Raw genomic sequence first — 57,170 nt, 5'->3', positions numbered from 1 at the left:
CCGGCGTTGGTGATATTGAGCACGCGGGTAAGGTTGTTGAAGTACAGTTCCTGCTTGTTGCGATACTTGGAGATGAACGCGGCCACGTCGGCTGTCAGCCTGCCCCCCAGCAGATCGGCCTTGAAGCCACCTTCGAAATTGTCGAGCGTCTCCGGCTCGAACGCGGCGTTGAAAGCAACCCTCGTGGCGGCCTGGCTGTTGAACCCGCCGGCGGTGTAGCCGCGCGAATAGGTTGCGTAGAGCATTGTCGAGCGGCTGGGCTTGAGCTGCACCGATGCGCGTGGCGTGAACTGGCTCCAGTTTCGCCGCGCACCGTCTTCGGCATAGTTGCTGGCGCTGTTGATCAGGTTCGAAAAGGCGATGTCGGTCTTCTTGTGATCCCAGGTGTAGCGCGCGCCACCGGTGATCGCGAGGTAGGACGTCAGGTTGACGGTCCCGTCGATGAACACGGCCGCAGTCTGGCTCAGCGCCCGCGCCTGCCAGAGCTGGTTGGTCACGAGGGCGCCGGTCCTCGCGGCGAGTGCCGTCTGGTTCAGGCGCCGGCTCGAGACATCCGAGGCGAGAAAGATGCCGGCAACGAACCGGCCGCGGTCCCATTCGGGCGAAGCCAGTCTTATTTCCTGCGAAAACGCCGATACCCGATCGCGATCGTCGGTAAGCGCCTGGCTTTGTGTGCCGGTGAGGAAGATATAATTGGCCGCGACGTTCGAATAGATGTCGGTCGAACGCGAACCGCGCCAGGCGGTCACGCTGGTGATCCGGCCCAGATCGGTATCGAGAAACAGGCGCGCCGACACGCCATAGACCGAGCGATCGAAGTTCTGCGGCGTCCCGCTCTCGGCAGTGCGCGGGTCGCCATCGTCGCCCGCGCCGATCGAGGACAAGGTGCGGCCACCTGCCTTGTCGGCGGCATAGTCCGCGCCGATCAGGGCTTCGAGCCGGTCATTCAGCCGGACGCGAAGCTGGCCCCGGGTGTTGACGCTGTCGAGATTGTCGAGTTCCTGGCCGGTCAAGCGGTCGCGGCCCCAGCCATCACGTCGGCGGACGGACAGCGCCACGCGGCCGGCAGCGTTGTCGCTCAGCCCGACGTCGGCCAGCGTATCGAGCTCTGCCGTCCCGTACGATCCGCCGGTAACGCGCATGCGCATGGCCGATTGGCCATAGTCCGGCCGGCCAGTGTCGAACACGAGCGCGCCGCCGGTCACGTTCTTGCCGAACAGGGTGCCTTGCGGCCCGCGCAGCACCTCGATCGAAGACAGGCCGAACAATTGGAACGTCGACGCGCTGTTGCGCGGCAGGTAGACGTCGTCGACGAAAACGCCGACTGGCTTGTCGACGCCGATCTGGCTGAACGTATTGGTCGATCCGCGAATGGCGATAACTGGCGATCCCAGGCTGAAGTTGGAAACCAGAAGCCCCGGCGTGATGCGCGAAAGATCGCGCAGTTCGTTGATGCGGGCGTTCTCGATCGTCTGCTGGTTGACGGCCGTGAGCGAGATGGGCACATCGACCGCACGCTCCAGCCGTCGCTGGGCGGTGACCAGGATTTCGCCATCGCCATTGTCGGGCCTCGCTGCGGCCTGATCGCCTGGACCGGCCGGAACTTTGCGCAGCACGATCACGTTGCCCTTGTCGGAAGCGACTTCAAGACCCGTGTCGGTGATGAGACGCTTGAGCGCCGCGCGGGGGTCGAGCGATCCTCTGACGGGCTTGCTCCTTACGGATGCCGGCAAATCGGCCGGTGCCACGACCTGCAGGCCCGACTGGCGCGCGAAAGCCGAGATGGCTGCCGGCACGGTCTGGGCGGGAATGTCGAACCGTGTCGTCTGCGCCAGGGCCGGTGCCGCACACACGGCCACGGCCATCGGCACGCCACCGAGAAATCCATGTCTCGAAATCATCTTGTCCCCCGAACTCCACCGAGCGCATCGCCCAACTGCACTTCGGATGCACGGCGATGGCCGTCCCGCCATCTGCGGCTGGTAATTTTCAGCTGCGGGACAAGACGATGTCGTTGCCGCGCCGCACGCACGTCAGCCCCAGGCTGAGCGCCACGTTCTCGGCAAAGCCCGCCGGATCGCTGGTGGCATAGACGCCGGCAATGTGCAGGTTGGCGATGGAGGGATCGGCAAGCCTGATCCTGACATCCGAATAGCGGCTGAATTCTTCGGCTGCTTCGGACAGGGTCATGCCCTGCAGGTCGATCTTGCCGCCCCGCCAGGCGAGCGCGCTGCCAAGTTGCGCGGGGTTGAGCGTTTCGATCACCGGCGTGGCGGCAGCATCGATCGAAAAGGCGATGCCCGCATGCACCCTGCCGAGCACGGTATCCTGCCGGCTGACTTCGACGATGCCTTCGGTCACGACCACCTTTATCGCATCAGGGCCATTGCGCCGGACAGTAAAGCTCGTCCCTATGGCGCGCACCGCAAAGTCGCCTGCCCGGACGATGAAAGGCCGCGCCGGGTCTTTGGCCACGTCGAACAGCGCCTCGCCCTGCAGAAGGTCGATCCGTCGCAAGGCGGGCGTCAGTTCGGGGCGGAGTTGTGTCATCGTGTTGAGCGTGATCGTGGACCCTTCGTGCAGGGCGATTTCACGGACCGTGCCCTTGGCCGTTCCGATCGGGGGCAGCGCGCGGGTGCTGGCATTGCGGCCCAGCACATAGATGCCAAGTCCCGCCCCGCAGGCGACCGCCACACTCGCCGCTGCGGCCATGAACTGCCGCCGCGCGGGCTGCGCGAGCGGGCGATGCTTCGCCGCGAACCCGTCTCCCAGCGCTGCCACGCGATCGAGATGCAGATCGAGTGCCATCGCCCGTGCATAGGCACCAGCGTGGCGGGGGTCCGCAGCGGCCCACCGCTCCAGTTCCCGTTGCTCGCTTTCCGAGAGAGGCCGGCGATCGATCCGCGCAACCCAGTCTGCCGCCGCCTGTTCGATCTCAGCGGCGGTCATGCGTCGCTTGGTCGGCTCCATCGGTTCGGATCGCTTCATGATCATAAGATGGCGCGGCATCGCCTTTTCCGCCACGTCCAATTGCGCGACCAAGAATGCCGAGCGCTTTGCCGATGTGCTTTTCGACCGTGTTTTCCGAAACGGACATCGCGGCGGCCACCTCGCGCTGGCTCAAGCCCTGGACCTTGCGCAGGACGAAAGCCTCGCGGCACTTGGCGGGAAGCGCCTCGATCAGCTGTGACAGGCGGCCAAGTTCCTGTCGTCCGGCCGCGATGGTTTCGGGCGAGGGCGCCGGGTCGGGGATGCGCAGCGCATCGAATTCCGCGATGGCACTGAAGGCCACCACCCGCGACTTGCGAAGCCCTTGAAGGATAACCGATTTCGCTACCTGAAAGAAATAGATGCGCGGATGGTGGATATGGTCGACCGACTGCAATCCTGCAAGAATCGCATAGCTTTCCTGGATGACATCGTCGACGTCGAGCCCGGGTACGGCACGGCGGTTGAGCCATGAACGCAATTCAGGCTCGTGCACGAGAATGTGCTGCTTGAGCCACAAGGCCCGGTCCGGTGTCGCAAGAGTCACGGCCAGGCATATGCCCGGCGAATATGACAGTTCGCGATAGGTGCCCTTTCGCCATGATGCGCAAGCAGTATTCTTGCCGGATCCACAGCCTTGCGCGTCTTGCTGCAGTAGATCGCACGTACGTCCAGTGCAGCCAGCCATGGCCGATGCGCGTTCTCTGGTCCGGCGCGCGCCTTTGCCGGAAGCCGGACCTTGGCAAACCGCGCCACTGCCCGCTTACCGGCCGCGGTTCGACGATGCGGGGGAAAGGGTCGTCATGTCGGAAGGCTGCCAGGCTGGCGCGACACTGACGTAGAATTCCAGGCGCGTTTCGGCACGGATGCCGTGGGGCACGCCGGGCGGCAGCAGTACGACCGAACCCTGTGCAACCGTCTGCGCCTTGTCCCCGATCGTGACGCGGCCCGTCCCGGCTGTCACGATCATGACTTCATGCCCTTCGCGCGTCACCGTCAGGGGAATCTCCGCGTCCTTCTGCAGTAAGAACCGCGCCGTGCTGATCGTCTCGGAATGCTGCCGCGCCGTGCGGCCGACCAGCTCCTCCACCGTAACGGGTGGAACCAGCACGGGCGCGGGTCCTGCGCCGGCCGGGCGGGCGGCGGAACCGGGCCGGGTCAGTTCCTTGATTTCCTGCGCGAATTTTGGATAGAGCGCTATCAGCTCGTCGCGATAGCCGGGCTCGTAATCCTGATACTCGAAGCCTGGCGAAAGCGTGTTGGCGCCGAAACTGTACGCGATTTTCGCGTCGCCGATCGGGCGGGCACCCATCCAGGTGCCGCGGGGCACCATGATCTGCGGCTCTTCGCCTTTCAGCACGTTTCCGCCCCAGATCCGCGTCTCGCCGCGCCCGTCGGGATAAAGCAGCAGAAGCCGCGCCGGGCTTCCGCCATAGAAGTGCCAGAGTTCGTCGGTGGCTAGGCGGTGCATGGCCGAGAAATCCCGCCGGGTCATGACCGCGTAGATCGCGGTATAGGCGGAGCGCTTGCCCGGATAGCGTGCCGCGAGCGCGCCTTCGATCAGGTCGTCGCTCTTGTGCGTCTGCAGGAACCAGGGGCCCTCGTGCGGGATGTTCTGCATGTGAAAATGCCGGATCAGCTTGCGCGCTTCTGGCGGGACGGACAGATCCGGAGTGTCTGTCGGCACAGGTTGGGCGGATGCGGCCGCGCCCGAAAGCAACGCGAGAGCGGCAAGAAGCGGTTTCAACATGGGGCCCCCTTCGGCTGGCGCCCCACGTTGGCAAATCCGCCTGCTCCTGCCTATCGAAATTCCGGCCCTCGCGCGGCCTCTGGCGATTTCTAGAAATCGAAACGCAGCGAGCTGGATACCGTCCTGCCGTTGGCGGCACGGGCAAAACCGATGCCGTTGGCCGGTACGCTGGATTGGTTCACTTCAAAAATTCCCAGCGTATCGAACAGGTTCTGGGCGTTGACCGTCAACCGCAGCCGCTCGCCCGCGCGAAGCTGCAGAAACGCGCCAACCGTGGTAAAGCCGGGCATGCGCAGCTGATTGCTGTCCTGGGCATAGCTGCCGGTGATCGTGACCACGCTGGCCCCCGCCGCGATCCGGCCCAGATCGACCTGGGGCACGGCGATGAACGTCCAGTCCGGCTGGTGCCGCGGCTCCTTGCCCGTCAGCGACGGATCGAGCCGGTCGAGCGTGATTTTCGCTTTGGTATAGGTTGCGCCCAGCATCAGGTTGAACGCACCTTTCTGCACCGTGCCTTCCAGTTCGACACCATCGGCCTTGTACGTGCGATCGGTGCGATTGGCCGATCCGTTGAGCACGTTGTGATCGTCGGCCTGGGCATGGAACAGCGTGGCGTTGAGCGTCATCCCGTTCTTGCGAAACTTGAACCCGCCTTCGATCTGCGTGACCTTGTCGGCCTTGTCGCGATCGTTGGCGACACCGCCCGTCGCGTTGCTCACCACCGGCGTGAACAGGATCTTGTCGGCATTGGCCCGCGCGCCCAGGCTGTAGCGCGCGAAAAGCGAGAACGGTTCGGCCAGGCGATAATTGATGCCCGCCGAATAGCTGACGTAGCCATAGTTGTATCGGACGGGAGCGGGCCGGTCGAACGGCAGATAGGCCACGCGGGTTTCGGCCGTGCTGATGACTCCGTCGCGGTTGATGTCGAGCGAAGTGAGGCCGACGCGCCCTTCGCCAAGATCGGCGCCGACCAGCTGCCCGCGCACGCGGCCGAGATCATAGCGCAGGCTGGCGCCGATCGCGATCTTGCCGAAATGGTAATTTACCGAACCGTAAGGCGCGACGACGCGGTAATCGACATCGAATGCCCGGCGGAACAAGCTGCTCGCGCGGGCGAAAGCGAAATAGCCGTTCACCGTCTGCCGCACGCCCGCCGCATTGAACACATCGACCATGGCCGTCCCGCCGTCTCCGGCGGCGTCGATGTTCATCGCGGTGTGCAGCCAGGTGGTATGCAGGGCCTGCGTCGCCACATAAAGCCCGGCGGTGGTGGTGAGCTTGCCCCCCGGCAGATCCCACACGCGGGTCGCGCGCAGATCGTTGGTGAAATTGTCGAGGCTGCGGGCGCGGGTATACGAGACGAAGTAGAGCGCCAGCAGGCCATTGCCGTTGATGAGGCTGCCCGTCGGGATCGTCTGGCCGGCAAGCGGCCCGCTGGCATATTGCGCCGTTGCCCCGGCGCCGCTCTGCCCGGCGGCAAAGGCCGACACGGTATTGGCGCTGTTGGGGAACGCGCGGCTGAAATCGCCGCCGTTGGCGGCATAGCGGGCGCGCTCCGTCACCGTCCAGCCGCCCATGTCGAACTGGGCTTCGAAGCCCAGCGATTTCGAGATCGCGCGCTGGCCCGTATCGATCGGAAACGCGGCCAGGCTGTTGTTTTCATCGAGCGTGATCACCGGCCCCAGGAACGACGAGAGCACCGAATCACGGCGCAGATCGAAGCCGGGAAAGCTGCGATAGACCGGCTTGTCGTTCGTGCCGGAGATATTGACGAAGTACGGCGCAAAAGTGGGCGAGCGATCGTCGAGATACTTGAGATAGAGCCGGAGATAGCCACCGCTTGCGAACGTGCGCGTGACGTTGAAATTCACCTGCCCGCCGCGCCAGCCGTCGAAGCCGACATGGCGCGGGCCTTCGCCCTGGCGGAAGAAACCGCCGACGTTGAAACGCGTGTCGCCGTCCAGCCGCCCCCCGACATTGAAATCGAGCCGCTTCTCGTCGAAGTCCAGCCCGCTCGAAAGCTGCACGCTGCCGCCCTCGCTCTCGCCGGTGCGCGAAATGATGTTGATCAGCCCGCCCGGCGAATTCGATGCGAAAGTCGAAGCCGATCCTCCGCGGATCGTTTCGATCTGGCTGACCGTGAAATCGTTGCGGAGGTAGACATCGGTGCCCACGTTGAACAGGTCGCCGAATTCCAGCACCGGCAGCCCGTCTTCCTGGAATTGCATGTACTTCGATCCGCCGGCGGCAAGCGGCAGCCCGCGTACGGTATAGTTGTTGTTGCCCTCGCCGATGTTGTTGGCCACGCGCAGGCCGGCCATCGTGCGCAACACGTCGCCCAGCGGGCGCGGGCCAAACTTCTGGATTTCGTCCCCGCGCAGCGCGCTGGTCGATGTGGCGCTGTCCAGCCGGTCGCGGCCCTTGGCCACGCCGGTCGAAAAGATTTCCCGCGGCGGCAGGGGCTGGGCGCGCGGGTCTGGTGCCGCATCGGCCTGTCGGGCAACCTGGCCGGCCGGAGCGTCTTCGGCCTCGCCGGCCCGGGCAGGAACGGCGACCAGCGCGATCTGCGCCGCGCTGACGAGCAAAATCGTCTTCGTCATTTTCGAACGACCTCCCTCATGCCGTGCACCGCGCAGGTGCCGGACGTTTTCCGAATGCGGGGATGTAGTCGCCGGTTCGCCAGCGCCGGACTAAACCGGCCCTATGGAAGATTGCTAAGGCCAAAGCACCGATGCCGCCTTGCAGAAAAAGGGCCTGACGCGGTGCCGGCCAAGCGACAGCGCGGTGGGGACGCCAGTGCTTTGGCGCATGGTGGCAAGCTCCGATCCGCCAGTTTCCGGCAGGTTAGCGGAGAGCACCTATCTGCGGCGTTGCATCATGAGGAATGGCCATGGCCATCGCGATCCTGCCTGTGGCGCTGATCTCTAGGCCTTCCGCGCGTGGAAGATCGGCCTGGCTGCGACCGCTGCCGTCATGCTTGGCCGGTGTGAGCACACCGCTTTCAAATATCACCGGTGCCACGGCACCGCATGGTCCCGCGGCGCGTCCAACCTTGCCAGGATATTGGCGACATGGCGCGGCAGGACATCAAGATGCCGGGCCAGATCGACGAACACGACAACCGCTCCCCCGCGGCACCGCCCGGGTTATCGACCGCACGTCGTCGCGGATGCGGGCAAAGAACGAGCTATGCGCTTTACGTCCCCGCTGCCGGTTCGTCAGGCCGGAACAGGCGCGAGGATGCGTTCGGCCAAGGCCGTGCCCGACGCCCAGGCGCCTTGGACCGTGGGTTCGGTCAGCCAATCCCCGCAGGCGCCCAGCCGCAACGTGCCGTCCCACAAAGCCGTTGCGCCGGTGCCGGCCGGCCGGGCAAAGCGCCAGCGGTGGGCGCGGGCGACCAGCGGCTCGGGCAGGGGACGGCCGATCAGGCTGACAAATTCCTTGGCGATCAGGCCGATCACGGCGTCGGGCGTCATTTCCAGATGGACGCGCGACCAGTGCGGCGTGGCGTGGATGATCCAGCATTCCGGCTCGCCGACCTGCGGGCCGCCGCGGCCGGGCTTGGCGGAATTGCGCGCGGCCCAGGCCAGGGCGCCGTTGCCGTGCCGAACCGACCAATCCACCGGCAGCGGATCGGCCCAGGCCATCATCGCGGTCCAGCAGGCTTCGGATGCGACGCTGGCGGCCGCGCGCGCCATGGGGAAGGCGTGAAGCGACAGCAAGGGCGCGGCCTGTTCGGCCGGCGTTGCCACGATCACGGCATCGAACGGGCCGCGCCGGCCCCCTTCCAGCACCAGCCACCAGTGGCGGCCATCGTGAACCAGGCCTTTGACCAGGCATTCGAACGTGACATCGTGCTTGTGAGCGAGATCGGCAACCAGAGCGTTCATGCCAGGCACGCCAACGTAGGCATCCGGCCCGGCGGCAGGCCAGGGTGCCACCACCCCGCGCGCCGCCCAATCCGCGATCTGATGGGCGAAGGCAGGCAGCGTGGCCGTGCAGAACTGCGCACCGTGATCGAACCGGGCCTGGCCATGGGGCGTGTCGATCCGCCGGGTCGACATGCGCCCGCCCGGCCCGCGGCCCTTGTCGAACGCGCTCACCGTGTGGCCGGCCTTAACCAGCCGATCCGCGCAGGTCAGCCCGGCCAGTCCGGCACCGATGATCCCGAAATGCACGGCCGCCACCCTCCGTGCTTCATCCACGACCCATAAGCGACATCACTTCACGGCGGGAACTGGCATCGTCCAGGAAGCAGCCAAGCATGCGGCTGGTGACCATGCCGACGCCCGGTGTGCAGACACCACGCCCCGTCATGCAGCCGTGCTGCGCCTCGATCACCACGGCCACGCCCTGGGGCTGCAGATGATCCCAGATGCACTGCGCCACTTCGGCCGTCAGGCGTTCCTGCACCTGCAGCCGGCGGGCATAGCCGTGCAGCACACGCGCCAGCTTGGAAATGCCGACGACGCGGTTCCGGGGCAGATAGGCGATCGACGCCTTGCCGGTGATCGGCGCCAGATGGTGTTCGCAGTGCGACTGAAACGGAATGTCCCGCAGCAGCACGATCTCGTCATAGCCACCCACTTCGGCAAAAGTGCGGGTCAGATGTACGCTGGGATCTTCGCGATAACCCTGGCAATATTCGAGCCAGGCCCGGCCGACGCGCGCCGGCGTATCGAGCAATCCCTCGCGCGACGGGTCGTCGCCGGCCCAGCGCAACAACGTGCGGACGGCATCCTGTACCACTTCGGGAACGGCGGGTTTATCCGCAGGGCCGTGGCCGCAAACGCCGTCGGCGTCTTCATCGGCAACAAAATCGAGGGCGATCACATTCATGGTGGGTCACTCCGGCCCGGAATGACCGCACGCAAGAGGCGCGCAGCGGGGCAAGGCCGGGCATGCACTTCGGACTTGCAGTTGGCGGCGTGCCGCTTCAACATGGCAGAAAGGACACTAGAGCCAAGCGCGGCCCGTGCCACATGAGGAATCATGCTGATATCCGAGATGATAACGGCAAGCCCGGTCGCTGCGGTCATCAGCAACCCGCGCTTGCCCGACAACCCGATCGTGGAATGCAATGCCGCGTTCGAAGCATTGACCGGTTATGAGCGGGACGAAATCATCGGCCGCAACTGCCGCTTCCTGCGCGGCCCCGGCACCGAGCAGGATCTGACCGAGGAATTGCGCGCGGGCATTCGCGAAGGGCGCCCAGTGCTGGTGGAAATTATCAATTATCGCAAGGACGGCACCCCGTTCCGCAACGCGGTGATGGTCGCGCCGATTTTCGACGCGCAGGGCGAGCTGGAATATTTCCTGGGTTCCCAAGTCGATGTCAGCAAGGCGTCGGATCTGGAAGCCGGGCAGGGCGTGGGCGCCGCCCGGGCCCAGGCCGCGCGCGATGCCGTGGCACTGTTATCTCCGCGCCAGCGCGAGATTCTGGTGCACATGGCCGCGGGCAAGCTCAACAAGCAGATCGCCTACGAGCTCGGCCTGTCGGAACGCACGGTGAAAATGCACCGCTCGTCCGTCATTCGCACTCTGGGCGTCCGTACCAGCGCCGATGCCATCCGCATGGCGGTGGAAGCAGGGTACTAGGCCGTAAACTCGTGAATGCCGCCATCGCGGCGGCGTCCCTGCGGGGTTTGCCCAAACGGCCATTTGCCGCGTCAACCGGGCTTTAAATATCGACATATTCCTGCGCCACGGCCTAAGCAGGCCAGACCTTGCCCGCGGGGCATCTTCAGCACCCGTCGGTCAGCAGCCGTTCCAATCGTCCAGGGCCAGGTTGCCGGCAACCGATGCCGCCAGCCATGCTGGTGCCGGGCGCGATTCCGTAGCCTTAAATACGGCGTGCGGGCCGGCTTGCGGAGCGGGCATGGCGATCGTCACCACATTGGGTTCCGGCAGGGCATTGCCGTCCTGTCGGCCAAGCTGCTCCATCAGACATGGCGCGCCACCCGGAAGGGCATGAGTGCCGATCGTGATTTCCGCAGCCATCGCGGTGTCGGGCCGGGTCATGACATCCATCTCCGACACCATGCGCGAAATGGCGCCGATGCCGTCCGCCTGTTGTTCCGCCGCCTCGGCAATCTCCTCGACCAGGCTGGAAACCGCGTTCACTTCGCCCGCGATCTGGCTAAGCGCCTGGCCGCTGCCTTCGATCAGGGCAACGCCGCCGGCGATCTGTTCGGTACTGGCGGTTATCAGCGCCCTGATGTCTCTGGCCGCGTCGGCGCTGCGCTGGGCCAGGGCGCGCACTTCCGATGCCACCACGGCAAAGCCCTTGCCGGCCTCGCCCGCGCGCGCGGCTTCCACCCCGGCATTGAGGGCAAGCAGATTGGTCTGAAAGGCGATGCTGTCGATCACCCCCATGATGTCGGCCATCTGGCGCGATGTGCCTTCGATCGCGCGCATGGCTCCGGCCGCACCCTGCGCGATCGTTTCCACTCTGTCGGCCGTATCGCGGGCCAGGTGCAGGCGACGGCAGGTCTGCCGGGCGTTGTCTGCGGTGATCCTGGCTTTGCCGGTGAACGCGTCGAGTGTTTGCGCCGCCTGTGCCAGGACACTGGCCTGCCGGTTCGATCGCGCCGACAGATCCGCCGAAGCGGCGGCAATTTCGTCGATGCCCAGCCTGATGGTGCCGCAGCCGGCCACGATGCGGTCCAGCACATGGTTCATTCTGCCCGACGCCACGTGATCGCCCGCCTGCAACAGGCTCCCGACCGCTTCGTCCTGATCGGCCGGGCCGCTGTCGGCTGCCGCGACGGCAACCTCACCGTCGGCAGACCCGGCCCGTTCCGCGCGGTCGCGTCCCATTGCCGCAAAGGCAGACGTCAACTTGGCGGAAAGATCGAAACGCAGCATGGCTACAGGCTCCGGCCAGTGGGCATTGCCGGCGATGCTAGAGGCGCGGTTTCAGGTTTTGGTAACCAGAGCCATGCGGGAATCCACTATTGCGGCCTTAAAACTGCGGGGCGGCCGCCGTTGTTCCGCATTTACGCGGCGATACGACCTCGGGCAGGATAACTGGATGACCGCTCGATTCGCCTCCGTCGCCGTCCGCCTGGCACTCGGCATGGCCCTTGCCCAGCTCGCCGTCGCGCCCGCCTGGGCAGCCCCGTCCCGCAAGGCCGCGACGCGCGCACCGGCCCAGCTCGCGCCCGCACCGGTGCCTGATATCGCTACGGTCGCCCTGCTCACCGACCAGGGCACCATCGTGGTCGAGCTGGATGGCAAGCGCGCACCTATCAGCGTGGGCAATTTCCTGCGCTACGTTGATGGCAAACGCTATGATGGCATGGTGTTCTATCGCGCCATGCATCTGGAATGGGGGCAGCAGCCCAATGGCCTGGTGCAAGGCGGCATCCGCGATGGTGCGCGCCTGCTCAAGCCCGTTGCGCACGAACCCACCAGCCAGACCGGCATCCTCCACAAGGCCGGCACGCTCTCGCTCGCCCGGCTGGCGCCAGGCACGGCCATGTCGGATTTCTCGATCCTCTTGTCCGACATGCCCAGCCTCGATGCCGATCCCGCGTCCAGCGAGCCCGAGCGACAGCTGGGCTATGCCGCGTTCGGCCGCGTCGTGGCGGGCATGGACGTGGTGCGCAAGATCTGGGACATGCCGGTTTCGCCGACGCTGGGCGAAGGGGCCATGCGCGGGCAGATGCTGGCCCAGCCGGTGAAAGTGATAACGGCGCGCCGCGTCGCCAATCCTGCTCCGGCGCCGGCGCCTTGAGCGGTCAGGAAGGGCAGGTCACTGCGGTGCTCTGCCCCCGGCGGAACAGCATAACCCGATAGAAGAAGGCGTCTCCGCCGGAAGTCTGGTTCGGCCCTGCCACCAGATCGACCGTGTCGTTCGCGGCCAGATCGAGCGGCACCGGGCCGGGTTGCAACCTGGCGGTCAGCACGCCTTGCCAGGCCATCGTTCCGTTGTGCCGGATGGTGATATCCACCCCGTCGCCGCCAGCCGCCTTGGCAAGGCAGCCGCGCAGGTCCAGCCGCTGGTCCACGGGTGCGGTATAGCGCCATACTGCGCGCAGCGGCGCCCGGGCGTCGCCCGCCGGGGCCGCGCTGGTGGTGTTGATGCGCAGGGGGCGGCTGAACCGGTTGCCGAAATAGCCCGTCCAGCTATCGTCCTGCCAATCGAGCGCAGTGTCCTGTCCGGCGCCGTTGCGCACGCGATAGCGCCACGCCGGCGTGCCCCAGCCCGATAGCGTATCGGCCACCACGGCCGTAGCACCGATGGTATAGCCCGTGCCGATCACCACGATGGGCGCGTCGCCGATCGCCGGCGCGGCAAGGGCCGTGCCGGCAGCATCGAAAGCGCGCGTTCCTGCGGCCAGCGTCAGCGCGCGGGGGGCGCCCCAGATCACGGTCACGTCGGTGCCAAAGCGATAGGCGAACAGCAGCGGATCGCCCAGGTCCAGCCGGCTCGGCCGCCCCTTGGGCAGGATGGCGGTCTGCAGGAAACGGAACGCGCGGCCCTGGTCCTTGAGAGCATTGCCCGCGAAAAGGCCCATGGTGGGAAAACCGCCTTGATCGATCAGCGCATACCAACTGGCCCCCGCCACGCCGTTTGCCGCCAGCATCGTTGCCTGTTTGACCAGTTCCCCCGCCGCCGTGGCCCGATCGGTCGTTGGAAGGCCGAACTCGGTGGCCCAGACCGGCACCTGGCGGCCGTGGGCGTCCATCGCCGCGCGCAGCCGCGCCAGTTCCACGTCCAGCCCTTCGGCCCGGGTGCGATAGGGGTGCACGGCAATCCCGTCGACGTGGGAAAGCAGCCCGGCGGCAAACAGCGTGCGCAGGAAACCGGTGCCGATCATGTTGGTCGATCCGCCCAAAAGCGCGGGCATGCCACCCAGCCGCGCGTGGGAAGCGGCCGCAATCCGCACATAGGCGTCCACCCGATCGACCCCGCCGGCAAAGGCCATGGCCCGCGCGCCATTGATTTCGTTGCCCAGTTCGATCGCCACCAGACAGCCGCCAAACCGGTCCTTCAGTGCGCCAAGATAGGCGGCGAAGGCCGCGCGTCCAGACTCGGACGACACCCACAGCCCGTTATCATACAGCGGGTTCGCGGGAATTTCCGTCAGGATCAGCCGGCGCCCGCTCCGGCACGCCGCCGAAAGGTTCCGCGCCGCCGCGCTGTCGAGCGCATAGCGGCCCCTCGCCGGCTCGCCTGCGGCCCAAGGCAGGGAATCGCGCAAGAGCGGCGCCTGCACTTGCGCCGCCAGGGTGTCGATGCCGGCCGGCCAGCCCTGGCTGAAATGCGTCTGCACGCCAAGCGACAGGGGTGGCGCGCTACCGACGCTGGCCGACGGCGCGCCATTGGCGAAACCGGCGCCGACGAGAATGGCAAGAACCGCCAATGGCCATAACGGCCGTAACCGGCCCGCCACAAGACCATAGCCCATCGCCTTGTGCCGCCAGGCAGGCAGGACCGTGTCATACCTCATCGCCATGCCCGCTCCACAATCGCTCGATAGCAAGGCAGTTTTCCACTGCCGGGAACGCGTTGACCAGCCAGGGCGATTACGCACGATAAGGGCATCACGCGCGACGCGCGACGGGCCGCCGTCTGGCAAGGCATCCGGTAGCCGTCGCTTGTCCTGCTCGCGCACTGGCGGGGTACCGAGACCCTTTTACCCCTTGCGCCATCACCCCAGCATGGCCGCCAGCCCCGCTTCCACCACGTCGCCCACGCGCGCCAGGTCTTCGGGCGTGATACAATAGGGCGGCAGGACATAGACGGTATTGCCCAAGGGGCGCAGCAGAACGCCGTTGTCGCGGGCAAAGCCCATCAGGTGGGGGGCAAGCGTCGAAAGATAGCCGCCGTCGGGCGTGGCGAAATCGACGGCGATGATCGTGCCGCAGCGGCGGGCATCGCGCGCGCCGGGCAGGGCGGCCAGACGTTGCAGCAGGGCATCCTGGTTGCGGGCCAGGGTATCGATGCGCGCCTGCACCGGCTCTTCGCGCCAGATTGCCAGGTTTTCCACCGCCGCCGCGCAGGCGATGGGATTGGCGGTATAGCTTGACGAGTGATAGAACAGTTTCGACCGGTCGGCAGACCAGTGCGCGGCAAAGATCGGCTCTTGCGCCACGGTTACCGCCAGCGGCATGGATCCGCCCGTCAGACCCTTGGCCAGGCACAGGATATCGGGCACCACGCCCGCCTGCTCGCACGCCAGCAGCGTGCCGGTGCGGCCAAAGCCGGTCATCACTTCGTCGGCGATGAACAGCACGCCATGGCGGCGGCAGACCTCGGCCATGGCGGCGAGCACGGCGGGCGGATAGAACAACATCCCCCCACCGCCCAGCACCAGCGGCTCGACGATCAGCGCCGCTGGCTTTTCACGGCATGCCGTTTCCAATGCGTCGATCGTGTTGGCGCCGTCGCCGGCCGGAAAGGGGATCGTGCCCACGTCGAACAGCAGCGGGGCATAGGCCGCGTTGTAGACCCCGCGCGCGCCCACCGACATCGTGCCGATCGTATCCCCGTGATAGGAGTGTTCCATTACCAGGATACGATGCCGGGATGCGCCGGTGTTGGCCCAGAAACCCAGCGCCATTTTCAGCGCCACTTCCACGCAAGTACTGCCGCTGTCGGAAAAGAACACGCGGGTAAGTGGCCGGGGCAGCATGGCCAAAAGGCCGCGCGCCGCGTCTTCGGCTGGCTGGTGCGTCCACCCGGCGAAGATCACCTGATCAAGCTTTTCGGTCTGGGCGCGGATTGCGGCCATGATCCGCGGGTGGTTGTGGCCATGCGTCGTCACCCACCACGATGATATCGCATCGATCACGCGCGTGCCGTCCTGCAGGATCAGCGCCGCCCCATCCCCGCGTGCCACGGTGGGGATCGGCAGGCCCAGGCCATGCTGCCAGAACGGATGCCAGACGGGCGATCCGCTCATGCGAAATCCGCCAGGGCAAAGCCCCGGGCAAAGGCGGCCGCCAGGGTTTCGGGCGTCAGCGGATCGAGCATGTCCAGCCGGCCCAGCCGGCGCACTTTGCCCATGGCGGCGATGGTCTGTTCGTTATCGTCGTTGGCCGGGCCGACGAAGGCGATGCCGTGCACGTCGACACCGCGCGCGCGCAGCGCTTCCACCGTGAGGAGGCTGTGATTGATCGTGCCGAGCGCGGTGCGCGCCACCACGATCACCGGCAGGTTCCACCAGGCGAACAGATCGGCATAGAGCGTGTTGCGCGTGATCGGCACCAGCGCGCCGCCTGCGCCTTCGACCACCAGCGAGGGAAGACCGGGCGGGGAAAGCCGCGCCGGATCGATCTGCAACCCGTCCAGTTCCGCCGCGCGGTGCGGCGAAAGCGGCTGGGTCAGGCGATAGGCTTCGGGCAGTACCTTTTCGGGTGGCAATTGCGCCAGCGCCGCCACATGATCGCGGTCGGCGCCCTCGTCCAGGCCCGATTGCACCGGTTTCCAGTAATGCGCGCCCAGCGCGCCGGCCAATGCGGCGCTGAATACCGTCTTGCCGATGCCCGTGTCGGTTCCGGTGACGACGTAGCGGGGCATTAGACAATCTCCTGCAGGGCGGCGGCCAGCGCGTCGACATCGGCTGGCGTGGCATTGAGCGTCAGGGAAATGCGCAGGCGGCTGGTGCCGGGCGGCACAGTAGGCGGGCGAATGCCGCGCACGTCAAAGCCCGCCTGCTGCAACTGCGTGGCCACGGTCATCGCGCGGGCATCCTCGCCCAGGATCAGCGGCACGATCTGGCTGCCGCCAATGCTGGCGCCCAGCGGGCCAAGCTGCCGCGCGGCATGATCGATCAGCGCGGCCAGCGCCTGGCGCCGTTCCGGCTCGTCGGCGCAGATGCGCAGGGCTTCGCGAACGGCACTGGCCATCAGCGGGCTGGGCGCGGTGGAAAAGACGAAGGGGCGTCCGCGGTTGACCAGGAAATCGCGTACCACCTGCGGCCCGCAGACCAGCGCGCCTTCGCAGCCCAGCGCCTTGCCGCAGGTACGCAGCACGACCACGTCGGGCCGGCCGTCGAGATGGGCGGCCAGACCCCGGCCATCGGCGCCGAACACCCCCGTGGCATGGGCCTCGTCGATCAGCAGGATCGCGCCATGGCGCTGCGCCACGGCCGCCAGATCGTCGAGCGGAGCGCGGTCTCCGTCCATCGAATAGAGACTTTCGACGGCAAACCAAAGCCGGCCGGTATGCCCCCGGGCCCGCCATTGCCGGGCGAGGGTTTCGACAGCGTCGCAATCGTTGTGCGCGGCCATGGCGACGGACGCGCGGGTCAGCCGAAGGCCTTCATGGACAGAGGCGTGGATCAGTTCGTCGTAGATCACCAGGTCTTCGCGCTGGGGGAGCGTGGCGATCAGGGCTACATTGCCGGCATAGCCCGCGCTGAACCACAACGTGCTCTCGCAGCGGAAAAAAGCAGCCGCTTCCGCCTCCAGGGCCTCGTGCTCGGGATCGTTGCCGCGCAGCAGGCGCGACCCGCCCGATCCCACCGCCACCCCGCGTGCCAGCGCATCGGCCAAGGCCGCGCGCAGGCGTGGCGAGCGGGCAAGCCCCAGATAATCGTTGCTGGCAAAATCGACCCCCGCGCGCGGCGCGAGCGCGCGCAGGCGGGCGCGGGCTTCCAGCGCTGCCAGATCGGCGGCCTGGGCCTGCCACAGATCCGTTGCGCCAAGGCGCGCCGCGAAACCCGATGTCACGTGATCAGGCCGCGCAGCCGCCCGCACAGCCGCCAACCGCTTTCATCGCGCGCAATGGTTCTTCGCTTTCCATCGGCTTCAACCCAAGGCGTGCGAACATTGCGGCGTCGCTGTCGTCCCCGGCGTTGGGCGCGGTCAGCAGCTTGTCACCGGTGAAGATGGAGTTGGCCCCGGCCAGGAAGCATAGCGCCTGCGTCGCTTCGCTCATGCTTTCGCGCCCGGCGGAAAGGCGCACCATCGACAAGGGCATGGTGATGCGCGCCACCGCAACGGTGCGCACGAATTCGATGTCGTCGATCCTGGCCATCGGCGTATCGGCCAGCATGTCGCCCAGCACGGTGCCCTTGACCGGTACCAGCGCGTTGACCGGCACGCTTTCCGGGTGCTGCTCCAGCGTCGCCAGGGCGTGGACGAAGCCGACGCGGTCCGCGCGGGTCTCGCCCATGCCCACGATCCCGCCGGAGCAGACGTTGATGCCGGCTTCGCGCACCACGCTCAAAGTATCGAGCCGGTCCTGGAACGTGCGGGTGGTGATCACCGCGTCATAGCGCTCGGGCGAAGTATCGATATTGTGGTTGTAATAGTCGAGCCCGGCTTCGGCGAGCTGCGCGGCCTGCCCGGCTGTCAGCATGCCCAGCGTCATGCAGGTTTCCAGCCCCATTTCGCGCACGCCCCTAACCATCTGGATGATGGCCGGCATGTCGCGGTCTTTCGGGTTGCGCCAGGCGGCGCCCATGCAGAACCGCCTGGAGCCGGCATCGCGAGCCTGGGCCGCCGATTGCAGCACGGCCTGCACGTCCATCAGCTTGCTCGCCTGAATTCCGCTGTCGGCCTTGACGCTTTGCGAACAATAGCCGCAGTCTTCCGGGCAGCCGCCGGTCTTGATCGACAGCAGCGTGCACAGCTGCACTTCCCCCGTACGGTGATGCGCGCGATGCACCTGGGCGGCCTGGAACACCAGCTCGGTGAACGGCAGATCGAACAGGGCAGCGATCTCTTCACGGCTCCAGTCGGTGCGCACCGCCGGGCTGGCGGCGGGGGCGTCGAGCGTGGCAAGATCGGGCATCGGGCGGCTCCGTTCGGATGAGCGGGAAAAAGATTTAACCGTGCCCTTAGTCAAACTGCGCGGGCAGGGGAAGGCCCGCCGTGGCACCGGCTTCAACAGGCACCGAAACAGGAGGCAAACCGGTAGCCGGAACAGCGGCCGAAACACGCGCGGCTCGCGAAGCATTTGCGGATTGGTAACGCCATGGGATTATGGCGTCACGATATTGACAGACAGAGAGAGTGGAGCGGGCGTGCAGAGCAGCGGGGTGTTTTCGCACAGGATCGGCGTCGTCGGGCTGGGATACGTGGGCTTGCCGCTGGCAATCGCATTTGCGCGCAAGTTTTCCGTGGTCGGCTTTGACGTCAGCGCGCACCGCATCGCTACCTTGCGCGCGCATCAGGATTACACCGGCGAAGTTTCGTCCGCCGATCTCGCCGCCTCGACTCTCGCCGTGACCGATGATCCCGCCGCGCTGGCGGACTGTTCGGTGATAATCGTCACCGTGCCCACGCCTGTCGATGAAAGCCGCCGGCCCGATTTCACCCCGGTGCGCCTGGCCTGCGAAACGCTCGGCCGGGTGATCGCGCCCGGGACGGTGATCGTGTTCGAATCGACCGTCTATCCCGGCGCTACCGAAGAAGTCTGCGCGCCGGTGATCGCCGCTGTTTCCGGCCTTGCCGCCGGCATCGATTTCAAGCTGGGCTACAGCCCGGAACGCATCAACCCCGGTGACAAGGACCATCCGTTCGAGAAGATCGTCAAAGTCGTCGCCGCGCAGGATGCCGAAACGCTCGATCTGCTGGCCGAGCTTTATGGTGCGGTGGTGGAAGCAGGGATTCACAAGGCATCGTCGATCAAGGTTGCCGAAGCGGCCAAAGTGATCGAGAACACCCAGCGTGACATCAATATCGCCCTGATGAACGAAATTTCCAAGATCTGCGATCTGGTGGGCATCCGCACCAGCGAGGTTCTGGCCGCGGCGGGCACCAAATGGAATTTCCTGCGCTTCTATCCCGGCCTCGTCGGCGGGCACTGCATCGGGGTTGATCCCTATTACCTCACGGCCAAGGCCGAACAGTTGGGCTATCACCCGCAAGTGATCCTGGCCGGACGGCGCATCAACGATGGCATGGGGGCCTATATCGCGCAGCGCACGGTCAAGATGCTGGCCGGCGGCGGCCGCGCACTGAATGCCGCGCGGGTGGGCATCCTGGGATTGACGTTCAAGGAAAACGTGCCCGATATCCGCAATTCGAAAGTCGAAGACATCTGGCGCGAACTCAGGGATTTCGGGATAGAGCCGCTGGTTCACGATCCTTTGGCCGAACCAGCCGCGGCCGCGCATGAATTCGGCATCACCCTGTCACCGCTCGATGCCTTTGCCGATCTCGATGCGGTGATCTATGCCGTGTCGCACCGCGACTATGCCACGCTGGGCGCCGCTGCCATCGCCGCCATGCTGCGCCCGGGCGGCGTTCTGATCGACGTGAAATCGGCACTCATGCCGCAAGCGCTGCCGCACGGGGTTCGGTACTGGAGCCTTTAGGCGGCGCGGGATTTTGGTCGGCGGGCGGGCCTCCGGCCCGTCGCGCCGGTATCGCCGGCAGCGACGCACCAAGGCCGGTGGCGCTGCCGGCCATCACCCGGCGATAGAAACTGCCGTTGATCTGCGTCTTGGCCAGGATCACCGCTTCCAGCCGGCGCCACAGCGCGGGATCGGGCAAGGCGAGCGGCGCCTCGTGCCAGAAACGCTGCAGCGGCCCCTGATACGTCAGCCCCGGCATTGCGTAGAACGCCTGGCCCATGGTCACCACGGGGCAGCCTTCTGCCAGCGCGCTCAGGCCCACGGTGCTGTTGATCGTGACCACGCCCCGGCAATGCCGCAGCAAAAGCAGCGTGGGCTGATCGTGCAGGCACTGCACCCGTCCGGCACAGCCATGGCGCGCTGCTTCGTCGGCCACCAGCGCGCGATAGTCGCGGTATCCCCGGTCCATCGGGTGGTGCTTGATCACCAGCAGGCAATCGTGCGGGGCATGCCGGGCGAACGAGGCGATGGTGCTGGCGATAAAGCCCGCGACACCGCCTTCAGCGCCATGGTGCAGCACTTGGGCATCGTTGTGCACCTGCAAGGGTACCAGGAACCAGCGCCGGCTGGCCGGCCCGGTGAGCCGGGGCAGCAAGCGGCGCTGGGCATGGGCATATAGCGGCTTGCGCCAGGCCGAGCGCAGCCATGCCCAGCCTTGGGTCAGCCGCAGCGGGCGGTGGTGGACGTAGTGCGGGAAACGCCAGGCCAGCAGCGCCCCTGCCGCGAAATAGAGCAGCGCCCACAGCGCCATGTGCCAGAAGGTGGGCGCAACCGGCACGGGCGGCCGTCGTTCCGGAAGATCGGTTGCCCACAGACCTTGCGCATCGCGCGGCAAAGCGCTGCGGGCATTGACCCCGCCCCATTCGAACGTGATGTGATGCGGCCGCAGATAGCCTTCCTCGAACACGCCGACCGGCACGCCCAGCCTGGCGCAGACCTCGCGCGCCGCTTCGTGCAGGGGGCGGCAATCCCCGAACAGCAGCACGCAATCGATCGCACGGGCGCCAAGCTGCGCTTCCAGCCAGGCCGGCCACGCTGCCATGGGGCCACGCCATGTCTCGCCGCCGGGATAGAACAACTGGTCCCCGGCATGGAAATTCACCTTCCACACCTTGGCCCCGCCGCGGCACAAATCTCGCGCCAGCCGGGCAAAGAACGGCCCTACGGGTCCTTGCAGCAGCATGACCCGCTTGCCCGCAAACCCGGCCCAATCATCCAGCCCGCCGTCCAGCCTATCGTGCAGCCTGTCCATCATCATGCCCCCAACCCGCCAAGCGCCGGTAACGTCACGGTGACCCCGGTTGCGGTCGCAGGCCATCGTGGAAGCAACCGTTTCGCAGGCACCTGCAAAGCTGGCGGGCAACGGCACGAGGGCGACGCTGCCATCGCGGCCGGAACTGCCCGCATCGCCGATCGTGAGCCGGCGAGAAACAAGCCAAACCGGGATAAAGCCTTTGTTCGATGTGGATCATTTTTGCCCATTGACGGTCTTTGCCCCCCCCGTCTTTCGCGGCCACTGGTCAAAGCCCGGCGACTGCCGCCATTTGCACCAGCCGGCGATCCCAGGTGTGGTGGGCCGCCACGTGCGCGGCACCGGCCCGGGCTCGCTCCAGATCGTGCGGTGCCGGGCCATGGCGCAGCCGGGCGAACAGTTCGCGTGCTTCGCCCGGGCTGCGCACGACATGGCAGAACCCCGCAAACAGCGCATCCACCGAACGCGCGGCCGAAGTGACGGCAATGCCGCCGCAAGCCAGGATTTCAACCAGGCGGCGAGAGAACATCGTTGCCGAATCGGTCACCGTATTGACGTTGAGCGAAACCAGGTTTTCCTTGTAGATACGCGCCGTTTCGGCATGCGCCACCGCCGGGTGCACCTGAAGCCCGGCATGCACGGGATAACGATAGATCGGTGAAGGCCGGTCCGAATTGCGATCGTACACCGTCAATCCCAGCCCGCTATCCAGCGCGGCGGCAAAGGCCATGTCCTGCCAGGCGCGCCGCGCCGGATGCACGTGGGCGGAATAGCTGCCCACGAAATTGGCCTGGTTGCGGGCAAAGGCAAATCCGGTGAAACGGTGATAGGCGGGCTGCACCGGAAAGGGCAGAACGTGGACCGACGCCTCCGCGCCCATGGCGGCGTGATAGCGGTCCAGGCAATTGGCGTCGACCGTGAAGACGTGATCGAACAGGCGCGCACTGCCGATGAACCGGTCGAAATGCACTCCGTCCTCCTTGTTCCAGAACAAGGTGGGAATGCCCATGTCGCGCGCGACGTGCACCAGCATCCGCAGCCGCCGGTTCGATCGCAGCCAGTGATCGGGATAGGCGGCCACGCGATATTGCCAGCTTTTCTCCCATCCGCCCCAGGTGCTTTCCACCAGCAGCAGATCGGGCCGGCTGGCGGCCAGCAGGCGGTGGAAGCCTCGTGCCGTGGCCAGCGCCGGCACGTTCACGATCCGGCATTCCGGTGCCAGGCAAGCGCGGGTCAGGTCGTCGGCCACCAGCGCGATCTTGAGCGAAGCGTTGCGCATGAGGGGCATGTCCTTCAAGGCAGGGTCTGGCCATGATCGAGCAGGAAACGCGGCGCGGCGGCGCTGCCGGGCGGGCACCAGGGCCTGGGCATGCGCGAACCGCGCACCACGATGCGGCGGTTCGCGGGCAAATCGCCGAAATCGTTGCCGGTCACGGCGATGCCTGTCGAAGGGCATTCGCCGCCCGGTTTGGTGCAGGCATCGGTGCGTGCCATGTCGCAGAACCATTCCTCGATGGCCGGCGCACCATCGGCGTTGCGGAAACGGTTGGCGCGAATGACCGCTTTGCCCGACGCATCGCGCAGCTTGATCGCACTGCCGCAGAAATCGTCGAACGTGTTGTTTTCGATCCGCGCGCCGGTGGCGTGGCTGGCCAGATAGATCGCGTGGAGGCCGCCACAGGTTTCGCGCGGTACATTGCGGATGACGTGGAAATAGACGCCGCGCACCACCGTGTCCGGCGCGTTGACCAGGCGGATCGCCGCGGTCGAGGGCGCTGCGCCGCTGCCGGTCGTGTCGTGTCCGGCCGTATCTTGGCCGGCCGTATCTAGGACTGTCGTGTCGCTGCCGATGGAGTCCAGCACCAGGCTTTCCAGCACGGTGCCGCGGTTGAACGCCGCCGGATCGTCGCGGTTGCCGTTGAGGCTGATCGCGGTTGCATAGCCGACGATGCGCAACCCGCGGACCGTCAGGCCGCTATCGCGCCCTTCCGCCCCGCGATAGCGCAGCCAGGTTCCGCGACCATTGCCAATGAAAGCGGGGTAGGCGGCCGCCTCGCTGGCCGCACCGGCAATGGTCAAGGGTCCGCGCAGGCGGCGGCCATCCAGATTCAGCGTTTGTCCGCGATAGACGCCCGGCAGCACGATCACGCTGGTTTCCTCGCCTGCCGGCGCTTGCTGCGCACGCGCGGCCGCGGCTCCCAGCGTGGCGAGTGCCGCCTGCGCGCTGCGCCCATCGGCGCGGTCGTCGCCTGCGGGGGCCAGATAGAGCGTGGCCGCTTGCGCCGTCGCCGGCACGAGCAGAGCCAGCGCGGCCAGCAGGCTGCAGAAAACCGAGAGCATTTCTGGAAAGGGGCGGGGGCGTGATGACACTGGCGCTTGTTCCTTGGGTTCTTGTTCCTTGGTCGCTCACAGTGTTTCGGTAATGCGGCTCTCCTCGCAGATCACCTCCGGCTCGGTTTCCAACACCGGCCCTTTGCTGCCGGGCGCGAACGCGGTGGCCAGCGGGCCGGAAAAGAAATGGCGCATGACCAGATCGACCCCCATCGGGTTCACCGTGCGCAAATCGGGATTGAAGAACAGGCCGCGGGCCGGATGACCGGCGATGATCTCGTAACTGGGGAAATAGGTGATGTCGGCGCGCGTTTCGGCAAGCTCGCCGGCCACGGCCCGCAGCACGGATTTGGAATAGACCGTAGCCGGCAGGACGTGGGCCGCGCTGGCCGTGGCCATCAGCGGTACCGGCGATACCGTGAGCAGCAGACGTGCGGCCGGATTGATCGTTTTGACCAGTGCCCAGAACGCGGCCATGTCGGCGAGCACCTCGCCATGGCGCAGATTGCGGAAAGCGTGGGCCTCGGGGTCGAAGCTGCCGGCGATGGTGCCGGGCGCGGTGGGATAGACCGTGCCGTCTGCCAGGCTTTCCCAGCATTCGGTCAACCCCATGGTGAAGACCATGACATCCATGGTTTCCAGCATGGTGCGGACCGCAGCCAGATGCAGCCGCCGTGCCAGCAGCACCGTTTCGGCGCTGGCATGGCCCGCCGGATCGACAGCGGGGCGCAGGGCATCGTGAAAACGGCCCTCGCGCTCCCACACCACCTCGGCGGGGTTGCGCTGTCCGAGCGCCTCCTGCGCGAGTTGCAGCATCTGCCGGGCAGTATAGACATTGCCATAGCGGCACGAGAACACCCCATAGCCGAACCGTCGCGCCTCGTCTGCGTCGACAAAGACCGGCGGCGGCGGCTCGCAATCCAGGAAATGGGCGCCGCGCGCGGCAAGGGCATTGCCGATGTGCTGGGCAAAACAGCTACCGGCCGTTGCGATGCGGTCTTGCGGAGACAGCGCGATCGGATCCCAAAGGTCTCGCATGTCGGCCAGGTGGCGTTCAGCCACCGCCGTCGACCAGAAGGCGTGCGGGGCAAGGCCCCGATAGGGGTTGCGCATCAGATTGCCTCCTTGGCTTCGGCGCGTGCCGGAGCGAAACCGGGCGCCGCCGCCTGTCGCATCAACCAGGCCTCGAGCCGGGCACCGGCGGCCTCGATATCTGGCATGGCGGCGCGAGCGCCCTGACTGCTCCGGCCAGGCGTATCGGCAGGGATGGCGGCGCGGTGGCGCACGGTCTCCCAGGCGTCGAGCAGGTCGGTTGGTTTGGCCGTGGGGCTGATGATGGCGGCGCGCAGCCAGGCGGCATAGGCCGTGCGCGGCAGGCTATGATCGTGCACGCCGTGAAAATCGGTGTGGAACAGCACCCGGTCGGCGTCGGGCAGATCGGCGATTGCCGCCGCGAAAGGCAGCATGTGCAGGCGCCGGTGGTGGCGGTCGCCCAGGGACTGGACATAGACCACCGTGTTGCGAAACCCTGCGCTATAGAGCCTGGTGCAATCGGCCATGGTCGCGCTGTCAAGATCGGCATTCTGCGCCAGACCGGGCCAGCATGCCTGGCGATAGGCCGACACCGGCGTACTATGATAACTGGCGATGCGGGTCTGCGGGTTGCCCACCACGGCAATCGATCCGGGCATGGCATGCGATTGGGCCAGCGCGGCAAAGCCACCGCCCGACGTACCGAAGAAAACCGTCCGCTCCACGCCCCAGGTTCTGACCATTTCGGCAAAGGCGCAGCGCAGCAGGGCCGGCGTATCGAAATCCTCATGCCCGGCAAACCAGGCGATGCCGACGTCGCCGGGCATCTGCAGCGACGGATCGCTGACCGCCACCTGGATGCAATCGGCCAGATCGGGGTTGAAGCCGTTGAACACCGGGCGTGCCCGCCGCGCCGCGCTTGCCGCGCCATGCAAGGTCACCAGCATGCGGGTGGCGTTCGGCACGAAGCGCACATGGAAATGAACGGGCACGGCGTGGGGCCGCAACGGCGAGAGCAGGGCATGCGTTCGCACGTCGAACCGGTTGTCCCCGGGCACGAGCTGCCCGAGCTTGCGCCGCAGGGCGCTTGCAAATGCGCTCTGTCCGGTCATTCCGCGGCCTCTACCAGGCCGTCATCGGCCTGCGCCAGGAACGGTTGCAGCAGCGCAACTGCGGCTTGCCCAGTACCCAGCCAGGTGCGCTCGGCACAAACCCATTGGCGCCCGCGGCGGCCAAGCGCAGCGCGCAAGGCAGGGTCGGCGATCAGCCGCGCGAGAGTTCGGGCCAGGCTATCGACATCGCCTTTGGCAAAGCTGAGGCCGGTGTGCCCATCGGCGATCATTTCCGCCAGCGCGCGCACATCGGAAACGACCACGGCCTTTTCCATTGCCAGCGCTTCCAGCGGTTTCATCGGGGAAACCATTTCGCACACCGGCCAGGGCCGGCGCGGAAACGGGCAGATGTCGATCAGCGAGTACCAGCTTTCGACCTCATCGTGCGGCACCCGGCCCGGCATGATCAGCCAGTCGGCAAAGCCGCCTTCCTCGGCAATGGCGGCAATGGCCTGGGTGATCGGCCCCCGCTCGGCCCCGCTCGTGTTCTCGTTGCCGACCAGCAGCAGACGAAATGCATGCCCCTGCCTTTTCAGCAGCGCGCAGGCCCGCGCCAGGTCATCGAGACCTTCATAATCGACGAACGTGCCAACATAGCCGATCACCGGCACATCGGCGGCAATACCCAGCGCCTGGGCGCGTTCCATATCGCGCGGGCGGGGGGCAAAGCGCGCCGGATCGCACGAATTGGGCACGAGCGCGATGGCGTCAGGGTTTACGCCGCGCGCCACCAGTTCCTCGGCCATCGGCCCGGTCAGCGTGAAGACTTGGTCCGCAGCCCGGGCAATGGCCGCTTCCAGTTGTTCCTGCACCTGATAGGCCGGCGTTTCCCGATAGCTTTCCTCGCGTGACATTTTGGTGACTTCCCAAAAGCCGCGCACTTCGTAGACAAATGGAATGCCCAGCCGCCGTGCCGCGATCAACGCCGGCAGTGCCACCAGATGATTCGATGCCGCCATCACCAGCGCGGGCCGCAACGCGCGATAGCGTTCCTCCAGCACTCGCGCCGATGCGGGAACGTAGTGCAGATAACGCATGCCGCCACGCGTCGGCACGTGATTGCGCAGATAGGTGATGCCGTCGATCCGTTCGCTATCCGGCAGCGTCTCGGCAAGGCCGGCCACGGCGTCACGCGGAAAGCCCGGCCGCGTCATCGCCAGCACGTCGCAACCTGCCGCCGCCAGCCCGCGCGCCAGCCCGTGCGTGCGCGTGGCATAGCCGCCCGTTGTATAGGGCAGGCTGTTGTGCAGCATGTAGCAGATCCGCCCCGGCTCTGGTGCCTGCCCGCGGGGGCGGCGCGAGGGGATCAGGTCCAGCAGATCGAGCTGCCCGGCCAGTCCCTGGCCAAGCCGTTCGATCCGGGCCTGGACAGTGGCCTTTCCGCGCCGATCGGGGTGGTGGCGCAATTCCGCCATCCATTCCCGGCACCGCGTGAAAGCGCCGGCGCGCTGGGCCGCGGCATAGGCTCCCGCCAGGGTGTTCACTCCGCGGTGCAGGATGACCGCTTCCTCCGCGGCCAGCAGTTCGGCGGCGATAGTGCCCCGCGCGCCCGCCGCTCTGCCCAGACGCAGCCATTCGCGCGCGGCCTGTGCGGCATCGGCAAAGGGGGTACCGGCCATGACTGCCCGTACCGGCGCCACGTCACCTCGGCACAAGGACGCAATCAGCGCCTCGGGATCGGGCACGCACCACGCGGGCGGCTTGCTGGCGGCGGTGTCGTCCCCTGAATCGGGCTTGTCTGAATCGGGCTTGCCTGAATCGGGCTTGCCTGGATCGGGGTTGGGCAGGGTCTGGACAACGGCGCCGACGATCGTGTTCCAGTTGCGTCGCTCGAAGGCATGTTGGCGCGCGGCCTCGCCCAGGCGGCGCGCCTTTTGGGGATCAGCGGCGATGGCGGCGATGGCGCGGGCAAGGGCGGCCGGATCGTCAGGCGCAAAGAACAGCGCGGTCCCCTCCTGCGCTTCGGCCCGGAATACGGGCAGGTCTGGCACGATTACCGGCAGGCCCAGGGCCATGGCTTCGACCAGCTTGATCGGTGGGACCAGTTCGGTCACCGTGCTGCGGCGCCGGGGAAGGCAGGCGATATGGCACGCGGCCATGCGGGCGCGGGCCGCATCGGGTTCCAGCCGCCCGGTGAACGTGACGGCCCGGCCCAGCCCCAGGCGGCGAGCCTGCTCTTCGAGGCCGGCGCGCGCCGGTCCCTCGCCCATCACGACCAGTTCGATCGCCAGGCCGCCCCTGTCGCGCAGCAGCGCCAGGGCTTCGACCAGCAGGTCGAGCCCCTCATACCCCACTAGCGCCCCGGCATAGCCGATAGTGGTGCGCGGCCGGGCATGCCGGGCTTGGTCGGCGGGCGCTGCGCTCAGTTCTGCAAAAGCCGCCGCATCGATGCCGTTGGGCAGCAGAGCCACGCGCGCGGGATCGAGGCCCCATTGCCCGATGGCATGGTCGGCGAGGGGGCGGGAAATGGCAAAGACGGAGGTTGCCGCGCGCGCGACGCATGCTTCGAGTGCCAGCCCGAGGGCATGGCGTTCGGTTCCGGCAAAGCCGGGCACGTTGGCCGCGCGGCTCATTTCCCAAAGGCCGCGCATTTCGTAATGGAACGGCAGCCCCAGCCGCCGCGCGGCGATCAGCGCGGGCAGAGCGTTGACGTGGTTGGACGCCGCCTGGATCGCCGCGACGCGGCGTGCCTTGGCCAGCCGGGCAATGGCGATGCTGGCGCGTTCGATATAGATGTCGAGCGGCATCGATTGGCCGGGCTGGCGCACGTGGTGCCAGTCGATGCCCTGATGATGGGTGGCAAGGCTACCGGGGGTGCCGGTGCTGTCGGCCCGGTCCCACGGATATCCGGCACGGGTAAGGGCCACCAGTTCCACCCCTTGCGCGGCGAGCGCGCGGAGCAGGGCCTGGGTGCGGGTGGTGTAGCCGCTGGTGTGCCAGGGCAGGGCGCTCGCGGCGCAGTAAAGCAGGCTTTGCGGACGAGGGTCATAGGCCGGTGCAGCGGTCGCGGGCAGTTCGGGCAGGCGCTGCGCCATGGCCGCCAGTGCAAGGATCTGCTGCGCGCGGGTGCTTTCCGACCCGCTCATGCCGATGTCTTGCGGCAGGCTCTGCAGCAATGCTGCCGGCCGCACCAGCTCCCCGGCATCGTAAAGCCGGAACGCCAGCCATTTCGCCCGCCACGGCTGCGGGTCGGCCTCGTACGCGGCAAGCGCGAGAGGCGCGGCGCCAAACGGATCGTCCTGGCGCAAGGCCCGCGCCTGCGCCGTATAGGCATCGGCCCGGGCGGTGCGCGCGCGCCGTTCCAACTGCTCGGCCTGCTTCCGTGCCCGGTCGCTTGAAGGCTGTTGCACGGCAGGTTCCCCGGCAGGCTGCTCAGCAGGTTGCACGGCGTGATCCTGCTGCGGCTGCGCCAGGGCCTTGTCGGCAGGGCTCGGGGCCGGCGCTGTGTTGGAGCCCGTGTCACGCGGGGCGAATGTCTTTGTCGTTTCGCTGCGGCCGCCCGGCCCGCGCCACCAGCGCCGCAGGGCTGCCGTAATGCCGATGGCGGCCGGTGCCGGCCGGCGCCCGGTACCGGCATCGCCGCTATCAGGCCCGGCGTTCGTCAATCCTGCCGGCTTATCCGGGTCTTGTGCCATGGCGCATGGTGCCGCAGATGTACAATCCCTGTCGCCCGTGGCTGTTTGCAGGCGATGCGGCAAGATAGCGCCGGCTGCTTCGCCCGCTGAGGCTTCGCCCGCTGAGGCTTTGTCTGCTGACACTTCGCAGCGCGCCGGCAGGACGGCCGCCGGGGCCTCGCCCTCCGTGCCGTTCGTCGCCCGCGCGGCAGCGGTTGCCTCTTCCGCCGGCGCGGCAATCGGGCTTTCCTGCAAGGGAGCGGGCGGGGTGCTTGTCTCGGTCATCGGTTCTCCACTGCGCCCCGTTGGCGGGGCCGGCATCCGCGCGGCGAAGCCCGATCGCGATGCCGGGCCGGCGCGCTGCATGCTGGTGGCGCAACAAGCGCCGGGGTTATCTGCCTGCGCGGGGCACAGCACAGGGCATTCCGGGCTGCCGCTGGCGAACCGGTGCCTGCCGCGCCAGCACCGGCGGGATTGGCAATCGGGCGCTCAGTCGGTCCAGATTCCGCGGGCGTCGATGATTTCCACCCCTTCGCGCCGCTTGGGCGAGACGGTCTTGAACGGGCGGTGATCGACCAGCAGGGTCCAGATGTCGGCTTGATCGAGTGCGGCGAAGCCATCGATCAATTCCATGCCGCAGGCCGCAAGAGCAGGCGGCAAGACGGCGATGTTCGGCTCTACCACCAGCAGCGGCCGGGCAAAGCGTGTGGACAGGTCCTTGACGATTTCCACTGCCGGACTTTCGCGCAGGTCATCGATATCGGGTTTGAAGGCCAGGCCGAATGCCGCCACGCGCACGTCCTCGGGTGCGCAACCCTTGCGCGCGGCAACGGCCTGGGCCGCGGCCAGCACCTTTTCCACCACCCAATGGGGCTTGCTGTCGTTCACTTGCCGCGCGATGTGGATCAGCCGCGCTTCCTGCGGACTGCGGTTGACGATAAACCAGGGGTCCACCGCGATGCAGTGTCCGCCCACGCCCGGGCCGGGCTGAAGGATATTGACCCGGGGGTGGCGGTTGGCCAGCCGGATCAATTCCCACACGCTGATGTCCAGCTTGTCGCAGATGATCGACAATTCGTTGGCAAAAGCGATGTTGACATCGCGAAAGGCGTTTTCGGTCAGTTTGCACATTTCGGCGGTACGCGCCGACGTTACCACGCATTCGCCTTTCACGAATGTGCCGTAAAGCGCTACCGCCTCTGCCGAGCAGCGCGGCGTAAGCCCGCCGATCACGCGGTCGTTCTCCACCAGTTCGCGCAGCACGTGCCCGGGCAGCACGCGTTCCGGGCAATAAGCCACGGCAATGTCCGCCGCCTCGCCGGCATCCTGGGGAAAGCTGAGATCGGGGCGCTCCTGCGCCAGCCACTGCGCGATCTGCTCGGTCGTGCCCACGGGTGAAGTGCTTTCCAGCACGACCAGGTTGCCCTTGTGCAGAACCGGCGCGATCGCCCGGGCGGCAGCCTCGATGAACGAAAGGTCGGGCTCGTGTCCGTCGCGGAACGGCGTTGGCACGGCGATCAGGAAAGCGTCTGCCGGCTCCGGCTTGAGCGTCGCGCGCAGCCGTCCTTCACGTGCCGCGGCGTGGACCACCATGTCGAGATCGGGCTCCACGATATGGATGCGGCCCTTGTTGATCGTCTGCACGGCGATCTCGTTGACGTCCACGCCGATCACCTCGATCCCGCGGGAGGCGAAGACGGCGGCAGTGGGCAGGCCGATATAGCCAAGCCCGATCACGGAAACCCGCTTGAAACGGTGGGCAGGGGTCATCATCTCTTCTGTCTCGTCCCTCAAGGGCGCCGCAGTGGCCATGGCATAATTCCCCTTTCCTACGTGATAACCCGTGGCAAAAGCCTTAAAAACGGTGACCTGCCGCCTGGCAAAGGCACATGACCGCCCATTCCGGACGCGCATGCCGGACGCCCATTCCAGTTAATCGTGGCTGGGAACCCTGGCGGGCGATGGTTCGGCCAATGAATTGGCAGGCCGGAGCCATCGCCACGCGGGCGACCCTTGGCAGTTTCATCGGTGGCGTCGTGCTGCCGTTGAAACCACCATTCCCCAACCGCGCCCCCTGCGCGAGGGCAGAAATCTCCGGAAACAATGCATTCTGCGGCTCTTTCTCCAAGATCCGCACGAATACTGAGTATTTACCTTCGTTTCGGAGCAGAACAGCAAAATTTACCCGCATCATCTGCCGATGACGAAGCCTTATCTCCCGGGCCGGAAACGATTCGTGCCGGGCGGTTCACTTTGCGCCCGCCGGATCGCTCAGGGCCGGAGGCCGCGACGCCACCGGTCACGTCATAGTGAGGGTGCGGGCGCCCCGCGCTGGAACGCGACAAGATCGAGAGACGGCGGCTCGAGGCCGCTCACGATCGAGTAGCAGGCATGGGCCTGGCCGCGATGATGCGTCTGATGATTGAACAGATGCTGGAGGATGTCGGCCACCCGCTGTTCCTGCGGTTGCCCGCCGATAGTCGTGTAACGATGCCGGCGCTGCAACGCAGCTTCGTCATAACTGTCGACCAGCCGGATCAAGCGTTCGTCCTCGGTCGCGCGCGCCTGCGCCAGCGCGGCACGGTCCTCGTAAAGGATCGCGTCAAGCTGCGGAGCAATGTCGCCCACGCCCGTCAGGCGCGCCAGCCACAGCCTGTCGGCAACCAGGATATGGTTCAGCGTGCCATGCAGGCTTTTGAAGAAAACGCCCGTCGCTTGCCGATAAGCGTCGTCCGGCAGGGCAAGCGCGGCGCTATAGATGCGGGCATTGGCCCAGCGGTTATAGGCGGCGAACCGAGCGAATATAGCTGTTGTCATGCGTACCTCCGCGATGAAGCGTACCATCTTCGCAAGGGCTGACGCGTGAGATATCTTCACGCATCACGTTGAAAGCGCAACCGGCATGGAACTGCCATCGACTCGAAACCTGCAGGCCCTCGCCGCGTTGATGCAGGCGCCAAGCCTGACGAAAGCGGCGGAAACGCTGGGCGTAACCCGTTCGGCACTTTCGCACAGGATCGCCGAACTCGAGCGGCAGCTCGGCGTCGTGCTGGTGCGCCAGGTCGGCCGCTCTGCCCGGCTGACGGACGATGCCCGCGCGCTTCTGGCAGCGATGGGCGATGCGCTCGATCGCATCGAAGCGGCGGTGGCGCCGCTCCGGCGGCGGCATGGGCAATTGCGGATCAGCACCGTCGCCACGTTCGCATCGCACTGGCTGATCCCGCGTCTTGCCGATTGGCAGGCCCGCCATCCCGATCTGGACCTGGCGATTTCCACGACTACGCGCCCGGTCGACCTCGCGACCGAGGATTTTGACGGCGCGATCCGCCATGGCCTTGCCGGATGGCCTGAACTGCGGGCGACCTTGCTCTTTCGGGAAACGCTCGTGCCGGTCGCGCGACCCCATGTGCCGCGCCTCTCCGGCCACAGCACGATCATAAGGGCGCGGTCCCGCTTTCGGGACTGGAACCGGTGGTGGCACGTCACGCGCCAGGCGGGAAGCCCGCCCGAGCGCTGCATCGTGGTCGAAACCCGGGCGCAAGCGATGGATGCGGCGCTGGCGGGTGCGGGTATCGCGGTCACGGATGCGGCTTATGCGGCACCGTACCTCGTTGACGCGCGCCTTTGCGCGCTGGGCGCCGTCGTGCCGCTTCGCGAAGGCTATTACTGGGTCACGCCAGCCACGCCCATGCCCGCGTCCCGATCGGCAAGGATCGCGCGGCTGGAGGCCTGGCTGGTCGACCAGGCCAAAGGCAGCGGCCCGGAAAAGGCCGACGCCTGACACCCTGCCCCCCGCCACCCTGCCCCCCGCCGCCCTACCCCCCGCCGCGCTACCCCGCCTTGCCGGGGCGGTTCGCGGCGAGGCCCGGCGCGTTCGCACGCCATGCGGCTCACAATCCCAGCACCACTCTTGCGCTGATCGCGATCTGATAGAGAATCTGGGTCAGATCCTTGAGAATCTGGCGCGATTTGGTGTCGACACGTGGCAGGACCAGCAGTTCGTCGCCGCTGCGCAAGGCACGGTTCCGGCTCGCCACCTCTTCGAAACTGCCGTCTGCATGGGCCACCACGATCCGCCGGGCCGCGCTTTTCTGAGTGAAGCCGCCGGCCCTGGCGACATAGCCATCGGCATCGAGCCCCGGTTGCCAGGTCACGGCATTGGGAAACAGCACTTCGCCGCTCACCAGCACGAGGCCGTCGCGGGTGGGCACGCGCAGCCGGTCGCCGTTTTCCAGCAGCAGCTCGTCGCGCGCGCGGCCCTGCCCGATCACCACCTGGCCCAGAGGCTCCACCTTGCGAGCGCGGTCGATCCACTGGAGGATCAGGTCGGATTCGTTGCGGCGCAGCTGGCTTTCGTCGCTTGTGCCCGATCGCGCGGTCAGCGCCGCCTGCTCCAGGCTGTGCAGGCTGGCATCGAGCATGGTCTTCTGCCGGTCCTTCACGCTTGCCCGGAAAAGCTGGATGCTGTCGGCGTCCGATCGTTCGGAAAAACGGATCTGGCGCAAGAGGTCGCCGAGGCGGGCGCCATAGGGCAGAACGTATTCCTGCGGGCTTTCGTGCTCGCCTTCTATCCGCACGGTGATCGTGCCGGCCTTCTTGTCGGCCGTGAATTCGATCGTGTCGCCGTTGCCGATGGGCAGGGCGCCGGCATCGGCGATCGGCCTATAATCCACATTGCGGACCGGCCCGGTCATCCGCGTGATCCGCATGTGAGTGGCGGCCGGCTGTGGCCCGGCCAGTAGCATGACATCCGCCGTGGTGGGATGAGCATTGCGCGGAAATTCAAAGATATTGGCATTGTTGGCCAGGCCCAGCACGGTCACCGTCTGCTGCCGCGGCCCGACGAAAATCACATCGCCATCGGCCAGCGGCACCGGCGGCATGATGCCGCGAAACAGGAACTGGTACAGATTCACGCGGGCACGCACCTGTTCGCCGCGTTTCACTTCCACGTCGATGAACGTGCCGCGATCGGGATCGATGCCGCCGGCCGCGTCGAGATAGTGCAGCAATCCGTCCATGCTGGTGCCGTCGTAAAGGCCCGGCCGCCTGACGAAACCGCCCACGAACACGCGCACCGGCTGTGCTTCGGCGAGGGAAGCATAGACGTAGACATTGCTGCGAAACGCGCTTGCGGCCGCCCCGGTGATCACGCGCTGAAGATCCTGGTTGCGCACGCCGGCAAGGCGGATCGGGCCGATGTTGGGCAGGAAGACATTGCCCTGCGGGTCCACCGTCTGGACCTGGGCATACTGGAACGCGCCCCACAGCCGCAACACCACCTGATCGCCCGGCACGATCGTGTAATCGGGGTTGAAATGCGCGGCGCCCGCCCGCGCAAAGGCGCCGGTGAACAGGCGGGCACCAAACACCGGGCTGGATGCGTTGGCGGCATAGCCAGGACCCGCCGCCAGGTTTCCGGGCGCCACCGCCGGGGCCGCACCGTTCACCGGCGCGGGCTGTGCCGGGTTAGGGCTCGCGGTCGATACGGCAAGCGGGGCGCTCGGCAGGTTGAGGCCGCCGGGCGTGGTGCCGCTGCCCATGGCATTGGTGATGGCGGCAAGCGTGGCAGGATCGGCATTCTGCAGCACCTGGCCGGCCAGGCCGGGCGGCAGGCCCTGCGCGGGCGCGGAGGGGCTCAGCGCAACCGATGGCAAGGCCAGGAAAAGCCCCAGCGCCAGCCTGCCAAAGCCGGGCACGGAGTAGCGGATGCGGGGCATGTCGGGCTCCTTGTTCCCAGGAAAATCCCCGGAAAGTCTGTATCGCAAAAGTTCAGTCGATGTGGTCCCGCACGACCGCGATCAGCAGCAGCGCGATCGCCGCGGCAACGAAGGTGGCGAGCGTGAAGACCAGCGAATTGTACAGGCGGCGGGGCCGGGCGGGGTATTCCGGCAGCGTGGGCGCCTGGATCACCGAAATCTGCTTCATTGCCTGCATCGCAGTGATCCGCCCCTTTTCCAGCGCGGCCAGCGTGGTCTGGTAGAGCGACTGGCTGAACTGCGCCTCTTGCTGCAACTGACGGAAGGAATCGGCGCGGCGGTTGAGCGCCTGGGGATCGGGCGAGGCGGCGCGGGCCCGCTCGCGCGCCAGTTCGGCATCGACCGCGCCGATCTGCTGGCGGACCGCCACGACGTCGGGATGGGCGGGTACGAGATAGGCCTCGAGCGTACCGAGCTGGGTCTGCAGGGCGCTTTTGCGCGCTTCCAGCTGGGCGATCGTGCCGGCGACGGCATTGAGCGTGCCATCGGGCGAAATCATGCCCGCCTTGCTCTGGAAATCGAGCACGGCCTGGCGCGCCTGCGCGTTGCGTCGGCCCATCTGCGCTGCTTCCCCGGCCAGGAAATCCACCTGCGTCTGGGCGAGGCGGTGATCGTTGGCGTTCATGAAAGCAGCGCCTTCGCGCAGCATCGCGACAACGATCGCCTTGGCGGTCTGGGGATCATAGGCGCTCGCTTCCACGTGAAGCACCCCGTCGTTGTCGTCGTATTCCACTTTCAGGCGCGCTTTCATGTAGTCGCGAAAGCGGGCTATGGGCGCGTCGGCGGCATAGAGCCGCGAAACCCGGTCGCGGCGGCGATCGGCATAGTGGGCGCGCAAGTGCAGACCGGCATCGAGCCGGGCCAGCATGTCCTGCGACAGCAGATGGTTGCGCAGGACCATCTGATCGCCCCGGTTCCCGCTGCCGGAAAGGCCCGAGAGCAGCCCGCCCAGCCCGCCGGCATCGATCGTGCCCATCTCGGCCCGCTGCACGACCACGTCCGTTTCCGAAACATAGAGATCGGACGCGATCAGGCACCAATAGGCCGTCGCGCCCAGGCTGGCCCCGGCTGCCAGGCCCAGCACCAGATTGCGCACCCGCGCGGCACGCCAGCGCGGGCGTGGCGTTGGCAAGGGCGGGACAGCCGATGGAGGGCGAAGGCCGGCAAGCGGAATGGCGGCACTCCGCCCGCCGCCCGCGGCCCTGTCTGGCTTGGAGCGCGGCGGCGCTGCGGGTTCCGGGCCGGCCGGGGCCGGGGCGGGCGGAAAGGCGAGGTCGTTGCTCATGCGGGCAGCGTGTCCTTATAGGCCGTGATCGCGTCGCTCAGCCGGTCGAACCATGTCAGCTTGCCCTGGTGCAACACCATCCCGGCCGTGCAGAAGCGCCTGAGCGTGCCGGGATCGTGGCTGACCATGATGACGCTGGCCTGGTTGGCGCGGCGGCGGAATTCCTCGGCCGCGCGGGCGCGAAAGCTGGCGTCCCCGGCCGAGGTGGCTTCGTCGGAAATGTAGACGTCGAAATCGAATGCGAGCGAAATGGCAAAGCGCAGGCGGGCGGCCATGCCGGTGGAATAGGTGCGGATCGGTTGATCGAACCGCTCGCCCAGTGCTGCGAATTCGGCGATGCGCGCCAGGCGTTCGGGTATATCGTCGTCGTGTCCGTGGATCCGGCAGACGAAGCGGGCATTCTGTCGTCCGGTCAGCGAACCTTGCAGCCCGCCGCCAAAGCCCAGCGGCCACGACACGCGGCAGTGGCGTTCCACCACGCCCCGCGTAGGCTTGTCCACCCCGGCAAGAATGCGCAGCAACGTGGATTTGCCCGCCCCGTTGGCGCCCAGGATACCGACGCTGACCCGCGGCGGGATGACGAAATTCACCTCGTCGAGCACCCACGGCCCCGCGCCGTGCCCGGTTATGTAGCGCTTGGAAAGGCCACGCCCCACGATCATCGTGCGCCGACCTTGTGTGACAGCTTCAACTGCAGCGCGAGGCCGAGCAGCAGGAGGCACAGTACCCAGGCGAACAGATAGGCCGCGTCGGTCTCGGGCACGGCCTGGTAGTTTTCGGAAAGACCCATGCGCACCAGTTCCACCCCGTGCGCCAGCGGATTGAGCATGAGCAGCGCGCGCCACTGCGCCGGCAAAGAGCCCAGGGGGAACATCACCCCCGAAATCATGTACAGCGGACGCAGGACGATCTGCAGCACTTGCCGCGTCTCGCGCATCATGGCGCTGCAGGCCGACACGATCATGCCGAAAGCCAAGCCCAGCAGCCACATCGCCGCGCCCGCGCCCATCATTGCCAGGGGAAACTGCGGCGCAAAGGGGTGGCCCCACATCGCCAGGAAAGCGATCAGCAGCAAGGTGACGACCAGCCAGCTTGCCCCTTCGAGCAGCCCGCGCGCGATCAGCGTGTCGATCGGTTTGACCTGGCGATAGGCAAAGAGCGCGGAATTGTCTGCCGGGGCACCGGCCACATGATCGGCCGTCTTGCGGAACAGGAAAAAGGCCTGGATGCCGACCATTATCCACACCGGCGTATCGAGATTGCCCACGCTGTGGACTCGTACCGCGGCGTAAAGCACCAGCAGATAGGCCACATGGAACACCGGCTCGAACAGCACCCAGGCCCAGGCGATGCGCGTGGCGAAAAGCCTGGTCAGTGCCTCGCGCAGGATCAGCGCGCGCCAGACCGACCAGGTGACGGCGATCGCCGTGCGCGGGCGGGAAGGCTGCGGCGTCGGCAACGGGTGGCCGGGCGCCATCATTTCAACCCCAGCCGGCCGAGATCGTGCAGGTGCACCACCCCAACGGGCAGCGCCGGCTTGGCCTCGTTGACCACGAAAAGAGCCGAGATCCTGGCCTGCGACATCAGCGCCAGAGCTTCGCCGGCGCGGGCGCTGGCTCGCACGGTGCGGGGCGACGGGGTCATCACGTCTTCGGCGCAGGCCGTGAGCAGGCCGTGGACGTGGCGGCGCAGATCGCCATCGGAAATGGCGCCCACCAGCCGCCCGGTCCGGTCCACCACGCCGGCAATGCCCAGGCTTTTTTCCGTCATTTCCACCAGCACTTCGCGCATCGGCATGGCCGGCGGCACCAGCGGCATGGCGTCGCCACGGTGCATGATCTCGCCAATCGTGGTGAGGTTCATTCCGATCGAACCCCCCGGGTGCAGGCTGCGCAGCGCCTCGCCCGTCACCCCGCGCGCGGCCATCGTGGTCATTGCCAGCGCGTCGCCCAGAGCCAGCATCAGCGTGGATGAGGTTGTCGGCGCGATGCTGGCGGGGCAGGCCTCGCGCGCGCGGGGCAGGGTCAGCCCTACCGTGGCGGCGCGCATCAGGATCGAATCCGCCTGGCCGGAAATGCCGATGATCGGGCAGCCAAGCTGCTCCGCCCAGGCCAGCACGACACGCAGATCGGGCGTATTGCCCGAATTGGACAGCACCAGCAGCAGGTCCTGCGCGGTCATCATGCCCAGATCGCCATGCGCGGCTTCGGCCGGATGGAGAAAGAACGCCGGCGTGCCGGTGGCGGCCAGTGTCGCCGCCAGCTTGCGGCCGACATGGCCGGATTTGCCCATGCCGCTCACCACCACGTGCGAAGGCGTCGCCAGCAGCAGGTTCACCGCCTCGGCAAAACGGGTATCGAGCGTCAGCGCCAGGCGATCGAGGGCATCGGCTTCCGTCTGGATGACCCGTCGTCCGCGGGCCAGCAGCTCCACGGCCGACATCGTGCCCGGCATCGGTTGCGCGGCGGTCCGGCTCGTCGGTTTCATCGAAATTCCTGTCCCCCAGCAATGTCCATATCCACGATCCATGTCATCGATGATCGGGAATGCCCCTTAGTAGTCGCAACTGGTCCGTCCCTGGGCCGCTGTTCACACGGAAATGAAGCGATAGCCCCGGCACGGATCGTGACCCTAGCGCCGCAGACCATGCATTTGCCTTGCCTTGGTGATAGAAACGGCCTCTCAATTTCGGAGGGAGTTCGTGTCGCCATGCAACTGCGCCATCTGCGCTATTTCGTGGCGCTGGCCCGCCAGGGCCATTTCGCCCGGGCGGCCGCCGAATGCGGGGTGTCTCAGCCCACGCTTTCGGCCGGGTTGCTGGCGCTGGAGCAGGATCTGGGCAAGCGCCTGGTCGAGCGGGACCGGCGCTTCATCGGCCTGACGGCCCAGGGCCAGGCGATGCTGCCCTGGGCCGAGCAGATCCTGGGCGCGATGGGCAGCATGGCCCAGGCGGTAGCGGCAACCGCGGCGCCCCTTTCCGGCGCGTTCCGCCTGGCCGCGATCCCGGCCGCACTGCCGCTGGCGGGCCGTTTCGGCGATGCCCTGCTGGCGCGCTATCCCGGGCTTTCGTTGACGATCAACCAGGCGACCAGCCGCGTGATCGAACAAAATCTCCAGGCGCTTTCTTGCGATGCCGGGCTCACCTATCTCGACCACGAACCGCCCGCCCATGTCGTGGCGGTGCCACTGGCCGAGGAGCGCTATCTTTTCGTGACGCGCCGAGATGGCGGGGGAGAAAGCGCAGCGTCCGTCGCATGGGGGGTGGCCGCGGCGCAGCCGCTGTGCCTGTTGCACCAGGGCATGCAGTATCGGCGCATTCTAGACGCGCAGTTTGCCGCGCGAGGCCTGGCCGTGAGGCCGCGCGCCGTGGCCGACAGCTATGTCGCGCTGCTCGCGCTCGTGCAGTCCGGCCGCTTTGCCACGATCGTGCCCGATGGCTATGCCGGCCTCATGCGCGGCCTGGACTGGGCAAGGTTCCTGCCTCTCGTCGGCGACGAAGCGGCCCGGCGGCTGGGTCTCGTGGTGCTCGATCGCCAGCCGATGAGCCCTCTGGCCACGGCGGCGCTCGACGTGGCGCGCAGCGTGGCGGCGTGATAGACTGTCTCTATCAGACTTTGGGCAATTCGATTTGACCCGGCAGCCGTCCGGCGCGACATTCAAGGCATGAGCGAACCTGCCGAACTGGACCGGATCCTTGCCGCGCATGCGCAGCGCGAGGGGGCCTTGCTGCCGATCCTGCACGATGTGCAGGCCGCCTTCGGCCATGTGAGCGAGGAGGCCGAGCGCGCGATCGCCCATGCGCTCAATCTCAGCCGCGCGGAAGTGCACGGCGTGGTCAGCTTCTATCACGATTTTCGCGATCGTCCCGAACCGCGTCCGGTTCTCAAGCTGTGCCGCGCCGAAAGCTGCCAGGCCCGCGGGGTGGAAGCGCTGGCCGCGCGCCTGCCCGCCAATGGCCCGGTCAAGGTGGAAACGGTCTATTGCCTGGGGCTGTGCAGCGTGGGGCCGAACGCCATGCTGGGCGATGTGCTGCATGCGCGGCTCGATGCCGAAAAGCTGGGCGCGCTGATCGGGGGCCTCGAACAACCATGACCATGACTGTGACCGTACGCATCGCCGACGATGCCCTGGCGCTGGCCTGTGGCGCGGATGCCGTTGCCGCTGCCTTTGCCCAGGCGGGCTGCCAGGTGGAGCGGGTTTCCAGCTGGGGTATGCACTGGCTGGAACCGCTGGCGGAAATCGATGGCGCGGGCTTCGGCCCGCTTGTGCCGGCAGACGTGCCGGGCGTGCTGGCGGGCAACAGCGCCAAGGCGATCGGCCCGATTGCCGATCATCCGTTCATTGCCGGGCAGCAGCGTTTCACGTTCGCCCGCGCCGGCAAGACCCGCCCCTTGAGCCTTGCGGACTATGCGGCCCATGGCGGCTGGGCCGGGCTCTCCCGCGCGCGCGAGATCGGGCCGACAGAGACGATCGCCGAAGTCATGGCCTCGGGCCTGCGCGGGCGCGGCGGGGCCGGTTTTCCCGCCGCGATCAAGTGGACTACCGTGGCGCAGGCGTCGGGCGGTTTGAGATACGTGGTGTGCAATGCCGACGAGGGCGATAGCGGCACCTTTGCCGATCGCATGGTCATGGAAGGCGATCCCTTCATGCTGATCGAAGGCATGGCGATTGCCGCCCATGCGGTGGGCGCGGCCAGGGGCTATGTCTATATCCGCAGCGAATATCCCCATGCCATTGCCAGGATGCGGGCCGCCGCGCAGGCGGCGCGCGCGCACATCGCCCCGTTCGAGGTCGACGTGCGCGTCGGCGCGGGCGCTTATGTCTGCGGCGAGGAAACGTCCTTGCTCAACAGCCTGGAAGGCAAGCGCGGCGAAGTGCGCGCCAAGCCCCCGCTGCCCGCGCTCGAAGGATTGTTCGGCAAGCCCACCGTGGTCAACAACGTGCTGACGCTGGCTGCCGTGCCGTGGATCCTGGCGCATGGCGGCGCGGCCTATGCGGACGTCGGCTTTGGCCGTTCCAAAGGCACGATGCCGATCCAGATCGCCGGCAACGTGAAGCATGGCGGGCTTTACGAAGTCGGCTTCGGCATCACTCTGGGCGAGCTGGTCGAGCGTATCGGCGGCGGCACGGCATCGGGCCGCCCGGTCCGCGCGGTGCAGGTGGGCGGTCCGCTGGGGGCCTATCATCCGCCTGCCGATTTTCACCTGCCGTTCGACTATGAAAGCTTTGCCGCGGCCGATGGGCTGATCGGCCATGCCGGCCTGACGGTGTTCGACGACAGTGTGGACATGAGCGCCCAGGCCCGTTTCGCCATGCAGTTCTGCGCGGCCGAATCGTGTGGCAAGTGCACCCCCTGCCGCCTGGGCTCCACGCGCGGGGTCGAAGTGATCGACCGCATCCGCGCCCGCGCAGGCCGCCCGGCCGATGCGGTGGAAACGCTGCCGCAGATGCACAATGCGCGCAAGGAGGCGCGCAGTCTGGACGACGACATCGCATTGCTTGAAGACCTGTGCGAGACGATGAAATTCGGCTCGCTTTGCGCATTGGGCGGTTTTACCCCCTATCCGGTGCTATCCGCGCTGCGCCGCTTTCCCGAGGATTTCGGGGCCGCGCCAGCCCCCGCCGAGGCGGCGGAGTGATGGGCGGGGCAATGACCAACAGGCTTCTAGGCGCCGTTCTCGCCGGTGGCCGCTCCACCCGCTTCCGCAGCGACAAGGCGCTGGCGCAACTGGCGGGGCAAAGCCTGCTGGCCCACGCGGTGGAAACGCTGCGGCATCACTGCCACGCCGTTGTCGTGGTCGGCCGCGACGATGCGCCGGCGCCCTGCCTGCCCGATGTTCCCCGCCCCGGCATGGGGCCGTTGGGTGGCATCGCCGCCGCCCTGCATCATGCCCGTGACCATGGCTTCGATGCGGTGCTGACCGTGCCGGTCGACAGCTTCGGCCTTGCCGCCGATACTGTGGCCTGGCTTTCCCCGGCACCGGCCTTCTGCGACAGCCAGCCGGTGATCGGCCTCTGGCCCGCAGGCGCGGCGCCGGCGCTCGATGCCTTGCTGGCCAGTTCCGCCAGGCATTCGCTGCGCGCCTTTGCTGCCGCCATCGGCGCACGGGCCGTCACTCTTCCTGTCACGCCCTGCAACATCAACACCCCGGCGGATCTTGCCGCCGCGCAGGAGCATGCCCATGGGCTATGAACGCCAGGCCGATTTCGGCACGCCCGAAGTTCGGTCGGACACCCAGGTGACGCTGGAAATCGATGGCCGCGCCGTCGCTGTGCCGGGTGGCACCACGGTCATGCGGGCGGCCGCGCTTGCGGGCGGGTCGATCCCCAAGCTGTGCGCCACCGACACGCTCAAGCCGTTCGGATCGTGCCGCCTGTGCCTGGTGGAAATCGATGGCCTGCGCGGCACGCCGGCTTCGTGCACCACGCCTGTGGCCGAGGGCATGAAAGTCCACACCCAGACGCCCCGGTTGCAGAAACTGCGGCGCGGGGTGATGGAACTCTACATTTCCGATCATCCGCTCGATTGCCTGACCTGCAGCGCCAACAACGATTGCGAGCTTCAGGACCAGGCTGCCGCCGTGGGCCTGCGCGACGTGCGTTACGGCTATGAGGGCGCCAATCACCTGGCGGCCGAAACCGACGCCAGCAATCCCTATTTCGATTTCGATCCCACCAAGTGCATCGTCTGTTCGCGTTGCGTGCGGGCCTGCGACGAAGTGCAGGGCACGCTGGCGCTCACCGTGGAAAGTCGTGGTTTCGGCGCGGAGATTTCGGCCGGCACCACCTCTGACACGTTCCTGTCGTCGGAATGCGTTTCGTGCGGCGCCTGCGTTCAGGCCTGCCCCACGTCGGCGCTGATGGAAAAGGCGGTGACCGCGATCGGCAAGCCCGAGCGCGCGGTGGTGACGACATGTGCCTATTGCGGCGTGGGCTGCACGTTCCGCGCCGAAATGCGCGGGGAACAGCTGGTGCGCATGGTGCCGTGGAAGGATGGCAAGGCCAATCGCGGCCATTCCTGCGTCAAGGGGCGTTTTGCCTGGGGCTATGCCCAGCACAAGGATCGCATCCTCAAGCCGATGGTGCGGGAAAGCATCGACCAGCCCTGGCGCGAGGTGAGCTGGGAAGAGGCGCTCGGCTTTGCCGCCGCCCGCTTCAAGGCGATCGCCGCCGCGCACGGCAACAACGCCCTGGGCGGCATCGTTTCCAGCCGTTGCACCAACGAGGAAGGCTTCCTGGTGCAGAAGCTGGTGCGGGCCGGCTTTGGCACCAACAATGTCGATACCTGCGCGCGGGTCTGCCACTCCCCCACCGGCTATGGCCTCAAGGCCACGTTCGGCACGTCCGCCGGCACGCAGGATTTCGATTCGGTCGAAGACAGCGACGTGATCCTGGTGATCGGCGCCAATCCCACCGATGGCCATCCGGTCTTCGCCAGTCGCATGAAGCGCCGCCTGCGCCAGGGTGCCAGGCTGATCGTGATCGATCCGCGCCGCATCGATCTGGTGCGGACGTCGCATGTCAGGGCCGATTACCATCTGCCGCTGCGCCCCGGCACCAACGTGGCCGTGCTATCCGCGCTGGCCCACGTGATCGTCACCGAGGGCCTGGTCGATGAAACGTTCGTGCGCGAACGCTGCGATCGGGATGCGTTCCAGCACTGGGCCGAATTCGTCGCGCAAGAGCGCAACAGTCCCGAATTCCTCGAGCCCGTCACCGGTGTTCCGGCCGAGCAGGTGCGCGGCGCGGCGCGGCTCTATGCCACCGGGGGCAATGGCGCGATCTATTACGGCCTGGGAGTGACGGAACACAGCCAGGGTTCGTCAACCGTCATGGCGATCGCCAACCTCGCCATGGCCACCGGCAACATCGGCCGGCGCGGGGTGGGGGTCAATCCGTTGCGCGGGCAGAACAACGTGCAGGGCGCCTGCGACATGGGCAGCTTCCCGCACGAGCTTTCCGGCTATCGCCACGTCTCCGACGCCACAGCGCGCGCGCTGTTCGAAGCGGAATGGGGCGTCAGCATCGATCCCGAACCGGGCCTGCGGATTCCCAATATGCTCGACGCGGCCACCGACGGGCTGTTCAAGGGCCTTTATATTCAGGGTGAAGACATCCTCCAGTCGGATCCCGATACCAGGCATGTGGCCGCCGGCCTCGCGGCGATGGACTGCGTTATCGTGCATGACCTGTTCCTCAACGAAACCGCGAATTACGCCCATGTCTTCCTGCCGGGCTCCTCGTTCCTGGAAAAGGACGGCACGTTCACCAATGCCGAACGCCGGATTCAGCCGGTGCGCAAGGTGATGGAGCCGTTGAACGGCTATCAGGATTGGCAGGTGACCCAGGAACTGGCCCGCGCGCTGGGGCTCGATTGGAACTATACCCATCCCAGCCAGATCATGGACGAGATCGCCCGGTTGACGCCCAGCTTTGCCGGCGTGACTTATGCCCGCCTCGACGCGGAAGGCTCGCTGCAATGGCCGGTCAACGAGGCTGCGCCCAACGGTTCGCCGATCATGCATGTCGACGGTTTCGTGCGCGGCAAGGGCCGCTTCGTGGTGACCGACTACGTGCCCACCGACGAGCGCACCGGCCCCCGTTTTCCGCTGCTGCTCACCACGGGGCGCATCCTCTCGCAATACAACGTCGGCGCGCAGACGCGGCGCACCGAAAACAGCCTGTGGCACGCCGAGGATCTGCTGGAAATCCATCCCGCCGACGCGGAGAACCGCGGCATCAAAAGCGGGGACTGGGTGCGCCTGGCCAGTCGTTCCGGCGAAACCACGCTGCGCGCGACCGTGACCGATCGCGTGGCGCCCGGCGTCGTCTATACCACGTTCCACCACCCGGCCACGCAGGCCAACGTGGTGACCACCGACTATTCGGATTGGGCCACCAATTGCCCGGAATACAAAGTCACGGCCGTGCAGGTGACGCCGTCCAACGGGCCAAGTGCATGGCAGGAAGACTATGCGGCGCAAACCCGCCGGGCACGCCGCATCGCCGGCAGCGCAATGGAGCCGGCGGAATGAGCCGCACGACGCAGGACAAGCTTGCCTACATGGCCAACCAGATCGCGCGAAACCTCAAGCTGGAACTGCATCCTGCCGCCGCCGTGGCGGATCATCTCCGCGCCTTCTGGACGCCGGCCATGCTGCGCCAGCTCGTGGCGCATCTTGCCGCCCATGGCGAAGAAGCGCTCGATCCCGTTGCCCGCGCGGCGCTCGCCCATCTTGCCGCGGGCCACACGCCTCCGCGCCAGAGCGACACGACCGATCCGGCTCGTCACGGCACCGATGCCGGATAGCCTGCCGCCAGGGGCCATCGCCCACGTCTTTGACGAACATTTCGGCGATGGACGTCCTTCCGCCCGACGCCTGCGCGCGTTGGCTGCCGAAGCGCCGGTGGCGATCGAGATCAACGGTCTCGGCTATGCCGTGATGATGGTCACGCCCACCGATCTTGAAGACTATGCCCTGGGCTTTTGCCTTTCCGAACAACTGATCGCCGATCCATCGGGTTTCATCGCGGCCCAGGCGGCGGCGATCGAAGACCGCGGGTGGATCTTGCGGATCACGCTTGCTGTTGCCGATGCCGAGCCGTTGATGGAGCGGGCACGGCTGCGCCTGTCCGAAGGCTCGTGCGGGCTTTGCGGGATCGAAAGCCTGGAACAGGTCTTGCGCCCTCTGCCGCCGGTGGCCGCCGGCCCGGTGGTCGGGGATGCGGCGATCTTTCGCGCCACGGCAGCCCTTGCCGATCACCAGGCCCTGGGTCAGGCCACCCGTGCGGCCCATGCCGCCGCGTTCTGCCGGCCCGATGGCACGATCGTCTGCCTGCGCGAAGATGTCGGGCGCCACAACGCCTTCGACAAGCTGGTGGGTGCCCTGGCCCGCGCCGACATCGAACCGGCCAGCGGCTTTGCCGTCCTGACGGCACGGTGCAGCTATGAACTGGTCCAGAAGGCGGTGATCGCCGGCTTGCCGCTGCTGGTCACCGTATCGGCCGCGTCGAGTCTGGCCGCGGAACGCGCAAAGGCGCACGGCCTGCGCCTGTTCAGCCTAGCCCGCGCCGACAGTTTCCTGGAAAGTTGACCGAAGTTCAGTTCGCTTCCGCCAGCGAAGAGAGCGCCGTGCGCAAAGCATCGAGGCTGACCGGCTTGGTCAGCATCGGCGCGTCGGGCGCGCCGGCATCGGGGTCGAACGAGGCATGGCCGGAAAGATAGAAGAAGGGCGTGCCTTCCTCGCGCAGGCGCAAGGCCACGGGCACCGAAGTCGTATCGCTGCCCAGCGAGAAATCCAGCAAGGCGGCATCGACCGGGCCTTCGTCGAGCGCGGACAGCGCCTGATCAACGGTGGCCACCGCGGTCACTTTGTCATGGCCGAGGTCTGCCAGGTTTTCCTCCAGCAGCATCGCGAGCAAAGGCTCGTCCTCGACAACCAGAATTCGCATGAGTTCAATCCTTGAGGCCGCTATCGCAATCGCGGCAGAAGGCGCACAAGGCCTTTGCTGAAAACTTTGCAAAATGTACTGCATGTGGGGAACAAGCGAAACTGCCGATGATACGAATTCATCGCCAAGGCGGCGATCTGTCCCCCAATTGCAACGGTTCGCCCTGTTTTCCGCGCGTGTCATGTCACGTGGCACCGTTCCGTTCAGCCAATTGTTATCGATAGCGGTATGGCGCTTTCTCCGATTCGCCCGGACTTTTGCCCTGCCCTGTTCATGCCTGCCTTGTTCATGCCTGATCCCGATTTCCTGACGGTGCGCTGGAAACGCGATGTGCTTGTCGGCGGTGCGGTCGCCCTGCTCCATGTGCTGCTGATCCTGGCGCTGGTGCGTGGTCTGGCCGGGGGCATCGCCACGCCGCGCCTGCCCGAAGGTCCTGCGCTGGTGCTCCATGCGCTCTCCGCACCCGATCCGCCGCCTCCGGTCACGGCGTCACCGCCGCCGCCGGCAGCCAGTCGCGTGCCTGCCGGTCCTGCCGGCGCCATGGCTCGCAGGGCACAGCCCAAGGCCGTCGCCGCGCCGCCGCCGCGCATCGTGATCCCCGCGCTGCCGGCCGCGCCCGTTGCCGCCGATGGCGCCGATATCCGTGCCGGTGCAGGGATCAGCGGGACAGGCACCGGTGGCGCAAGCGCGGGCGCGGGAACCGGCAGCGGCGCGGACGGCCAGGGCAGCGGGGCAGGCCTGGCGCAAAATCTTGCCAAGATCGCCGGAGACATTACCGCCACGCGCGATTATCCGGCGGCCGGGCAAGCCGATCGCGCCGGCCGGCAGGTGGTCATCGTGCTGCGTGTCGACACCGACGGCCGGCCCACCGATTGCCGGGTGCAGCAGCCCAGCGGCAATGCCGAGGCGGATGCCGTGACCTGCCGCCTGGCCCTGCAACGCTTTCGCTTCCGGCCGGCGCGCGATGCTCTGGGGCGCCCGGTCGCGGCGGAATACGGCTGGCGGCAGCGTTGGTGGGCACCACAGCGATAAGTCGCATTTTTGCGTTGCCGCACCCTTGAACTGCCCTTTTTCAGCGACAAAATCAGCACTGCGGGGTCGGCTGACGTTGCAATGCAATGCAACTGAATCCGGTCTGCATCGTTTGGTTCATCGAACAGACATATTTCGGGGCGAGCCAGTCAGATGATACGCGACCTTTCCACCTCCTTGCGGCGCGGCACCCCTGTTGGCGGGGCCGTACTCGATTTGTTTGCCGGCGACGCCAGCGCGCGCGCGCCTCTCCGCCGGGTGGCTTTGATCGGCGGTTTCCAGCCGCGCAAATGCGGCATTGCCACGTTTACCACCGACGTTTTTCAGCAACTGGGCCTGTACCATCCCGAACTGGCGGTCGATCTGCATGTCGTCGACAGCCCGACCGAGCCCAACGCCTATCCCCAAGCGCGCAGCGTTATCCGCGCCGATCGTGCCGAAGACTATCGCATCGCCGCGCTGCGGATCAACGAGGATGGCGTCGATGCTGTCTGGCTGCAGCACGAGTATGGTATATTCGGCGGGGATTGCGGGGCGCTTGTGCTCGAATTGATCGATCGCGTGGCAGCGCCGCTGATCGTGACGCTGCATACCGTCCTGGCCAAGCCCTCGGCCCAGCAGCGTGCCGTGCTCGATCATATTCTTGGCCGGGCCAGCGGCGTGATGGTGATGAGCGGGCATGGCCGCGATGTGCTGACGCAGGTCTACGGCGTCGATCCCGCGCGGATCACTATCATTCCCCACGGCGCGCCCGACCGGCCTTTCGGGCGCGCCGCCGCCTTCAAGGCACGCGCGGGTCTTGCCGACAAGAACGTGATCATGACGTTCGGCCTGCTGGGCGAGGGCAAGGGCCTGGAGACCGCGATCGAAGCTCTGCCCGCAATCGTCGCGGCGCATCCCGATACGGTCTATCGCATTGTCGGCGCCACGCATCCCAATCTCGTCGCCACGCGGGGGGAGGCCTATCGCGAAAGCCTGATGGCGCTGGCCGACAGGCTGGGCGTGTCGGACCACGTGATCTGGGACAACCGCTTTCTCGAGACGGGCGAACTTCTCGACCAGCTCGAAGCATGCGATATCTATCTCACGCCCTATCCCAATCTGCAGCAGTCCACCTCGGGCACGCTCAGCTATGCGGTTGCCCTGGGCAAGGCGGTGGTTTCGACACCCTATCTGCATGCGCGCGAACTTCTGGCCGACGGTGTCGGTGCCCTGGTACCGCCACGCTCGGCCACGGCCTTGGCACAGGCGGTCAACGCGCTGCTCGACGATCCGGCCGCGCTCGAGGCCATGCAGCGCCGGGCCTATGCGCGCGGCCGCGAAACCATCTGGCCGCGCTTTGCCGAAAGCTGCGCCCGCCTGGTCAGGACCGTGGCCACGCTGGCGCCGCAACAGGTGCCGCTGACTGCCGTCCCCGGCACCGGCGGCCTCTGGGCGATGTGCGACAGCACGGGCATGCTGCAACACGCGATCGGCATCGTGCCCGATCGGCGCCACGGTTACTGCCTTGACGACAACGTGCGCGCGCTGATGCTGATGGGGGTGGCCGATGGCATTCCCCTGGCAGAGCGCCAGCGCTGGGCAACGGTCTTTGCCGCGTTCGTTCAGCATGCCTGGAATCCCGACGCCGGCCGGTTCCGCAACTTCATGGCCTTCGACCGGTCATGGTGCGAAGACATCGGCTCGGAAGACAGCAACGGCCGCGCGCTCTGGGTACTGGGCCATGCCGCGGTGCACGCACCCGATTCCGGGCTCAAGGCCTGGGCGCGTCAATGGTACGATATGGTGCTTGGCCCGCTCGGCACCGTCGAATACCCGCGCAGCATCGCCTTTGCCATGCTGGGCGCGGCCGAAATCCTGGCAGTGGAGCCCGGCCATGGCCCCAGCCGCGCTCTGATCGAACGCGGCGGCGCTTTGCTCCATGCCCTGCTGGAAAAGGGACGCCGGCCTGACTGGGCCTGGTTCGAAGCCATGCTGGGCTATGATAATCCCCGCCTGCCCGAGGCGCTGATCCGCGCCGGCCGCCTGATGAACCGGGCGGACTGGCTCGATTCCGGCCTCGATGCCCTGCGTTTCATCGCCGCGCAACAGACCAGCGCCACAGGACATTTCCGAGCCATTGGTTCGGAAACGTTCACCCCGCCCCATGCCGTATCCTATGAAGTCAAGCCGTTCGACCAGCAGCCGCTCGAAGCATGGGCGGCGGTGGAAGCCTGCGCCGTGGCATGGTATGCCTGCGTCGATGATGATCAGGACGATGCCCGCGATTTCTGGCGTGGCCATGCCCAGGCTGCCTATCGGTGGTTCCTGGGGGCGAACGATCGCGGCCTGGCGCTGGGCGATCTGGCCAGCGGGCGGTGTCGCGACGGCATTACGCCGCGCGGGGCCAATGCCAATTGCGGTGCCGAATCCATCCTTGCATTCCAGCTCGCGCATTATGCGCTGGCCCGTTTGGAACGCGCGGCCACCCCGCGCGTTGGCAGCGATACCGCGGCGCATGCCCAGCCTCTTGGTCCCAACAGCAAGGTAAGGAGTGTCCTTGGCGATAAAGCTTTCAGACCCCAGCCAATCGCCGGCCAGCCCCCCCTCGGCCCGCAGCGGCTTGCGAATTCTTGAGCAGCGGCTTCATGCCGATCCCTCGCGCGTCGTATTGCGGCCCTTTCACCTGGGCTGGCAGAGCGGCACAGGCGGGGGATCGCGTGCCGCGCGCCTGGTGCAGGATGTGCTTTCCCTGAGCGAGGCCGAAGCCGCCGAAGAATATGCACGCGTTCTCCACGATTTCGAAGAGCGCCACTGGCAGACCGAACAGTTGTTCGAAGAGCGCTATGCCGAAGTGCGCGACGCGCTCGATCTGGATGACGCGGCGATCGATCTGGTGCGCCGGCGTCTGATCGGCGCTTATTTCTGCCACGAATATACCTATGCCGCCGCCGCCCTGATGAACCCGTCGATCGTGCCCCATCCCGATCAGTCGGGCATGCGGGACGGCACGCTGCGCTTCGTGATGAGCCTGCGCGCGGTGGGCGAGGGGCACATCAGTTCTATCGTCTTCCGCGAAGGCCTGGCCCATCCCGACGGCACGTTCCAGCTCTGGCCGCAAAACGCCTTTGCCACGGCGATGCTGCCCGACGTCTGCGCGCCGGCCGAGGCGGACCAGGCGGTCTGGCTGCACCGCCATGCCGAAAGCACGCTGTCCAACAGCGTGATCTTCCCGATTACCGAGCAGCAGCGCGGCGGGCTGGAAGACTTGCGCCTGGTGCGGTTCGATCATGGCGGCGGCGATTACGAGTGGATCGGCACCTATACCGCCTATTCCGGCAGTTCGATCCGGTCGGAGCTGTTGCGCACCCGCGATTTCCGCCGGTTCAGGCTGGAACCGATTCTCGGGCGTGCCGGCCGCAACAAGGGCATGGCACTGTTCCCGCAGACGATCGACGGCCGCTATGCCATGGTCGGGCGCCAGGATGGCAAGAACCTGTTCCTGCTGCGGTCCGACCGCCTCGATTGCTGGGACGATGACGGCGTCCTGCTGATGGAACCCCGATATCCGTGGGAATTCGTGCAGATCGGCAATTGCGGCAGCCCGATCCTGACCGACCAGGGCTGGCTGCTGCTGACCCATGGCGTGGGGGCCATGCGCAAATACGCGCTGGGCTGCGCGCTGCTCGATCGCGACGATCCGTCGCGCGTCCTCGCGCGCAGCAAGGTGCCACTGCTTACCGCGATCGATGCCGACCGTTATGGCTACGTGCCCAATGTGGTCTATACCTGCGGGGCCTTGATGGTCGGGGGAACGCTGCTGGTGCCTTATGGCATTTCCGATAGCGCGGTGGGCTTTGCCACGATCGGGACAGACGAAATTCTCAAGCTGATGGAATGAGCACGCTTGCGCAACCGGCGATCATCGCGCCAAGGATAGGGCCATGATCGCGCAGACCATCCAACTTTCGCTTGCCCCCGTTTTCGTGCTGGTGGCGATCGGCAACATCATGAACATCCTGACCACCCGGCTGGGGCGCGTGGTCGATCGCTCGCGGCATCTCCAGGTCCTGCATGCCGAAACAACCGGCCCGGCCCACGATGCCGTGGTGATGGAAATGCGCCATGTCGATCGCCGCATACAGTTGATCGGGCGCGCGCTGCTGCTGCTGGTGCTGTCGGGCCTGGGCATCGGCGTGACCGTCGGCTCGCTGTTCTTCACGCAGATCACCGGTCTTGTCCATCTGGGCGATGTCACCGCCACGGCGTTCTTCGTCGCCATCGCGCTCCTGATGGTGGCGCTGATCTGCCTCCTGCTCGAAACCCGCATCGTCTCCCGAACCCTGCGCCTGCCGCCAGAGTTTCTGGAGCTTGAGCGCAAGGATCTATGATCGGCGCCTGATCGGCGCGGGACAACGTCAGGCCAGCAGCTTTTCGCCCTTTTCGCGTATCATGCCCTCGATCATGCCACGGGCAAAGCCAAGGCCGGCGGGAATGTCCACGTCGAACAGCAGCCGGTCGTCCTCCAGCGTCACCGCGCTCGGGATGGTAAAGCCCATGGCCGAGACGATCATGGTCAGATGATCGGCATCGGCCCATTGCATTTCCACCCGCGCCACGCCGCCGATCAGGTCGCTCGCCTTGCCCGGGGCATCGCCCAGGCGCGCGGTGATGCGGCCGCGGACTTCGTCCTTGCCAAGGGAATGGGGCAGGGCAATCCGCGTCACGGCGTCTCTGCCGCGCCGTCCAGCGCATCGCCATAGCGATAGTCGAGATAGCGCCCGCGCACGGCAAGGGCGTCGATGTCGCCCACGGCAAGCTGGCGCGTCACCTGGTCGATCTCGGTGCTGATCCTGGCCAGGCCGTCGGCCAGCTGCTGGTCGGCGTTGCGCCCGCCGCGCTCTTCACGGCGCAGGTGGGGGGGAATGCGGCGCCATGTCTCCACCATGCCAGGCAGGTGCTCGCCCACCAGGCTGCGCACTTGCGCCACGGCCGGCTCGGCGGGGTCGATGCCTTCCAGCTGCAATCCCAGCCCGTCAAGCTGCGTGCCGATCTGGTCTACCAGCCGCACGGCCGGCGCGGGCAGCGCCGGCGCCTGCGCTTCCAGCCACAGCTGGGTGCGGCCCACCATGGTGCGCACGTCACCGCGGTTGATAGTGGCGATATCGGGAACCTTGAGCCGCGGATAGGTGGCAAAGAAGCCCAGCACGCCGATGATCGCCAGAACCGTCAGCAGCAGCCCCGTCAGCCCGATCCCGTCGATGACGAGCCCCGCCACCATGGCCGCCAGCAGCACCACGCCCACGGCCATGGCCATGCGCGCGGCCTTGCGCGCCAAATGCCTGCGCTTGATCTCCGCCGATCGCGCACCGATCGAGCGCCGCCGCCCGCCCGCGCGCTGATGGGCCAGGCTCGCGCGTGCTTCGCGCAGGATGACGTCGGATTTCGATGCGGTCATGGCTGGGCCTGTCGTGATAAAGGGTCGGTTTCGGGGCAAGAAAAGAACTCGCCAGCGAAGATGTGCCGCATCACCCCTCGAGGCTCAGCAGCGACGGTGTGCCCGCCGGTGCGGCGTTTTTGGCGGCGCCTTCGGCCCGGGCGATATAGCCCTTGGATTTCTCCACTTCGCCTGACAGCGTTTCGACCGTCTGCTTCATCGCGTCCAGGGCCTTGAGCTTGAACGTGTCGATCGTGTCCATCGTTTCATAGATGTTCTGGAAAGCCCGTTGCAGCGTTTCGAGCGGGATCGTGCTCGACGCGGCCATCTCGTGAATGCGGCCGGTCTGCTCGCGCAGCAGCTTGCCGGTCGAATCGATGATATTGGCGGTCGTGCTATTGAGCGCCGTGATCTGTTCCAGGACCAGGCGCTGGTTCGTCATCGCCTGGGCCACCGTCACCGCGGTGCGCAGTGCGGCAACAGTCGTGGTACTGGCACGGTCCACGCCTTTGACCAGTTCGACGTTGTTCTTCTTGACAAGGTCGAGCGCCAGATAGCCCTGCACGGTGACGGCCATCTGGGTCAGAAGATCCTGCGTACGCTGGCGGGTATAGAACAGCGCGCTTTCGCGGATCGCCTTGGCCTTGGCCGGATCGCTGTGGTCAAGATCGGCCGCCGCCTCCTCCAGCTTGGTATCGAGCAGGCGCGCGATGGCGATCATCTGCTCGAGCTGGCCCATCGCTTCCCACAGCTTCTGCCGCTCCACGTCGATCGCGGCATTGTCCATCAGCAGTTCGTCCTTGCCGGCCGCCAGCCGTTCCAGGATCGCCTTGATATGCCCTTGGGCCGAAACGTAGCCGTCGAAATATTTCTTCATGCTGTTGCCGAAAGGAATGATGCCCAGGATCTTGCGCCCGGAAGACAGGTTTCCCTTGCGCGCCGGATCGAGGTCTTCGATCGTGCGGCGCAGTTGCGCGAGATCGGCGCCGACGCCCGAATCCTTGTCCATCGCGCGGATCGGGCGGTCGAGAAAGCGGTTGGACATCCCGGCCGCCTGGGCGATTTCCTTGCGGCCCATGGCTGTCAACTGGTCCACCCGCTTGCCGAATTCCGGGCTGGCCGCATCCTGGGCCAGCAATTCGGCCACGAACGCATCGGCCTTGGCTTCCAGCTTGCCGCGCGTTTCCTCGGCCACGGGTACCAGCCCTGCCGCCTGGTGCGGCGCCACCACCGGCACGGGATCGGGCGGCGTCAAGGTGATGGCCGGTTGCTGGGCGGTGTCCAGAGCGGTCTGCGTGGCGGAAGGGGTGGTGGCCATGAAGCGATCCTGTCTAGTCCAGGCAGCAAAGGCATTGCCGCCGCGCGCGAAGATGGCGATAGGCAGCCCTGCGTGCAAGGCGCTATCGGATGAACGGCCGATCCGTTCCGCCCGATGGCGATATCCCCCCGCATGCCGGCCCTTTCGGGCTGGTCGACAGCGCCGCGCCGTGCCGCCACATTCGCGGTATGACGCAAGAGGCAAAGCACGTCGCGGTTTTCGGCGCATCGGGCGGGATCGGCGCGGCCCTGTTAGCGGCGCTGGCCGCGCGGGACGATGTCGCCGTGGTGCACGCCGGCGCGCGCCGGCCCCTGGCGCCGGCGCCGAACGTGCGCCCTTTCGTTTTCGATTATGCCGATGAAGCCGGTGTCGCGCAGGCCTGCGCCGCGCTGGCGGAACAGGGTCCGCTCGATATGGTGCTGGTGGCCACCGGCCGCCTGACCCTGGCCGACGGCACGCCGCCCGAAAAGAGCGTGCGGTCGCTTTCGGCGGCGGCGCTGGCCGAACAGTTCGCGGTGAATGCCATCGGCCCGGCCATGATCATGGCCCGCGTGCCCGGCCTGCTTCCGCGCGATCGGCGCAGCGTCTTTGCGGTTCTATCGGCCCGGGTCGGTTCGATTGCCGACAATCGCCTGGGCGGCTGGCACGGCTATCGTGCGGCAAAGGCGGCGCTCAACATGCTGGTGCGCGGCCTGGCGATCGAACTGGCGCGCAGCCATCCCCACGCCATCGCCGCCGCGCTTCACCCCGGCACGGTCGCCACGCCCCTGTCCGCCCCGTTCCAGCGCGGGGTAAAGCCGGAAAAGCTGTTCACGCCCGCCTATTCCGCAGGCGCCATGCTCGATGTCCTCGACCGGCTTGAGCCGGCGGTCAGCGGCAGGCTGTGGGCGTGGGACGGGGCGGAAATTCCGTTTTGACCGGGTGCCGGCACCGGCCGTTCAGGCGGCCAGGCTATAGGGCTCGATCTCGCCCGAAAGGTACAGTTTCTTGGCCTTGGCGCGGCTTAGCTTGCCCGAACTGGTGCGCGGCAGCGTGCGCGGCGGGACGAGTTCGACCACGCAGTTCATGCCGGTGATCGAGCGCACCTTGTCGCGGATCTGATCGCGCAGCTTTACCCGCTCCTCCGGATCGGACACGCGGCAATGCACCAGTACCGCCGGGGTTTCCTCGCCGTTTTCGGCTTCCACCGAGAACGCGGCGATATCGCCCTGGTGAAAGCCGGGCAGTTGTTCCACCGCCCACTCGATATCCTGCGGCCAGTGGTTCTTGCCGTTGATGATGATCATGTCCTTGGCGCGGCCGACGATGAACAGATAGCCCTGGGCGTTTACATAACCCATGTCGCCCGTATCGAGCCAGCCATCGACCATGCAGGCATTGGTCGATTCCGGATCGCGGAAGTACGAATGCATGACCGACGAACCGCGGCACCACACCTTGCCGATGTGGTGATGGTCCAGCACTTCGCCGTTTTCGCCGCGGATGGCCACGTCCATGCCCAGAACGGGCAACCCGCAGTTGACGATGGCGCGATAGCGGGCGGGACGGGAAAGGTCGCGCGGCGAACCCGAAAGGCGCTCTTCCTCCACCAGTTCCACGCGGATGCCTTCGCCCGGTGGCATGATCGTCACTGCCAGCGTCGCTTCGGCCAGGCCGTAGCTGGGCAGAAAAGCGCTGGCTTTGAACCCGGCGTCGGCAAAGGCGTTGACGAAACCCTGCATCACGTCGGGGCGGATCATGTCGGCGCCATTGCCCGCCACGCGCCAGCGCGACAGGTCGAACCGTTCGGCCACATGGGTCTGGCTGGAAATGCGCCGGGCGCAGATGTCATAGCCGAACGTGGGCGAATAGGACAGCGTCGTGCCCTGGTTGCGGCTGATCAGGTCGAGCCAGGCCAGCGGACGGCGGGCGAAATCCTCGGTCTTGAGGTAATCGACCGATACCTGGTTGGCGATGGGCGAAAGGAAGCAGCCGACCAGGCCCATGTCGTGATACCACGGCAGCCAGCTGACGCAGCGATCGCCATCGCCGATCTCCATGCCGTGCGAATGGCCGGCCAGATTGGCCAGCAGCGCGCGGTGCGTGACTGCCACGCCATGGGGAAAGCGGGTGGAGCCGCTGGAATATTGCAGATAGCAGATCGCGTCGGGATCGGCCGGGGGCAAGGCAGCGTCGGCAAGCGCGCCTTCGTCGAACCGTGCCCAGCTCAGGCCGGTGCAGCCCTGGCGCGCGGCGGCCTCGCCGCACATTTCGGCCAGTTCGCCGGGATAGACCAGCAGGGCCGGATCGCAACTGGCCAGTTGTACGGCCAACTGGTCGATATAGTTTTCCTTGCCGCCAAAGCTGGTGGGCAGGGGCAGCGGCACCGGCCAGGCGCCGGCATAGACCGCGCCGCAGAACAGCGCCGCGAATTCTGGGCCGGTTTCGGCAATCAGGGCGATCCGGTCGCCTGGCTTGATCCCGCGCGCCACCAGCCGCCGCGCCGCGGCCAATGCATCGCCGCGCAACCGGG

At 66.8% G+C, this 57,170-nt stretch carries 48 protein-coding genes (2 of these 48 only partly in view); 16 read left to right on the top strand and 32 right to left on the bottom strand.

Going from position 1 to position 57,170, the window contains the following annotated elements:
• The 7 genes from AC3EDY_RS07215 to folE all read right to left on the bottom strand — a co-directional run.
• Positions 1-1,901, bottom strand: the 5' portion of a protein-coding gene (locus AC3EDY_RS07215; protein WP_488571801.1) for a TonB-dependent receptor. It extends 472 nt beyond the left edge of the window; 1,901 of the gene's 2,373 nt are visible here — the first part of the coding sequence; the start codon lies at positions 1,899-1,901; its stop codon lies off the left edge, out of view.
• 88 nt (positions 1,902-1,989) lie between these two features.
• A complete protein-coding gene (locus tag AC3EDY_RS07210) occupies positions 1,990-2,949 on the bottom strand; it encodes a FecR family protein (protein WP_488571800.1) in 960 nt (319 codons plus the stop codon).
• Positions 2,936-3,535, bottom strand: coding sequence for an RNA polymerase sigma factor (locus AC3EDY_RS07205; RefSeq protein ID WP_488571799.1), 600 nt, complete (start codon positions 3,533-3,535; stop codon positions 2,936-2,938). The genes AC3EDY_RS07210 and AC3EDY_RS07205 overlap by 14 nt, the downstream gene beginning before the upstream one ends.
• 216 nt (positions 3,536-3,751) lie before the next feature.
• Positions 3,752-4,738 carry a cupin domain-containing protein gene (locus AC3EDY_RS07200; RefSeq protein WP_488571798.1) on the bottom strand — a complete coding sequence of 329 codons (987 nt, stop codon included), beginning with the start codon at positions 4,736-4,738 and terminating at the stop codon, positions 3,752-3,754.
• 89 nt (positions 4,739-4,827) lie between these two features.
• Positions 4,828-7,338, bottom strand: coding sequence for a TonB-dependent receptor domain-containing protein (locus tag AC3EDY_RS07195; protein WP_488571797.1), 2,511 nt, complete (start codon positions 7,336-7,338; stop codon positions 4,828-4,830).
• Between the two features lie 618 nt (positions 7,339-7,956).
• A complete protein-coding gene (locus AC3EDY_RS07190) occupies positions 7,957-8,916 on the bottom strand; it encodes an NAD(P)/FAD-dependent oxidoreductase (RefSeq protein WP_488571796.1) in 960 nt (319 codons plus the stop codon).
• 19 nt (positions 8,917-8,935) lie between these two features.
• The gene (gene folE / locus AC3EDY_RS07185) at positions 8,936-9,577 is read right to left on the bottom strand and encodes a GTP cyclohydrolase I FolE (RefSeq protein ID WP_488571795.1); all 642 of its coding nucleotides are present in this window, start codon (positions 9,575-9,577) and stop codon (positions 8,936-8,938) included.
• Between the two features lie 153 nt (positions 9,578-9,730).
• On the opposite strand from folE, the gene AC3EDY_RS07180 reads away from it, so the two are divergent.
• Positions 9,731-10,336: a response regulator transcription factor gene (locus tag AC3EDY_RS07180; RefSeq protein ID WP_488571794.1), complete on the top strand. Its 606-nt coding sequence runs from the start codon at positions 9,731-9,733 to the stop codon at positions 10,334-10,336.
• 159 nt (positions 10,337-10,495) lie between these two features.
• On the opposite strand, the gene AC3EDY_RS07175 is transcribed toward AC3EDY_RS07180, so the two are convergent.
• The gene (locus AC3EDY_RS07175; RefSeq protein ID WP_488571793.1) at positions 10,496-11,605 is read right to left on the bottom strand and encodes a methyl-accepting chemotaxis protein; all 1,110 of its coding nucleotides are present in this window, start codon (positions 11,603-11,605) and stop codon (positions 10,496-10,498) included.
• A gap of 166 nt (positions 11,606-11,771) precedes the next feature.
• Here AC3EDY_RS07175 and AC3EDY_RS07170 point away from each other — a divergent pair, with 166 nt between their 5' ends.
• Complete coding sequence (locus AC3EDY_RS07170; RefSeq protein WP_488571792.1) at positions 11,772-12,476, top strand: peptidylprolyl isomerase; 705 nt, start codon at positions 11,772-11,774, stop codon at positions 12,474-12,476.
• A gap of 4 nt (positions 12,477-12,480) precedes the next feature.
• On the opposite strand, the gene AC3EDY_RS07165 is transcribed toward AC3EDY_RS07170, so the two are convergent.
• The 5 genes from AC3EDY_RS07165 to bioB all read right to left on the bottom strand — a co-directional run bounded on the left by AC3EDY_RS07165 (position 12,481) and on the right by bioB (position 18,488).
• The gene (locus tag AC3EDY_RS07165) at positions 12,481-14,202 is read right to left on the bottom strand and encodes a glycoside hydrolase 5 family protein (RefSeq protein WP_488571791.1); all 1,722 of its coding nucleotides are present in this window, start codon (positions 14,200-14,202) and stop codon (positions 12,481-12,483) included.
• Between the two features lie 195 nt (positions 14,203-14,397).
• Positions 14,398-15,651 (bottom strand): adenosylmethionine--8-amino-7-oxononanoate transaminase, encoded by a 1,254-nt coding sequence (locus AC3EDY_RS07160; protein WP_488571790.1) that lies wholly within the window; start codon positions 15,649-15,651, stop codon positions 14,398-14,400.
• Positions 15,648-16,268 carry a dethiobiotin synthase gene (gene bioD, locus AC3EDY_RS07155; protein ID WP_488571789.1) on the bottom strand — a complete coding sequence of 207 codons (621 nt, stop codon included), beginning with the start codon at positions 16,266-16,268 and terminating at the stop codon, positions 15,648-15,650. The genes AC3EDY_RS07160 and bioD overlap by 4 nt, the downstream gene beginning before the upstream one ends.
• Positions 16,268-17,422 carry an 8-amino-7-oxononanoate synthase gene (locus tag AC3EDY_RS07150; RefSeq protein WP_488571788.1) on the bottom strand — a complete coding sequence of 385 codons (1,155 nt, stop codon included), beginning with the start codon at positions 17,420-17,422 and terminating at the stop codon, positions 16,268-16,270. Before AC3EDY_RS07150 ends, bioD begins: the two co-directional genes overlap by 1 nt.
• A 4-nt stretch (positions 17,423-17,426) precedes the next feature.
• Positions 17,427-18,488, bottom strand: coding sequence for a biotin synthase BioB (bioB, locus tag AC3EDY_RS07145; protein WP_488571787.1), 1,062 nt, complete (start codon positions 18,486-18,488; stop codon positions 17,427-17,429).
• 205 nt (positions 18,489-18,693) lie between these two features.
• Here bioB and AC3EDY_RS07140 point away from each other — a divergent pair, with 205 nt between their 5' ends.
• Positions 18,694-20,016: a nucleotide sugar dehydrogenase gene (locus tag AC3EDY_RS07140; protein WP_488571786.1), complete on the top strand. Its 1,323-nt coding sequence runs from the start codon at positions 18,694-18,696 to the stop codon at positions 20,014-20,016.
• On the opposite strand, the gene AC3EDY_RS07135 is transcribed toward AC3EDY_RS07140, so the two are convergent.
• From AC3EDY_RS07135 to AC3EDY_RS07095, 9 genes are all read right to left on the bottom strand, one after another.
• Entirely contained in the window at positions 19,970-21,313 is a 1,344-nt protein-coding gene (locus AC3EDY_RS07135; RefSeq protein WP_488571785.1) for a capsule polysaccharide biogenesis protein, read from the bottom strand. The two genes, AC3EDY_RS07140 and AC3EDY_RS07135, sit on opposite strands and share 47 nt — an antisense overlap.
• Before the next feature lie 262 nt (positions 21,314-21,575).
• A complete protein-coding gene (locus AC3EDY_RS07130; RefSeq protein WP_488571784.1) occupies positions 21,576-22,586 on the bottom strand; it encodes a CgeB family protein in 1,011 nt (336 codons plus the stop codon).
• A gap of 14 nt (positions 22,587-22,600) precedes the next feature.
• Entirely contained in the window at positions 22,601-23,647 is a 1,047-nt protein-coding gene (locus tag AC3EDY_RS07125; RefSeq protein ID WP_488571783.1) for a hypothetical protein, read from the bottom strand.
• A 66-nt stretch (positions 23,648-23,713) separates the two neighbouring features.
• A complete protein-coding gene (locus AC3EDY_RS07120; protein WP_488571782.1) occupies positions 23,714-24,751 on the bottom strand; it encodes a GSCFA domain-containing protein in 1,038 nt (345 codons plus the stop codon).
• Entirely contained in the window at positions 24,751-25,782 is a 1,032-nt protein-coding gene (locus AC3EDY_RS07115) for a hypothetical protein (protein ID WP_488571781.1), read from the bottom strand. Before AC3EDY_RS07115 ends, AC3EDY_RS07120 begins: the two co-directional genes overlap by 1 nt.
• On the bottom strand, positions 25,779-29,417 hold the full coding sequence (locus tag AC3EDY_RS07110; protein ID WP_488571780.1) for a glycosyltransferase: 3,639 nt from the start codon (positions 29,415-29,417) through the stop codon (positions 25,779-25,781). The genes AC3EDY_RS07115 and AC3EDY_RS07110 overlap by 4 nt, the downstream gene beginning before the upstream one ends.
• Positions 29,418-29,885: 468 nt before the next feature.
• Positions 29,886-31,166, bottom strand: coding sequence for a UDP-N-acetyl-D-mannosamine dehydrogenase (wecC, locus tag AC3EDY_RS07105; RefSeq protein ID WP_488571831.1), 1,281 nt, complete (start codon positions 31,164-31,166; stop codon positions 29,886-29,888).
• 85 nt (positions 31,167-31,251) lie between these two features.
• Entirely contained in the window at positions 31,252-31,590 is a 339-nt protein-coding gene (locus AC3EDY_RS07100) for a hypothetical protein (RefSeq protein WP_488571779.1), read from the bottom strand.
• Between the two features lie 110 nt (positions 31,591-31,700).
• Positions 31,701-32,213, bottom strand: a complete 513-nt coding sequence (locus AC3EDY_RS07095; protein ID WP_488571778.1) for a DinB family protein — start codon at positions 32,211-32,213, stop codon at positions 31,701-31,703.
• An 85-nt stretch (positions 32,214-32,298) separates the two neighbouring features.
• On the opposite strand from AC3EDY_RS07095, the gene AC3EDY_RS07090 reads away from it, so the two are divergent.
• Complete coding sequence (locus AC3EDY_RS07090) at positions 32,299-33,177, top strand: LysR substrate-binding domain-containing protein (protein ID WP_488571777.1); 879 nt, start codon at positions 32,299-32,301, stop codon at positions 33,175-33,177.
• A gap of 109 nt (positions 33,178-33,286) precedes the next feature.
• Here AC3EDY_RS07090 and AC3EDY_RS07085 read toward each other — a convergent pair whose 3' ends face one another.
• The 5 genes from AC3EDY_RS07085 to AC3EDY_RS07065 are packed head-to-tail and all read right to left on the bottom strand — an operon-like array spanning position 33,287 to position 38,927.
• Positions 33,287-35,116 carry a polysaccharide biosynthesis/export family protein gene (locus AC3EDY_RS07085; protein ID WP_488571776.1) on the bottom strand — a complete coding sequence of 610 codons (1,830 nt, stop codon included), beginning with the start codon at positions 35,114-35,116 and terminating at the stop codon, positions 33,287-33,289.
• 52 nt (positions 35,117-35,168) lie between these two features.
• Positions 35,169-36,440, bottom strand: coding sequence for a KpsE/RkpR family capsule polysaccharide export protein (locus tag AC3EDY_RS07080; RefSeq protein ID WP_488571775.1), 1,272 nt, complete (start codon positions 36,438-36,440; stop codon positions 35,169-35,171).
• The gene (locus AC3EDY_RS07075) at positions 36,437-37,102 is read right to left on the bottom strand and encodes an ABC transporter ATP-binding protein (protein ID WP_488571774.1); all 666 of its coding nucleotides are present in this window, start codon (positions 37,100-37,102) and stop codon (positions 36,437-36,439) included. The genes AC3EDY_RS07080 and AC3EDY_RS07075 overlap by 4 nt, the downstream gene beginning before the upstream one ends.
• Complete coding sequence (locus AC3EDY_RS07070) at positions 37,099-37,899, bottom strand: ABC transporter permease (RefSeq protein WP_488571773.1); 801 nt, start codon at positions 37,897-37,899, stop codon at positions 37,099-37,101. The genes AC3EDY_RS07075 and AC3EDY_RS07070 overlap by 4 nt, the downstream gene beginning before the upstream one ends.
• A 17-nt stretch (positions 37,900-37,916) precedes the next feature.
• Entirely contained in the window at positions 37,917-38,927 is a 1,011-nt protein-coding gene (locus AC3EDY_RS07065) for a KpsF/GutQ family sugar-phosphate isomerase (protein WP_488571772.1), read from the bottom strand.
• Between the two features lie 222 nt (positions 38,928-39,149).
• On the opposite strand from AC3EDY_RS07065, the gene AC3EDY_RS07060 reads away from it, so the two are divergent.
• The 7 genes from AC3EDY_RS07060 (at position 39,150) to fdhD (ending at position 46,534) form a co-directional block, all read left to right on the top strand.
• Positions 39,150-40,034, top strand: coding sequence for a LysR family transcriptional regulator (locus AC3EDY_RS07060; RefSeq protein ID WP_488571771.1), 885 nt, complete (start codon positions 39,150-39,152; stop codon positions 40,032-40,034).
• A gap of 69 nt (positions 40,035-40,103) precedes the next feature.
• Positions 40,104-40,532 (top strand): NAD(P)H-dependent oxidoreductase subunit E, encoded by a 429-nt coding sequence (locus AC3EDY_RS07055; protein WP_488571770.1) that lies wholly within the window; start codon positions 40,104-40,106, stop codon positions 40,530-40,532.
• Between the two features lie 2 nt (positions 40,533-40,534).
• Positions 40,535-42,079 (top strand): NADH-ubiquinone oxidoreductase-F iron-sulfur binding region domain-containing protein, encoded by a 1,545-nt coding sequence (locus AC3EDY_RS07050; RefSeq protein ID WP_488571769.1) that lies wholly within the window; start codon positions 40,535-40,537, stop codon positions 42,077-42,079.
• Positions 42,080-42,090: 11 nt separating this feature from the next.
• A complete protein-coding gene (gene mobA, locus AC3EDY_RS07045; protein ID WP_488571768.1) occupies positions 42,091-42,633 on the top strand; it encodes a molybdenum cofactor guanylyltransferase in 543 nt (180 codons plus the stop codon).
• Complete coding sequence (fdhF, locus tag AC3EDY_RS07040) at positions 42,623-45,475, top strand: formate dehydrogenase subunit alpha (protein WP_488571830.1); 2,853 nt, start codon at positions 42,623-42,625, stop codon at positions 45,473-45,475. Before mobA ends, fdhF begins: the two co-directional genes overlap by 11 nt.
• Positions 45,472-45,750 carry a formate dehydrogenase subunit delta gene (locus tag AC3EDY_RS07035; RefSeq protein WP_488571767.1) on the top strand — a complete coding sequence of 93 codons (279 nt, stop codon included), beginning with the start codon at positions 45,472-45,474 and terminating at the stop codon, positions 45,748-45,750. Before fdhF ends, AC3EDY_RS07035 begins: the two co-directional genes overlap by 4 nt.
• Positions 45,740-46,534, top strand: a complete 795-nt coding sequence (gene fdhD, locus AC3EDY_RS07030) for a formate dehydrogenase accessory sulfurtransferase FdhD (protein ID WP_488571766.1) — start codon at positions 45,740-45,742, stop codon at positions 46,532-46,534. Before AC3EDY_RS07035 ends, fdhD begins: the two co-directional genes overlap by 11 nt.
• Before the next feature lie 7 nt (positions 46,535-46,541).
• Here the strand turns inward: fdhD and AC3EDY_RS07025 are convergent, their stop codons facing one another.
• The gene (locus AC3EDY_RS07025) at positions 46,542-46,892 is read right to left on the bottom strand and encodes a response regulator (protein WP_488571765.1); all 351 of its coding nucleotides are present in this window, start codon (positions 46,890-46,892) and stop codon (positions 46,542-46,544) included.
• A gap of 273 nt (positions 46,893-47,165) precedes the next feature.
• Between AC3EDY_RS07025 and AC3EDY_RS07020 the strand changes: the two genes are divergently transcribed.
• From AC3EDY_RS07020 to AC3EDY_RS07005, 4 genes are all read left to right on the top strand, one after another.
• Positions 47,166-47,924: a TonB family protein gene (locus tag AC3EDY_RS07020; RefSeq protein ID WP_488571764.1), complete on the top strand. Its 759-nt coding sequence runs from the start codon at positions 47,166-47,168 to the stop codon at positions 47,922-47,924.
• Positions 47,925-48,077: 153 nt separating this feature from the next.
• A complete protein-coding gene (locus AC3EDY_RS07015) occupies positions 48,078-50,540 on the top strand; it encodes a glycosyltransferase family 4 protein (protein ID WP_488571763.1) in 2,463 nt (820 codons plus the stop codon).
• Positions 50,527-51,804, top strand: coding sequence for a glycoside hydrolase family 130 protein (locus AC3EDY_RS07010; protein WP_488571762.1), 1,278 nt, complete (start codon positions 50,527-50,529; stop codon positions 51,802-51,804). Before AC3EDY_RS07015 ends, AC3EDY_RS07010 begins: the two co-directional genes overlap by 14 nt.
• 43 nt (positions 51,805-51,847) lie before the next feature.
• Positions 51,848-52,294: a DUF2721 domain-containing protein gene (locus AC3EDY_RS07005; RefSeq protein WP_488571761.1), complete on the top strand. Its 447-nt coding sequence runs from the start codon at positions 51,848-51,850 to the stop codon at positions 52,292-52,294.
• 27 nt (positions 52,295-52,321) lie between these two features.
• Here AC3EDY_RS07005 and AC3EDY_RS07000 read toward each other — a convergent pair whose 3' ends face one another.
• The 3 genes from AC3EDY_RS07000 to AC3EDY_RS06990 all read right to left on the bottom strand — a co-directional run bounded on the left by AC3EDY_RS07000 (position 52,322) and on the right by AC3EDY_RS06990 (position 54,658).
• Entirely contained in the window at positions 52,322-52,630 is a 309-nt protein-coding gene (locus tag AC3EDY_RS07000; protein WP_488571760.1) for a hypothetical protein, read from the bottom strand.
• Positions 52,627-53,361, bottom strand: coding sequence for a hypothetical protein (locus tag AC3EDY_RS06995; RefSeq protein WP_488571759.1), 735 nt, complete (start codon positions 53,359-53,361; stop codon positions 52,627-52,629). Before AC3EDY_RS06995 ends, AC3EDY_RS07000 begins: the two co-directional genes overlap by 4 nt.
• A 70-nt stretch (positions 53,362-53,431) precedes the next feature.
• A complete protein-coding gene (locus AC3EDY_RS06990) occupies positions 53,432-54,658 on the bottom strand; it encodes a toxic anion resistance protein (protein WP_488571758.1) in 1,227 nt (408 codons plus the stop codon).
• Between the two features lie 89 nt (positions 54,659-54,747).
• Here AC3EDY_RS06990 and AC3EDY_RS06985 point away from each other — a divergent pair, with 89 nt between their 5' ends.
• Positions 54,748-55,575, top strand: coding sequence for an SDR family NAD(P)-dependent oxidoreductase (locus AC3EDY_RS06985; protein ID WP_488571757.1), 828 nt, complete (start codon positions 54,748-54,750; stop codon positions 55,573-55,575).
• A 21-nt stretch (positions 55,576-55,596) separates the two neighbouring features.
• On the opposite strand, the gene AC3EDY_RS06980 is transcribed toward AC3EDY_RS06985, so the two are convergent.
• Positions 55,597-57,170 carry the 3' portion of a fatty acyl-AMP ligase gene (locus AC3EDY_RS06980; RefSeq protein WP_488571756.1) on the bottom strand. 184 nt of this gene lie beyond the right edge of the window, so only the last 1,574 of its 1,758 coding nucleotides appear in the window; the start codon falls outside the window, past its right edge; the stop codon is at positions 55,597-55,599.

Source organism: Novosphingobium sp. DS6-6, assembly GCF_057784975.1.
This window is presented reverse-complemented; position numbering and strand designations above follow the sequence as displayed.

Excerpts from the sequence above, each read along its gene's own strand:
- AC3EDY_RS07210 (WP_488571800.1), bottom strand. The coding sequence starts at position 2,949 with ATGACCGCCGCTGAGATCGAACAGGCGGCGGCAGACTGGGTTGCGCGG.
- AC3EDY_RS07200 (WP_488571798.1), bottom strand. The coding sequence starts at position 4,738 with ATGTTGAAACCGCTTCTTGCCGCTCTCGCGTTGCTTTCGGGCGCGGCC.
- AC3EDY_RS07195 (WP_488571797.1), bottom strand. The coding sequence starts at position 7,338 with ATGACGAAGACGATTTTGCTCGTCAGCGCGGCGCAGATCGCGCTGGTC.
- folE (WP_488571795.1), bottom strand. The coding sequence starts at position 9,577 with ATGAATGTGATCGCCCTCGATTTTGTTGCCGATGAAGACGCCGACGGC.
- AC3EDY_RS07180 (WP_488571794.1), top strand. The coding sequence starts at position 9,731 with ATGCTGATATCCGAGATGATAACGGCAAGCCCGGTCGCTGCGGTCATC.
- AC3EDY_RS07175 (WP_488571793.1), bottom strand. The coding sequence starts at position 11,605 with ATGCTGCGTTTCGATCTTTCCGCCAAGTTGACGTCTGCCTTTGCGGCA.
- AC3EDY_RS07170 (WP_488571792.1), top strand. The coding sequence starts at position 11,772 with ATGACCGCTCGATTCGCCTCCGTCGCCGTCCGCCTGGCACTCGGCATG.
- AC3EDY_RS07165 (WP_488571791.1), bottom strand. The coding sequence starts at position 14,202 with ATGGCGATGAGGTATGACACGGTCCTGCCTGCCTGGCGGCACAAGGCG.
- AC3EDY_RS07160 (WP_488571790.1), bottom strand. The coding sequence starts at position 15,651 with ATGAGCGGATCGCCCGTCTGGCATCCGTTCTGGCAGCATGGCCTGGGC.
- bioD (WP_488571789.1), bottom strand. The coding sequence starts at position 16,268 with ATGCCCCGCTACGTCGTCACCGGAACCGACACGGGCATCGGCAAGACG.
- bioB (WP_488571787.1), bottom strand. The coding sequence starts at position 18,488 with ATGCCCGATCTTGCCACGCTCGACGCCCCCGCCGCCAGCCCGGCGGTG.
- AC3EDY_RS07135 (WP_488571785.1), bottom strand. The coding sequence starts at position 21,313 with ATGATGATGGACAGGCTGCACGATAGGCTGGACGGCGGGCTGGATGAT.
- AC3EDY_RS07130 (WP_488571784.1), bottom strand. The coding sequence starts at position 22,586 with ATGCGCAACGCTTCGCTCAAGATCGCGCTGGTGGCCGACGACCTGACC.
- AC3EDY_RS07125 (WP_488571783.1), bottom strand. The coding sequence starts at position 23,647 with ATGCTCTCGGTTTTCTGCAGCCTGCTGGCCGCGCTGGCTCTGCTCGTG.
- AC3EDY_RS07120 (WP_488571782.1), bottom strand. The coding sequence starts at position 24,751 with ATGCGCAACCCCTATCGGGGCCTTGCCCCGCACGCCTTCTGGTCGACG.
- AC3EDY_RS07115 (WP_488571781.1), bottom strand. The coding sequence starts at position 25,782 with ATGACCGGACAGAGCGCATTTGCAAGCGCCCTGCGGCGCAAGCTCGGG.
- AC3EDY_RS07110 (WP_488571780.1), bottom strand. The coding sequence starts at position 29,417 with ATGGCACAAGACCCGGATAAGCCGGCAGGATTGACGAACGCCGGGCCT.
- wecC (WP_488571831.1), bottom strand. The coding sequence starts at position 31,166 with ATGACCCCTGCCCACCGTTTCAAGCGGGTTTCCGTGATCGGGCTTGGC.
- AC3EDY_RS07100 (WP_488571779.1), bottom strand. The coding sequence starts at position 31,590 with ATGATGCGGGTAAATTTTGCTGTTCTGCTCCGAAACGAAGGTAAATAC.
- AC3EDY_RS07095 (WP_488571778.1), bottom strand. The coding sequence starts at position 32,213 with ATGACAACAGCTATATTCGCTCGGTTCGCCGCCTATAACCGCTGGGCC.
- AC3EDY_RS07090 (WP_488571777.1), top strand. The coding sequence starts at position 32,299 with ATGGAACTGCCATCGACTCGAAACCTGCAGGCCCTCGCCGCGTTGATG.
- AC3EDY_RS07085 (WP_488571776.1), bottom strand. The coding sequence starts at position 35,116 with ATGCCCCGCATCCGCTACTCCGTGCCCGGCTTTGGCAGGCTGGCGCTG.
- AC3EDY_RS07080 (WP_488571775.1), bottom strand. The coding sequence starts at position 36,440 with ATGAGCAACGACCTCGCCTTTCCGCCCGCCCCGGCCCCGGCCGGCCCG.
- AC3EDY_RS07075 (WP_488571774.1), bottom strand. The coding sequence starts at position 37,102 with ATGATCGTGGGGCGTGGCCTTTCCAAGCGCTACATAACCGGGCACGGC.
- AC3EDY_RS07065 (WP_488571772.1), bottom strand. The coding sequence starts at position 38,927 with ATGAAACCGACGAGCCGGACCGCCGCGCAACCGATGCCGGGCACGATG.
- AC3EDY_RS07060 (WP_488571771.1), top strand. The coding sequence starts at position 39,150 with ATGCAACTGCGCCATCTGCGCTATTTCGTGGCGCTGGCCCGCCAGGGC.
- AC3EDY_RS07055 (WP_488571770.1), top strand. The coding sequence starts at position 40,104 with ATGAGCGAACCTGCCGAACTGGACCGGATCCTTGCCGCGCATGCGCAG.
- AC3EDY_RS07050 (WP_488571769.1), top strand. The coding sequence starts at position 40,535 with ATGACTGTGACCGTACGCATCGCCGACGATGCCCTGGCGCTGGCCTGT.
- mobA (WP_488571768.1), top strand. The coding sequence starts at position 42,091 with ATGACCAACAGGCTTCTAGGCGCCGTTCTCGCCGGTGGCCGCTCCACC.
- fdhF (WP_488571830.1), top strand. The coding sequence starts at position 42,623 with ATGGGCTATGAACGCCAGGCCGATTTCGGCACGCCCGAAGTTCGGTCG.
- AC3EDY_RS07035 (WP_488571767.1), top strand. The coding sequence starts at position 45,472 with ATGAGCCGCACGACGCAGGACAAGCTTGCCTACATGGCCAACCAGATC.
- fdhD (WP_488571766.1), top strand. The coding sequence starts at position 45,740 with ATGCCGGATAGCCTGCCGCCAGGGGCCATCGCCCACGTCTTTGACGAA.
- AC3EDY_RS07025 (WP_488571765.1), bottom strand. The coding sequence starts at position 46,892 with ATGCGAATTCTGGTTGTCGAGGACGAGCCTTTGCTCGCGATGCTGCTG.
- AC3EDY_RS07020 (WP_488571764.1), top strand. The coding sequence starts at position 47,166 with ATGCCTGCCTTGTTCATGCCTGATCCCGATTTCCTGACGGTGCGCTGG.
- AC3EDY_RS07015 (WP_488571763.1), top strand. The coding sequence starts at position 48,078 with ATGATACGCGACCTTTCCACCTCCTTGCGGCGCGGCACCCCTGTTGGC.
- AC3EDY_RS07005 (WP_488571761.1), top strand. The coding sequence starts at position 51,848 with ATGATCGCGCAGACCATCCAACTTTCGCTTGCCCCCGTTTTCGTGCTG.
- AC3EDY_RS06995 (WP_488571759.1), bottom strand. The coding sequence starts at position 53,361 with ATGACCGCATCGAAATCCGACGTCATCCTGCGCGAAGCACGCGCGAGC.
- AC3EDY_RS06990 (WP_488571758.1), bottom strand. The coding sequence starts at position 54,658 with ATGGCCACCACCCCTTCCGCCACGCAGACCGCTCTGGACACCGCCCAG.
- AC3EDY_RS06985 (WP_488571757.1), top strand. The coding sequence starts at position 54,748 with ATGAACGGCCGATCCGTTCCGCCCGATGGCGATATCCCCCCGCATGCC.